Below are 57671 nucleotides of genomic sequence, written 5' to 3'. Positions count from 1 at the left end.
GGATATTTCAGAAATAAAATATTATGATAGCTTTGATGAGTTACAAGAAAAATATCCAGATGCAAAATATTATTATTCAACAACTAAAGCAGAAAAAACTCATTCAGAAATGGAATATGAAGATGGATGCTTTTTAGTGTTTGGGAAAGAAACAAAAGGGTTACCAAAGCCTCTAGTAGAAGCTAATATGGATACTTGTATTAGAATACCTATGCTAAATATAGAAAAGGCTAGATCTCTAAACCTATCAAATTGTGTAGCTATAGTAGTATATGAAGCTATGAGACAAATTGGATATCCAGGCATGAGATAACAATTTTATGATGAAGGAGTAGTTTAACTATGGGCAAAATTAAATTAATTTGTGACAGCATGGCGGACTTAACTAAAGAACAAATAGAAAAATATGATATAGAAGTTTTACCGCTAACTGTAATATTAGAAGATAAAGAATATAAAGATGGAATAGATTTTAACTTAGATGAATTCTATGAATTATTAAAAAATAAAAAATACCCAAAAACTTCACAAGTAACATATGGCCAATTTAAAACTGCATTTGATAAATATGTAGCTGAAGGTAGAACTATTTTCTACATAGCATCATCAGCTAATGCTACAGGTAGTTATCAAAGTGCTGTAATGGCTAAAAATGATACAGAAGGGGATATACATTTATACGACGCGAGCAACCTTACTTTCGGAGCAGGTATGTTTGTACTAAGAGCAGCACAATTATTAGAAGAAGGTAAGAGTATTGATGAAATAATTTCTGAACTTAATATAATAAAAGAAAAATATTGTTTAGTATTTTCTATAGATTCTTTAAATCACCTTCAAAAAGGTGGTAGAATATCTTCTACAAAAGCTATAGTAGGAAATTTATTAAATGTAAAACCTATATGTGAGGTAAAAGATGGATTAGTTACTCAATTAGGACAAGTAAGAGGTAAGAAAAATGTTATAAACAAACTAATTGAAGTTACAGATGAATTAACAGGCGGAGATATCGATACTAGCATTATGTATGTAGGATATATGGATAATGAAAAAGAAAAAGATAAGATGGTTGAAGCCTTAAAAGAAAAATACAATCCTGACCAAATAGGAACATTTAAAGTTGGCTCTTGTATAGGGTCTCACTCAGGTCCTGGTGTTTTAGGAGTATTAAGTTTTAAAAAATAGTTGTATTTAGAGATATTTAAAGTACATATAAATAAAAATGAGTCATAATATATACAGTTTTATGACTCATTTTTTATTCGAATTTTTATGTCTATTTATAGTGATAAAGTTTCTATATATACAAATAATAAATAAATGAATTTATACAATAATTTGTGAATAAAAAGTAATTTTGAAAAAAAAGACGAACAAAAAGAAAAAAATGAAAAAAAAAGATTGATTTTTTTGAAAGAAAATAGGATAATGTAAGTGGATATATTTCGCGTGATTTCGACATATAATGTATACTAATTAAAATATTATTAAAAAAATAATATGACTTATAAATAGTCGAAATCTGCACAAAATAAAAATAACAAAAATGAGACAGTTTTGTAGGAGGACATTATGCAATTAAAAAAATTATTTGCAGTAGGGCTTGCAGCGGTAATGATGAGTTCATTATTAGTTGGATGTAGCGGAAATAAAACAGACAATAGTGAAGATGTATACAAAATAGGTATGATATCTGATACTGGTGGAGTGAACGACGAATCATTTAACCAATCTACTTGGGAAGGGTTACAACAAGCTCAAGAAAAATACGGAAAAGATAAAGTACAAGTTAAATATGTAGAGTCTAGTCAAGAAGCTGACTATACACCAAACATAGAAACATTTGTAGAAGAAGATTTAGATTTAATAATTGGTGTTGGATATAAAATAGCAGGTGCAATAGAAGAAGCATCTAAAAACTATCCAGATGTACAATTTGCAATAATAGACCATGCTTATGACAAACAACCAGAAAATGTAACTTCATTAATATATGAAGATAATACAGCAGCTTACTTAGCTGGATTAATAGCAGCTAAAAAGACTGAAACTAATAAAGTTGCATTCATAGGTGGAATGAAAAGTGCTACATTAGATAAATTCGAATATGGATTTAGAGCAGGAGTTAAAGCTGCAAATCCAGATTGTGAAATATCTGTAAGATATGCAAACAGCTTCAGCGATGCAGCATTAGCAAAATCAATAGCTAACCAAATGCACAAAGACGGTGTTGATGTAATATATACAGCAGCAGGTGCAGCTGGAACAGGTGCTATAGAAGCAGCTAAAGAAAACAAAAAAATGGCTATAGGTGTTGATATAGATCAAAATCCTTTAGCTCCAGAAAATGTAATATCATCAACAGTAAAAAATATAAACGTATCAATAGTTAACTTAGTAGGTGAAATATTAGATGGAAACTACCAAGGTGGACAAGTTATAGTTAATACACTTGCAAGTGGTGGTGTTGGATTATCAGATTCAACAAAAGATCATGTTTCTAAAGACATACTTGACTATGTTAACGAACAAGCTGATAAAATAAAATCTGGAGAAATAAAAGTTCCAGAAAATGAAAAACAGTACAATGAAATAGTTGGGAAATAAGTTATACTATAAATAATATATGAATTAATTAATAGCTATCAAAAGGTTTAAACCTATTGATAGCTATTTTTATGTCGATATTATGTCGATATATAGTGTATTTTTGGAAAATAAGTAAAATTAAATATTTAGTGTAATAAAAAATTAAAAAAAAATTAATTTTATATTGAAATTTTAATGAGAAAATAGGATAATAGATAAAGGTAAAAAATCGTGCAATTATTATATATGTGTTACACAATATGAAATATTACTATAAGTTTATCATAATATATAAAGAATTAATAACTTATAAATAATATAAGAAAATTTGCACAAAATAAAAACAGAATAGAGAACGCTAGGAGGACAAAATGCAATTAAAGAAATTATTTGCAATAGGACTTGCATTCACAATGATGACAACACTATTAGTTGGATGCAGCAATAAGAATGATGGTGCTGATAATACTTCAAAAGACGTATACACTATTGGGATGATAACAGATACAGGTGGAGTTAATGATGAATCATTTAACCAATCTACTTGGGAAGGTTTACAAAAAGCAGAAGAGAAATATGGAAGTGACAAAGTAAAAGTAAAATACTTAGAGTCTACTAAAGATGCAGATTACGTTCCAAACATAGAAACATTCGTTGAAGAAGATTTAGATTTAATAATAGGTGTTGGTTATAAAACTGCAGATGCTATAGCAGAAGCAGCTAAAAACTATCCAGAAAAACAATTTGCTGTAGTTGACCATGCTTATGAAGAACAACCAGAAAATGTTACTTCATTAGTATATGAAGATAATACTTCATCATATTTAGCAGGATTAATAGCTGGTAAAATGACTGAAACAAACAAAGTAGCATTTATAAGTGGTATGGAGAGTGTTGTATTAAACAGATTCCAATATGGATATATGGCAGGAGTTAAAGCTGCAAATCCAGATTGTGAAGTAGTTGTAAGATGCGCAAATAGTTTTAATGATGCTGCATTAGGTAAATCAATAGCTAACCAAATGCATAAAGACGGTATTGATGTAATATTCACAGCAGCAGGTGCAGTTGGTACGGGAGCTATAGAAGCTGCTAAAGAAAATGGAAAAATGGCTATTGGTGTTGATACAGACCAAAATGCATTAGCTCCAGATAACGTAATAACATCAGCTGTTAAAAATGTAGACGTATCAGTTATAGACTTAATAGGTCAAATGATAGATGGAAACTACAAAGGTGGACAAGTTATAACAAATACACTTGCAAGTGGTGGTGTTGGTATAGCTAAAACTACTGATAAAAATGTTCCAGCAGACATATTAAAATATGTTGAAGAACAAGCTGAATTAGTTAAAAGCGGTGAAATAAAAGTTCCTCAAAATGAGAAAGAATACAATGAAATAGTTAGAAAATAATTTTTTAAAACTAACTAAATAAAGTATATTTCTGGCGGAATTAGAAAACTTTTAAAATACAAATAGATTCTATAAAAAATGGATAATATATATATGTATTATCCATTTTTTTAAGTAGACGATTAATGTCGGATATAGAATATTATCAATTAAAAAAAATAAGGAGGACAGTGTGAGCATGGAAAATAGTTATATAGATTACAATCATAAAAGTATACAAATGAAAAATATAACTAAGAAATTTGGCGATTTCGTTGCCAATGACAACATCAACTTGACTGTACACAAGGGAGAGGTACATGCACTTTTAGGTGAAAATGGTGCAGGTAAATCAACTCTAATGAACATCTTATATGGATTATACACTCCAACTTCAGGTGAAATTCATATAAACGAAGAATTAGTTAATATCGAAAATCCTAGCGTTGCAATAAGCAAAGGGATAGGAATGGTTCACCAACATTTCATGTTAATAGGAACTTTTACAGTTGCACAAAACATAATTTTAGGTAGTGAAACTACTAAATTTATGGGAACTTTAGATATGAACAAAGCTATAAAAGATGTAGAAGAAATATCTAAAAGATATGGTTTAGCTATAGACCCAATGGCAAAGGTAGATGATATATCAGTAGGTATGCAACAAAGAGTTGAAATATTAAAAGCTCTATATAGAGGAGCTGATATGTTAATACTTGACGAACCAACAGCAGTTTTAACACCACAAGAAATAGAAGATTTAATAAAAATCATCAGAAACTTAACTAAAGAAGGTAAGTCAGTTATAATAATAACTCATAAATTAAAAGAGATAAAAGCAATAGCAGATCATTGTACTGTTATAAGAAGAGGTAAATACATCGATACTGTAAAAGTTGATGAAGTTACAGAAGATGATTTAGCAACAATGATGGTTGGTAGAGAAGTTAACTTCAAAGTTGATAAAGAAGATGCTCAACCAAAAGAAACAGTACTAGAAATAAATGATTTAGTTGTAAAAGACAGCAGAAAAATTTCAGCTGTAGACGGATTATCTTTAGAAGTAAGAGCTGGAGAAATAGTAGGTATAGCTGGTATAGACGGAAATGGACAAAGTGAATTAGTTGAAGCTTTAACTGGTCTTAGAAAATGTCATAGCGGAAGCATAAAAATAAACGGACATGAAATAGTAAATAATACTCCAAAACAAATCTTCAAAAAAGGTATAAAAAATATACCAGAAGATAGACATAAAAGAGGTCTTGTTTTAGATTTCACTGTTGCAGAAAACTCTATATTACAAAACTACAAAGATGCTAGATTCTCTAAAAATAGCATAATAAACAAAGACGCAATGGACAAACATGCAAAATCAATAATTTCAAGATTTGACGTTAGACCTACAGATTACACTCAAAAAACTAGAGCACTTTCTGGTGGTAACCAACAAAAAATAATCATAGGTAGAGAGGTTATGAATATAGAGAGATCTAGACAAGAAACAAATGAATCTCAATTATTAATAGCGACTCAACCTACAAGAGGACTTGATGTTGGTGCGATAGAATTCGTTCACAAAGCATTAGTTGAACAAAGAGATGCAGGAAATGCTGTTTTACTTGTATCATTAGAATTAGACGAAGTAATGAACGTATCAGACAGAATAGCTGTTATGTACGAAGGTAAAATAGTAGGAATAGTAGATGCAAAAACTACAGACGAAAATACTCTTGGACTTATGATGGCAGGAGGTGCAGTAGATGGAAAATAAAATAGCAAAAAAGAAAAGTTTTCTTAATGATACTTTCTTATTCTCAGTACTATCAGTAGTATTAGGACTTCTAGTTGGTGCAATAGCATTAATGTTATCTGGACATAACCCAATAACAGTTTATGCTGCATTAATAGACGGTATAATCGGTAAGCCTAAATATATAGCATGGACTATAATAAGAGCGACACCATTAATACTTACAGGTTTATCAATTGCCTTTGCATTTAAAACAGGTCTGTTCAATATAGGTGCAGAAGGTCAATTTATAATAGGTGCTTTAGTAGCAGTTTTAGTTGGTGCAGGTTTAGATTTACCAGCAATAATCCATATACCACTTACTTTACTTTGTGCAGCACTTGCTGGTGCAATATGGGGTGGAGTAGCAGGATGGTTAAAATCTAAATTCGGAATAAATGAAGTTATAGCAAACATAATGTTAAACTGGATAGCTTTCTATCTAAGCAACTTTGTATTAATGACTTCATGGTTAAAAGTACCTAATAGTGAAACATCAGTACCTATAAAAGATAGTGCAAAAATAAGCATAGATTGGTTAAAAGGTTTAGTTGGTCCAGCGACTAGTGTAAACTGGGGGATTGTTATATCTATAATTATAGTTATCATAATCGCATTTATATTAGCAAAAACAACTTTAGGATTCGAGCTTAGAGCAGTTGGATTCAACAAATTCGGTGCAGAGTATGCAGGTATAAATGTAAACTCTTCTATATTAAAATCTATGGCTATAGCAGGTATGATAGCTGCAATAGCAGGTGCAATACAAGTTATGGGTGTTACAAATGTTATAACAGTACTTCCAGCTCAAGAAGGATATGGATTTGATGGTATAGCAGTTGCACTTATAGCAAACAATAACCCAATTGGTGTTATATTCTCAGGATTATTATTCGGTGCATTCAAATATGGTGGAACAAAAATGCAATCAGTTGGTGCTCCATCAGAAGTTATAAGTATAATAATCGGATCAATAGTTTACTTCATAGCATTAGTACATGTTATTAAAATAGCTGTTCAAAAAATGAGCAAAAAAAGAAAAAATGAAGGGGTGAATGAATAATGAATGATTTAGCGATAATCCTTAGTACAACTTTAATGTATTCTACTCCCCTTATATTTACAGCACTTGGTGGTATCTTTTCAGAGAATTCAGGTATAGTAAATATAGGACTTGAAGGGATGATGACAATAGGAGCTTTTGTCGGAGCTACAGCAGGATACCTAACAGGTAATCCATGGATTGGTTTATTATGTGCTGGTATAGCAGGTGGTATATTCGCCTTAATTCACGGTATAGCAACTATTAGTTTCAATGCAGACCACACAATATCTGGGGTTGCAATAAACTTATTAGCTCCAGGGGTTGCATTATTTACATCTAAAATATTATTCAATGGTTCAGTTACAACACCAACTATACCAATGGAAAATAAAATTCCAAGACCTTTAAATGGTGTATTTGAATCAGGAAGCATATTAGATACTATATTCAATACTTATGCTACAACATATATAGCATTAGCAATGATAGTTGTAGTTTGGTTTGTATTATATAAAACTAAGTTCGGTCTTAGAGTAAGAGCTGTTGGTGAGCATCCAGGTGCAGCAGATACTTTAGGTATAAATGTATCAAGAGTTAGATATACAAGTGTTATACTTTCAGGTATATTAGCAGGTATAGGTGGAGCTTCTATGAGTTTAGCTATAGTTTCAACATTCAGACCAGCTTTAATATCAGGACAAGGGTATATAGCTTTAGCAGCTGTTATATTCGGTAAATGGAGACCACAATGGGCAGGAGCGGCTTGTCTATTATTCGGTTTCTCAACAGGACTTACAGTTTATTTAGGAAATCCATCATTAGGAATAACTATAAACGAAAACTTATTATCAATGTTACCTTATATAGTAACATTAGTAATGTTAGTATTATTTGTTAGAACATCTAAAGCTCCGGCTGCTTTAGGTAATCCATACAAAAAAGGTGAAAGATAATAAAAATTAAATTATAAAAAAAGCTGTAGATTTTAAATTAATCTACAGCTTTTTTTATTCTATAAAGTTATCAATTTAATTTAACCAATATATCCAAAATGTGAATTAAAAAATAAAAAATAGACATAATACTATATAGATATATTTAAACTACTTTTCTGATTTGACGGAAGGGAACGATTATATTGACTAATAATATGATACATATAAGTTATTTACCACAGCATGATTATATGGTTAATTTATTTATGAAAAATAATTGTAATAAATATATTATATGTAATGAGCATTTAAGAGATTTATGTGTAGATATTGATATGGAAAATGAGGAACATAAAGAAGAAGCAATTAATGGGGTAATAGAACTAATATTAATTATCTTAAAGGATAAAAATTTAAAAGAATACATATGGAATAACTACAGAAATTTAAATAATGAAGAAAAGGAGGAAATATATCGAGAAGCTAAATGTCTCCTTGATAAAAAAGAACCATTTATAATAAATACGATTTACAATAAATTAGTTGAATTTATAGAATCAGAAAAGGTGTTAAATATAGACGGTTTTTTTAGGTTTAGAATGAGAGATTTTATGGTGTATATATCTATAATAAGTGATATAGCACTTGAAGAATATTTAATAAAGAGAGATAAAAATCAATTTATAAACACTTTAAAATATTTTATAGAATCACAAGAACATAAAATTGATTTATTAATAATACATATAATGAAAGATAGCAGCTTTAGGTTTTTTGACAGAAATGGAATCGAAATAAACAATAAAGAAAGCGAAGAAATGATGAGCATGATTATGAAGGAAGATCTAAACTACGAAGACTGTCTAATAAGTGTATTATTAGCTTTATGCCCTAAAAAAATAGAAATAATAGATGATTTAAAAAATGATACTTCAAAGGAAATAATAGAAAATATAAAGATAATATTCGAAGACAACGTAAAAATTATTAATAGAAATTAATTTAGCTTATAAATTTAAAAAACTATCATAATTATAAAGTCTTATAAAAATTTTGTTGAATATTATTATTGAATGATTTTTAAGTATCTGTTATAATCTAAATCATAATAGTTAATAATTAAAATATAATCGCTATGAAGAGGACAAGTAAATAAGAATTTATTTTACTAGAGAGTAAGGTCACCGGCTGAAAGCCTTATAAAATAAACTTGTTGAAAAACTACCTCGGAGCGGAACTTATTAGCACATAGTGTGAAAGTGTTCGGTTGACAACCTTATAGTCATCAAGAGGATTTATTTTCATTAAATAAATCAACTTGGGTGGAACCACGATATCGTACTCGTCCCAACTTTCTGGGACGAGTTTTTTTATTATTTATATGAAATCTAAATAATGGAATCAAAGAATATATTTTCTTGATTTAGTTAGAGTAATTATAAATTTAAAATTTATTAGAAAAAATACAGGAGGAAAAAAATGATTAAAGTTACATTAAAAGACGGTTCAATTAAAGAATTCGAAGGCAAAATATCAGTATTAGATATAGCAAAATCAATCAGTGAAGGTTTAGCTAGAGCTGTTGTTGCAGCTTCAGTTAACGGACAAACTGTAGGTCTTGACTACGTAGTAAGTGAAGATTGTGAATTAAACTTATACAAATTTGATGATGAAGAAGGAAAAGACGTATTCAGACATACATCAGCTCATATGTTAGCACAAGCTTTAAAAAGATTATATCCAGGAGTTAAACTTGCTATAGGGCCAAGTATAGAAAATGGATTCTACTATGATATAGATTTAGATCATAGAATAACAGAAGAAGAATTAGCTAAAATAGAAGCTGAAATGAAAAAAATAGCTAAAGAAGATTTAAAAATAGAAAGATATGAACTTCCAAAAGAAGAAGCTTTAAAATGGGCTAAAGAAAATGGAGAAGACTACAAAGTTGAATTAATAGAAGAATTACCAGAAGGTGAAGTAATATCATTCTACAAACAAGGTGATTTCGCTGACTTATGTAGAGGGCCACATCTTCCATCAACTAAAAAAGTTAAAGCTGTAAAATTATTAAGTGTTGCAGGTGCTTACTGGCGTGGAGATGAAAAAAATAAAATGCTTCAAAGAATATACGGAACTTCATTCGAAAAAAATAAAGATTTAGAAGCATACTTACACTTAATGGAAGAAGCTAAGAAAAGAGACCACAGAAAATTAGGTAAAGAATTAGATTTATTCTTCATACCAGAAGAAGGACCAGGATTCCCATTATTCATGCCTAAAGGTATGCAACTTAAAAATGCATTATTAGAATTCTGGAGAGAAGTACATAGAGAAGATAACTATGTTGAAATAGAAACTCCAATAATATTAAACAGACATTTATGGGAAACTTCAGGACACTGGTATCACTACAAAGAAAATATGTATACTGTTAAAATAGACGACCAAGATTTCGCTATAAAACCAATGAACTGCCCAGGTGGAATGTTATATTACAAATCAAAACCACATTCTTATAGAGATTTCCCTATGAGAGTTGCTGAGCTTGGTAGAGTTCACAGACATGAATTATCAGGTGCTTTACATGGTCTTATGAGAGTTAGAGCATTCACTCAAGATGATGCGCATATATTCATGTTACCAGAACAAATAAAAGACGAAATAAAAGACGTAGTTAGACTTATAGACAGCGTATACAAGGTATTCGGATTCCAATATGGAATAGAGTTATCTACTAGACCAGAAGATTCTATGGGTACTGATGAAGAGTGGGAAATAGCTGAAAATGGTTTAAGAGAAGCTTTAGAAGAATTAGGTTTAGCTTATGAAATAAATGAAGGTGATGGAGCATTCTATGGACCAAAAATAGACTTCCACTTAAGAGATTGCTTAGGTAGAACATGGCAATGTGGTACTATACAATTAGATATGCAATTACCACAAAGATTTGATGCTACTTATATAGGACAAGATGGTGAAAAACATAGACCAGTTATGATACACAGAGTTTTATTAGGTAGTATAGAAAGATTTATAGGAATATTAATAGAGCATTATGCTGGTAAATTCCCAGTTTGGATAGCTCCAACTCAAGTTAAAATACTTCCTATATCTGATAAATACAACGATTATGCTAAAGCAGTTAAAGATGCTTTATTTGCTAAAGGTTTAAGAGTTGAAATAGATGACAGAGCGGAAAAAATGGGCTTCAAAATAAGAGAAGCACAATTAGAAAAAGTTCCTTACATGTTAGTTGTAGGTGAAAAAGAAGTTGAAGGAAATGCTGTTTCAGTTAGATCAAGAGATAAAGGTGAAATGGGTAGCTTATCAGTAGACGAATTTGTTGCTATGGTATGTAAAGAAGTAGAAGATAAAGTTAACGTAATCCAAGACTAATAAAAATAAAATATTATATTAAATAAAAACATCCTTATTATTGTTTTAAGATACAATGATAAGGATGTTTTTTTGTATATGTAAAAATTTAAATGTTATTTGAAGTATTATTTATATCGCATTAAAATTTGATAATTATTATGGTATAAAATATAAAATTAAAAAAAATTATAATTATATTTACAAAAATATATAAAAACATTATAATGATAACTGGCGATTTATGAATATTGTTATCAATTATTAAAGAATATTGATATCATGTTCAAGTTTAAATTTAAATTTAAATATTGTAAATATATAGGAGGAAGTTATGAAGTTAAAAAAATTATGTGCAATTGTAATGTCTTGTGCCCTACTTATTACAACAGGGTGTTCAAGTACAAATACTCAAAGTAAGGATGATAGTAAAAAGAGTGATGTGCAGGAGACAACTTCTGCATCTTATCCAATAAAGATAAAACATGCATATGGCGAAACTATAATAGAGAGTGAGCCTAAAAATATTGCAACAATATCTTGGGGAAATCAAGATGTTCCGCTAGCCTTAGGTATTACACCAGTGGGAGTATCTAAAGCAAATTATGGTGAGACGGAAGAAAATGGTTTATTACCATGGACAGGAGAGAAATATAATGAATTAGGTGTAGATAAACCTGTTGTATTTAACGATGTGGATGGAATAGATTATGAAGCTATTAGTGACTCAAATCCAGATGTCATACTAGCTGCTTATTCTGGAATAACACAAGAAGAATATGATTTATTAAGTCAAATAGCTCCAGTTGTTGCATATCCAACAGAGGCATGGCAAACTTTATGGAGAGATCAAATAAATATTAATGCTACTGCAATTGGTAAGAAAGATGAAGGTGAAGCATTAGTTAAAGAATTAGAAACATTAATAAAAGAAAAAACAAGTGAATACAAAGATATAAAAGGAAAGAAAGCAGTATTTTGCTACTTTAATCCATCTGACTTAGGTAAATTTTATATATATTTACCATCAGACCCTCGTGTAGCGTATTTAACAGATTTAGGATTAGAATTTCCAGAAAGTATATCTAAGTTAGCTGAAGGATCAAATAGTTTCTATGTTGAAATAAGTTCAGAAAATATAGATATATTAGAAGATGCAGATATTATAGTTTGTTACGGAAATGATGGATTATTAAAATCTTTACAAGATGATACTTTATTAAGTAAAGTTCCTGCAATTGCAAACGGATCAGTTGCTGTTATAGAAGATGGTTCAGCATTAGCAGCATCTTGTACTCCTAGTGCATTATCTATACCAGCTAAAATAGATGAATATTTAAAAGTAATAGGAGATGCTGCATCTAAAGTAAAATAATTAGATGATAGTATACAAGATAAATATGAAATTATCAAAAATGATAGGAATATACATAGGTGGTTTTATTATTCTTGGAATATGTATCTTGGCCTCACTAGCGTGGGGCTCTAGATATATTGGTTTTGATGAAGTGATTAGTGCATTAACTCAAAGCGACAATATGTCACTTAATGCATTAGTAGTTCGAGAACGTATACCAAGAACAGTATTTGCACTTATTGCAGGAGCTTCACTTGGAATATCAGGCTTGCTTATGCAATCAATTACACGTAATCCAATAGCTGATCCAAGTATTTTAGGAGTAAATACAGGAGCATCTTTATTTGTTGTTGTTGGGATTACATTTTTTAATTTGAGTACAGCTAGTGGATATATATGGTTTGCACTTATAGGGGCAGCCCTTACATCGTTTTGTGTATATGGTATAGCTTCAATTGGACCAGGAGGAATTACTCCAATAAAACTTGCTTTAGCTGGTGCCTCAATTAGTGCAATACTATCATCTTTAGTTAGTTTAATAATTCTTCCACGCGCAGATGTTATGGATGCATATAGATTTTGGCAAGTAGGTAGTTTAAGTGGAGCAACGTGGGAAGGTATAAAATCAGTATTGCCATTTATTATAGTCGGATTAATTATAAGTGTTATATTTATGCATGCATTAAATGCATTAGCCTTAGGTGATGAAGTAGCTACAGGTCTTGGAGTAAATACAGGATTAGTAAGAATTATGTGTGCAATAGCTGGTGTAATATTATGTGGAGCTACGACAGCAATAGCTGGACCTATAGGTTTTATAGGATTAATGATACCTCATATTGTACGTCTTATTTTAGGATCGGATATGAAAAATTTAATACCAATGTCTGCTATAGGTGGGGCAATCCTTTTGATGATATCAGATGTTTTAGGAAGAATAATTGGGTCACCGAGCGAATTAGAAGTTGGAATTATAACAGCATTTTTAGGTGCACCAATACTTATTATAATTGCTAGGAAAGCGAAGGTGAAAAGTATATGATAATGCGAAGTACAAATAATAGTATCATTATAAAACATGCTTACTATAAAAGAAGGGCTCGTGCTGTTATAGCTAATGTTTCACTTATTGCAATAGTATTATGTATTTGCATAATGATGCTTTTATATGGAAATACAAATTATTCATTAGATGTGGTTATAAGAGTATTAAGAGGAGAAAATATTCAAGGTGCTACTTTTGCGATAGCTACATTACGTCTACCAAGAATGCTTAGTGGGTTATTGGTTGGAATAGCATTTGGGATTGCAGGAAACACATTTCAAACAATGCTTAGAAATCCTCTAGCAAGCCCAGATATAATAGGAGTAACATCAGGGTCTAGTGTGGCAGCAGTTTTTTGCATATTGGTGCTTGGATTGAGTGGACCGGCTGTTTCGATAATTTCGGTTATATCAGGACTTTTAGTATCAATGCTTATATATTTACTATCTAAAGATATAAGCTTTTCAGGAAGTAGATTGATATTAATCGGTATAGGAATACAAGCTATGCTTCAAGCCGCAATTTCTTTTTTATTGCTTAAGGCAAGTCAATATGATGTTCCAGGAGTAATGAGATGGTTAAGTGGAAGTTTAAATGGTATGACAATGAAATGCATTCCAACATTATTTATAGTTGTAATGGTATTTGGAATAATAAGTTTACTATTTACAAAATATCTTCAAGTACTAGAATTAGGAGATGAATTTGCAACGACACTTGGTATAAGACTAAATCTAGTGAGAATTATTTTAATTTTAAGTGCTGTATTTTTAATAGCATTTGCAACATCTACTACGGGACCAATAGCATTTGTTGCATTTTTAGCTGGACCAATAGCATCAAAAATTGTTGGGCGTGGGTCGTCAAATGTACTAGCATCAGGTCTTGTAGGTGCATTATTAGTACTTAGTTCAGATATGATTGGACAATATGTATTTAGTACAAGATTTCCAGTAGGTGTTATTACTGGGATTTTAGGGGCACCATACATGTTATTTTTATTAATATGTATAAATAGAAGAGGAGAATAATGATGAATAAAAATCAACACACATTTGAAGCTAAAAATATAGTAACTGGATATGATAAAAAAATTATAATAGATGGTATAGATTTAAGTGTGCCTAGTAATAAAGTTAGTGTAATAATAGGCTCTAATGGATGTGGTAAATCAACTTTATTAAAGACAATGGCTAGATTAATAAAGCCATTATCAGGTGATATTGTTATTGATGGAAAGAAAATTACAACAATGCCATCTAAAAAGCTGGCACAAATTTTAGGATTATTACCACAATCACCAGTAGTACCAGAAGGTATAACTGTTTGGGATTTAGTATCAAGAGGAAGATTCCCTTATCAAAACTTATTTAGTAGCTTAAATAAAGAAGATTTTGAAGCTGTGGAAGAGGCACTTGAAATAATGGGAATTTCGGAATTAGCGAATAGGTGTATTGATGAACTATCGGGTGGTCAGCGTCAACGAGTATGGATTGCTATGGCTCTTGCACAACAAACAGATATACTTTTATTAGATGAACCTACAACTTATTTAGATATAGCATATCAAGTAGAAATATTAGATTTATTAACTGATTTAAATCGAAAAAGAGGGACTACAATAGTGATGGTACTTCATGATATAAATTTATCAGCAAGATATGCAGATTATATATTTGCTCTTCGTAAAGGGAAATTAGTGTCACAGGGAAGCCCAGAAGACATTATAACATCAGAATTAATAAATGATGTATTTGGACTAGATTGTGAGGTTATTAAAGATCCAGTATCTCACTCACCATTTATAATTCCTAAGGGAAGACATTATGTAAATGTTTAAAATATAAATGATAATTATTTATTACAATGGAAAATTAAGAATTAATAAAAACTATTTTTAACTTAAAGATAATAATTTAAAGTTAAAAATAGTTTTTTTATTATAAATGTATATTTTGATGTTCTTCTACTAACTCCAATTGCTTCATATTTTTAAATTCTATACTTATAGTGATTAAACATGTTATTGCTGCAATCAAATCAGCAGCCGGGTCAGCAAAAATTATACCATCAATACCAAAGAATAGAGGTAGTATAATTATTAAAGGAAGTAAATAAATTATTTGTCTAGTTAAAGATAAAAATATACCTTTTATAGGTTTTCCGATAGAAGTAAAAAATGTCGATGTAATAGGTTGTATAAAGTTTATACATATAAAGAATAAGAATATACGGAAAAACTTTGTTGCAAATTGATAATATTCTTCTGTCCCAGAACCAAATAAAGATATAATTTCCATAGGGAATAGTTGAAATGATATAAATGCAATAATTGATATAATCGCACCTGCTTTGTTTGCTAATATATAAGTGTATTTAACTCTGTGATATTTTTTAGCTCCATAGTTAAAACTTTCAATTGGTTGACTTCCTTGGCTAAGACCGATTACAACTGAGAAGAATAGTTGTGAAACTTTCATTGTGATTCCTGCACATGCAATGGGAATTGCCTCTCCATATATTGATAAACCACCATAATATCTAAGTGAATTATTTAAAATAATTTGAACAATCATCATAGAAAGTTGATTTATACCAGATGCCATACCTATAGAAGCAACCTCTTTTATATAATTTATATTTAATTTGAAATGTTTTGCCAAAAGAGGGACTGTTTTAAAGTTTTTCATATAAATGATAACAACAACAGTAGATGCAATTTGACCTATTATAGTAGCATAGGCTGCACCAGCCATTCCCATATTAAATCCAAATATAAAGATAGCGTCTAAAATAACATTAATAACTGCTCCTAATATATTACAGAACATTGATATTTTGGGACTGCCATCAGCACGAATTATATGACCTCCACCTACAGATAAAATTAAAAATGGGAAACCAAATGAGGTAATTCTCACATAAGTTTGAGCATATGGAAGTACATCATTAGGAGAACCACAAGCTTTTAGTATCTGTGTTAAAAATAGTTGCGTAATTATAAATAATATTACACCAGATGAAAATAACATAATAATCGCATTTCCTATATAAAATGGTGATTTTTCTTTTTCACCACGCCCCATACTTAAATTGAAACACGATGCTGCACCAATTCCGAATAATAATGATACAGCTATGCATGATGTGGAAAGAGGGAAGGCAATATTTGTTGCAGCATTGCCGAGAGTTCCTACTGCCTGACCGATAAATAACTGGTCTACAATATTGTATAATGCTCCAACTATCATAGCTATAATACTTGGCACAGAAAATTTAAACATTAATTTTGGTATAGAATCTGTACCTAATGGGTTTTGTTGAACATTTTCCATGATTTATCCTCCTAGACTACAAAATTAAACTTACTATTAAAACTTTATTTTTATAATTTATTATTTTTATTTATCAAAAGTTGATTCATAAGAAATTATAACAATTTTAAAGTTTTGATTTATTTTATAACTTTATAGTAGGGAATAAATTAAGTTAAGGCAACTTAAAAAAACATAAACATATAAAAAGTCCTAAATTTATAGGACTTTTTATAGAATAATTTTAATTGGCTGCTTCTTTTCTAATGAGATCTTCTAATTGGTCACAAGTCATAGTTTCATTTTCAAATAGGAATTTTGAAACTATATGTAAATCATTGATATTTTCTCTAAGAATTTTTAGTGTATTTTCATAACATGTATTTACAATGTTGTTTATTTCTTTTTGGATAGGTTCCGATAAAAAATTCTTAGTATTTTTATCAATAGTTATTAAACCTAATTTGCTCATACCATAATCACATACCATGTTAGTTGCTATGTCTGTTACTTTTTGTAAGTCGTCTTTGGCACCAGTTGATTGATGGTTAAATATTAATTCTTCGGCTGCTTTTCCAGCTAATAGTATTTGTATTTTTGATATTAGTTCTGTTTTTGTGTAAATATATCTATCTTCGTCTGGGAGTTGAAGAACATAACCCAATGCTTCACCTCTAGGGACTATAGATATTTTTTGGATTTTGCATAAATTTAAGATATTGCTAACTAATGCATGTCCAGCCTCATGATAAGAAACAATTTCTTTTTCTTTTTCGATTAGGGCGGAACTTTTACACTCGACACCTGCGATAACTCTTTCAAGAGCTTTATCGAAGTGTTCCGAAGTTACAACTTCGCTAGCATCTCTAACAGCATATATTGCAGCTTCATTAGCTATGTTGGCTAGATGGGCACCATTAAATCCATGTGTTTTTTTAGCTAATAAATCTAAATCTACTGATTTATCTAATGGTTTATTATTAGTATGAACTTTTAAAATTTCATATCTAGTACGCACATTTGGAGCACTAATATGAATGTGTCTATCAAATCTTCCTGGTCTTAAAAGGGCATCATCTAGAAGGTCAAGTCTATTAGTTGCACCTATTATGATAATGTTTGAATCCTTATTGAATCCATCCATTTCAACTAAAAGTTGATTAAGAGTTTGGTCTTTTTCGTTATTGCTTTCTAGGTGACGTTTTGCTCCTATAGCATCAATTTCGTCAATAAATATGATACTTGGGGCTTCTTTTCTCGCTTTTTCAAATAAAGTTCTAACTCTTTTAGCTCCTACGCCTACGTATTTTTCAACAAATTCAGAACCTGTAACATTAAAGAATGATGCGTTTGTTTCTCCTGCAACGGCACATGCTAAAAGCGTTTTACCTGTTCCAGGTGGACCGTAAAATAAAATCCCTTTGGGAACTTTAGCGCCCATTTTTTGATATTTTTCTGGGAATTTCATGAAATCTACTACTTCAAATAGTTCTTCTTTTATTTCTTCGAGTCCGGCAACATCTCTAAATGTTGTTTTAGGTTTTGTGCTCAGTGAAGGTTCAGTATTATTCTCTTTTTCGAGTTTAGTGTGAACAAAAGCAGGAACAGGATTATTTAGTTTTTTAAAAAAATTATTAAGTAAGTTCATATCTTGCACCTCAGGTAATAGAATTTTCCTTTATATTATTTTTTCCAATGATGTGAAGTTTTATTATGATTTTACAACAAAATTAAACTATGTAAACTAAGATGTCTTACAGTAAGTATAACCAGCTGACATTTTATTATTCTAAAATAATGAAATACTACAATTAAAATCTAGTATAAAAATAAGAAAGGTTTTATATTGGAAATATTTAAAACGTGAAATTTAATGAATAATAAGTTATAATAAAAAAAGAGCAAAACTTATAAAAATATGATTGCATAATTTAAAAATTAGCATATTATATATTGTACGACAAAAATTAGAAGTTAAAAAACAGTTGACACCGCATCATTAAAGTTGTATAATTGATACGGTAACAAGATAACAAAAGAAAATAAGAAGAATTTCATTCTCACCTTGCAACTAGAGTTAGTAAGGTAAATATAAGTATAGACTATCATTAAGATAGTATAATTTTGATGACTTATAGCGGATGAATTCTCATTCGCTTTTTATTTTATATTTAATATAATAATTTGGAGGTGTCCTACAATTAGCAAAGAATTATCAATCAATGATCAAATAAGAGATAAAGAGTTAAGAATAATCTCTGAAACTGGAGAACAACTTGGAATAATGTCTGCCAGAGAAGCTCAAATAATAGCAAACGGAAAAAATTTAGATTTAGTTAAAATTTCTCCTAATGCTAAACCACCAGTTTGTAAAATTATGGACTATGGTAAATATAAATACGAACAAGCTAGAAAAGAAAAAGAAGCTAAGAAAAAACAAAAAACAATAGCTGTTAAGGAAATAAGATTAAGACCAGGTATTGAATCAAACGACTTAAATACTAAAGCGAATAATGCTATTAAATTCCTTAAAAAAGGCGACAAGGTAAAAGTAGAACTTCGTTTTAGAGGTAGAGAATTAGGACATAAAGACATTGGTAAAGAAGTAATGCTTAAATTCATAGAAATTGTTAAAGAGTTTGGTGAACCAGTGAAAGCCCCTGCTTTTGAAGGGAATAACATGGTTGTAATTATAGATCCAAAAAAATAAACAGATAAGATAAATAGATTTTATTGACGATTAACTGAGAGGAGGAAGTTATCATGCCAAAAATGAAAACTCATAGAGGAGCTGCAAAAAGACTTAGAAAAACAGGAAGCGGAAAATTAAAAAGAAATAAAGCTTACAAAAGTCATATATTAACTAAAAAATCTCCAAAAACTAAAATGAACTTAAGAAAATCTGCTATAGTTAGCGATGGAGATGCTAAAAGAATAGCTCAATTATTACCATATTAATTAGAATTAATTAATAAAGATAAACTAATCAGAACGGATTAGTACAAAAAAACACAAAATAAAAAATAATCGAAAAACATAAGGAGGTCATCGACATGGCAAGAGTTAAAGGCGCAATGAACGCTCGTAAAAAACATAAAAAAGTGTTAAAACTTGCAAAAGGATACAGAGGATCTAGAAGCAAATTATATAGACCAGCAAATACTTTCGTAATGAAAGCATTAAAAAATGCATATATAGGAAGAAAATTAAAGAAAAGAGACTTCAGAAAACTTTGGATACAAAGAATAAATGCAGCTGCTAGAATGAATGGTATATCTTATTCAAGATTAATGAATGGATTAAAATTAGCAGGTGTTGAAGTTAACAGAAAAATGTTATCTGAAATGGCTATACAAGATCCAGCTGGATTTGCTCAATTAGTAGAAGTAGCTAAAGCTAAATTAGCTTAATTATAGATAAAAGCGAACTCATTAGAGTTCGCTTTTTTTTATTGTATGAAAATTATATATTATCTAAGTTATGAGTAATATTTGATTTTAAATTTAAAACTTTAAAAATAATTCAAATAAAAAAGTCACATTAGCATTAAATTCATTCAAAATGATAAAAATAAATTAAAATTTAATACAATATAAATTGTTTTATAGTGTGGATTATTGTTAAAATATGAGATTTATCATATAATAATTTATTATATAACTTGATTTATTTTAATAAACAAAAGGAGGAAATTTTTGAGTTGAGAATCATGCATAAGAATATTAGATTTCTTGAAAAGTGGAGTTCGGTTCAAATTATTACTGCGGGATTTTTATTTATAATATTATTAGGAGCAGCAATATTATCTTTACCAATTTCAAGTCAAAGCGGTCAAGGAACTAATTTTGTAGATTCACTGTTTACTGCTACATCAGCAGTGTGTGTCACAGGATTGGTCGTATTTGATACAGCTACACACTGGAGTTTATTTGGAAAGGTTGTAATTATATCACTTATTCAAATCGGTGGTTTAGGATTTATGACTATTGCAACAATGATTTCTTTAATAAGAGGTAAAAAAATAAACTTAAAAGAGAGATTGTTAATACAAGAATCTCTAAATCAAATTGATTTATCTGGAATTGTAAGTTTAACTAGAAAAATAATACTAATGGTATTAGCGATTGAATGTATTGGGGGAATTTTATTATCTATAAGTTTTATCCCTAAATTTGGTATTATTACTGGATTAGCATATGGATTTTTCCATTCAATTTCTGCATTTTGTAATGCTGGTTTTGATTTAATGGGTTCTATAAGTGGGGAGTTTTCATCATTAACATCATTTTATGATAATTCATTTATTATGATAACTGTATCGTTACTTATAATACTTGGGGGATTGGGATATCCTGTCATATTAGATGTACTAAAAAATAAAAGATTTTCTAAATTAAATGTTCATTCAAAACTTGTTATCGTATCAACAGCAATACTATTACTTATAGGATTTGTTTTTATACTTGGAGTAGAATATAACAACCCAGATACTTTAGGAAATATGAATATGAAGGGAAAAGTACTTTCTTCTATATTCCAAACATCAACACTTAGAACAGCTGGATTTAACAGTATAGACCTTGGTTTAACAAAAGAGCCAACAATATTTTTAATGGTAATGCTTATGTTAATTGGAGCATCACCAGCTTCTACAGGTGGTGGAATCAAAACGACTACAGTAGCTATACTATTTTTAACAGTTAAAGATTTCTTATGTGGGAAAGATGAAATACATATATTTGAGAGAAGTATAAGTTCTGAAGCGATTAAAAAAGCTATAGTTATATTCTTTATAGCAATTTTTATATTTATAGTTGGTACATTAGCTTTATCAATAACTAATCCTCAGTTCTCACTTATAGAATGTGTATTTGAAGTGATATCAGCATATGCGACAGTCGGTCTGAGTATAGGCGGAAGTCCAAATTTAAATACAATAGGAAAGTTTATAATAATGATATTGATGTTCCTAGGAAGAGTAGGTTCATTAACTATATTTACAGCAATACTATCAATTAATATAGTTAAAAAAGATAAAAACATAAAAAGACCAAAAGGAAAAATAATAATAGGTTAATAGAAAATAAGAGGTATTGATATATGAAAAGAACATTTTTTAATAGTAAGGGCAAAGATAAACAATATATTGTTATCGGATGTGGTAGATTTGGCTCATCTGTAGCTAAAAAGATGTGCCAATTAGGAAATGAAGTAATGGTTATAGATAAAGATGAGGATTCTATTGAAAATATAGCTGAACAAGTTACGCATACAGCAATAGTAGATGTTACAGAAGAGAGAGATCTAAAAAGTATTGGATTAGGCAATTTTGATGTCGTAATAGTTGCAATAAGTTCGGATATAAGAGCATCTATAATGGCAACAATAATGGCTAAAGAGATGGGCGTACCTAAAATTGTTTGTAAAGCAAAAGACGAGTTACAAGCAAAGGTATTATATAAAATTGGAGCAGACAAAGTAGTATTCCCAGAAAGAGATATGGGTATTAGACTTGCTTATAATTTAGCATCAGAAAATATCTTAGACCAAATTAACCTAGACCCAGAATACTCAATTATGGAAATTGTTACACCGACAAATTGGGTTGGTAAAACAATAATAGAGTTAAATCTAAGAGCAAAATATGATATTACTGTATTGGCAGTAAAAACTACAAGCGGACTAAAAGTTATGCCTTCTCCAAACTATAAAATGCAAGAGAAAAATATTTTAATTATTATCGGAAATACAGATAAAATAAGTGATATAATTTTACATGATTAAATTTTAACTAGGAGAAAAAGATGATTAACATAATTAAGAGTAAGGACAATGACAAAATTAAATATACAAAGTCTTTATTAAAAACTAAAGGTAGAAATAAAGAAAAAAAATTTATAATAGAAGGATACAGAATTTTAACTTTAGCATTAGAGTGTGATGCAAAATTAGAATATGTTTTTATAAATGAAGATTTCGAGAAAAAACAAGAGCATAGAGACTTCTTAATAGAACTAGAAAACAAAGGAATAAAAGTATATAAAACTTTAAATAAAATATTCTCAGAGATGGTAGATACTGAAAATACACAAGGAATTTTAGCTGTATTAGAGTATAAAGAAAGAGATTTAGTCAATAATATTAACCAAGACGATAAGTTTGTATTAATTTTGGATAGAATACAAGACCCTGGAAATATGGGAACAATAATAAGAACAGCCGATAGTGCAGGTGTAGATGCAGTTATCCTTCTAAAAGGCTGTGTAGATATATACAATCCAAAAGTAATAAGATCAACTATGGGTTCTATATTTGATATGAATATAATACATGCAACTCAAGATGATGCAGTAAACTTCTTAAAATCAAATGATTTTAACATAGTATCAAGCTATTTACAAACTGACAATTACTATCACGAAACTACATACGACGGTAAAATTGCCTTAGTAATAGGTAATGAAGCAAATGGAATTAATGATGAATTAATTGCGCAGTCAGACAAACTAGTTAAGATACCTATTTACGGAAATGCAGAATCTTTAAACGCAGCAATTAGTGCAGCTGTGCTTATGTATGAGATTAAAAAATATTTATCCTAATTGTTGAAAGGCAAAATTACATATGTTATAATTATTTGCGTATACAAAAATACAGGCGCAATTAGTCGAATATGTATTAAATATAATTTACGATGAAAGAGAAAAGTATTTTAAATAACTCTATAACAGAGAGTAATACCAAGGCTGGAAGTATTATATAGATAGTTTAAAAGAAGTTCACTCTGGAGTATCAAGGCTGAAACTATAGTAGGCTTTGGCGTTTGAAACGCGTTAAGTTTCTTCGAGTGGTTTATAAATTATGTATTTATAAACTACTAGGGTGGTACCGCGAATAATAGCTTTCGTCCCTAGCTGGGATGAAAGCTTTTTTTAATTAGAAAAATAATTAGAATTTTAATAAAAAATTAAAGAAAGGGTGAAATAACGTGAAAGAACAATTACTTAAATTAAAAGAAGCTGCTTTAGAAGAGATACAAGCTGTTTCTGCTATGGATGAATTAGATAGCATAAAAGTAAAATATTCAGGTAAAAAAGGTGAATTAACTAAATTATTAAAAGGTATGGGTAAATTATCTGCTGAAGAAAGACCAGTTATGGGTAAAGTTGCCAACGAAGTAAGAGAGTTAATCGAAACAAAAATAAACGAAAAGAGAGCTAATCTTAAAAAAATAGAACAAGAAGCTAAATTACAATCAGAAGTTATAGATGTAACTATGCCAGGAAAAGTTTTTAATGTTGGTAAAAAACATCCAATAACTCAAATAATAGATGAAGTTTCAGAAATATTTATGGGACTTGGATTCTCAGTTGTTGAAGGTCCAGAAGTTGAAACAGTAGAAAATAACTTCGATGCATTAAATGCACCAAAAGACCATCCATCAAGAGATATGTCAGATACATTCTACTTTAACGAAAACTTATTACTTAGAACTCAAACATCTCCAGTTCAAGTTAGAACAATGAGAAGTCAAGAGTTACCAATAAAAATAGTTTCTCCAGGTAGATGTTTCAGAAATGACTCATTAGATGCGACACATTCACCAATGTTCCATCAAATAGAAGGATTAGTTGTTGGTAAAGATGTAACAATGGCTCAATTCAAAGGAACTGTTGAAATGTTCGTTAAGAAATTATTCGGTGAAGAAACTAAAACTAAATTCAGACCACACAACTTCCCATTCACAGAACCAAGTGCAGAGATAGACGTTACTTGCTTCAAATGTGGTGGAGAAGGATGCTCAATGTGTAAAGGTGAAGGTTGGATAGAAATACTTGGTTCAGGTATGGTACATCCAAACGTACTTAGAAACTGTGGTATAGACCCTGAAGTTTATTCTGGATTTGCTTTCGGTATGGGTGTTGAAAGACTTGCAATGCTTAAATACGAAATAGACGATATAAGACTTTTAGTTGAAAATGATATAAGATTTTTAGAACAATTTTAATTAAACTTTGAGTTTACATAAATTTATAAATTATAAGAAATTATATTTTTAAAATTCTAAAACTAAAGAATTTGATTTGATAAACGGAAAAATTTAAATACTTAATTTAAAATAGGAGGAAAATATAGATATGTTAGTACCTGTAAAATGGCTTAAAGATTACGTTGATATAGATATAGATACAGTTGAGTTCGCTGACATGATGACAATGACAGGAACAAAAACTGAAACTGTAGAATTTTTCGGAGAAGGAATAGAAAATGTAGTAGTTGGTAAAATCTTAGAAATAGCACCACATCCAAATGCTGAAAAATTAGTAGTTTGCCAAGTTGAAGTTGGAAACGGAAAAACTGTACAAATATGTACAGGAGCTAAAAATGTAAGCGAAGGTGACATAGTTCCAGTAGCTTTAGATAAAGCTAAATTACCAGGCGGAATCAAGATAAAATCTTCTAAATTAAGAGGAGAATTATCAGAAGGTATGATGTGTTCTGCTAATGAATTAGGAATAAACGAATTCTACGTAGATGACAAAAGTAAAGACGGTATATACTTACTAAATGATTTCGATGGAATGGAAATCGGAAAAGACATAAAAGAAGCATTAGGTTTATACGATGCAGTTATAGATTTCGAATTAACTGCTAATAGACCTGACTGTAGATCTATGATAGGTATAGCTAGAGAAGCAGCTGTAACTATAGGCAAAAAAACAAAATACCCACAAATAGAAGTAAAAGAATGTGACGAAGAAATAGACTTCGATGTTAAAGTAGAAAATCCAGAATTATGTATGAGATATGGAGCTAGAATAATCAAAGACGTTAAAATAGGGCCATCTCCATACTGGATGCAAAGAAGATTAATAGAAGCTGGTGTAAGACCAATAAACAACATAGTTGATATAACTAACTTTGTAATGCTTGAATATGGTCAACCACTACATGCTTTCGATTTAAACCAAGTTAAAACTGGTAAAATAGTAGTTAAAACTGCAGAAAACGGAGAAAAATTCACTACACTAGACAACGTAGAAAGAACTTTAGATGACCAAATGTTAGTTATAACTGATGGAGAAAAATCTATAGCTTTAGCTGGTGTAATGGGTGGTTTAAACTCAGAAATAACTGAAGAAACTACAGCAGTTTTATTTGAAGGTGCAGCATTCAACGCAGAAAATATAAGAAGAACTTCTAAAGTTTTAGGACTTAGAACAGAAGCTTCAGGAAGATATGAAAAAGGTGTTGCTGTTGAAACATCAAAAACAGGTGTTGAAAGAGCTTGTCAATTAGTTGAAATGTTAGGATGCGGACGTGTTCTTAAAGGAATAGCTGAAGATTATCCAACTAAACAAGAAAAAGTTGTATTAAACGTAAATCCATCTAGAATAATCAAAAACATAGGAGCTCCTATAACTTTAGATGAATTCGTTAAAATATTAGAAGACTTAGAATTTAAATGCAACTTAAAATCAGCAGAAGAAATAGAAATAGAAGTTCCAGATTTCAGATTAGATATGGAACAAGAAGCTGATGTTTATGAAGAAATAGCTAGAATCTATGGATTTGATAAAATACCTTCAGCACAATTAGAAGGAAATGTTACTGCTGGTATAAAAACTGATAAACAAAAATTCATGGACAAAATAAAAGATACAGCAACAAGTATAGGATTATATGAAATATTAACTTATTCTTTCGTAAGTCCTAAATCATTAGATAAAATAAAATTACCACTTGATAGTGCAAAAAGAAATTATATAAAATTATTAAACCCATTAGGTGAAGACACTTCAATAATGAGAACAACTATGATGCCATCTACTTTAAATGTATTATATACTAATGCATCAAGAAAAGTAGAACAAGCTTTAGTATTCGAATGTGGACATACTTTTACTCCACAAGAAGGTCTTCCAATAGAAAACAACCACTTATGTATAGGTATGTATGGTAAAGATGTAGATTTCTTCGTATTAAAAGGTTCTATACAAAAAATATTCTCTGAAATAGGATTCGATGGATATGAAATAGTACCAGAAACTAATAATTCTACATTCCACCCAGGTAGATGTGCTACAATAATGTATAAAGGACAATATGTTGGAACATTTGGTGAAGCACATCCAGAAGTTATAGAAAACTATAACTTAACACAAAGAGTTTATCTTGGTGAAATAGACTTAGATTTAGTATATGATAATTCAAACAGAACTATAATCTACAATCCATTACCAAAATACCCTTCAACTTCTAGAGATATAGCTCTATTAGTTAAAAAAGACGTATATGTAGGCCAAATAGAAGCAATAATAGAAGCTAATGGTCAAGGTTTAGTTGAAAGCTATAAATTATTCGATGTTTATACAGGATCTCAAATAGCTGATGGATACAAATCAGTTGCTTATTCTATAACTTATAGAAGCAAAGATAAAACTCTTACTGATGAAGATGTAGCTAAGGTTCATGATAAAATTTTAAGTGAGTTAGAATCAAAACTAGACGCTAAATTAAGAACAAACTAACTCATCTTTTGGTAGGGGGAATTAGTTAATGAACAAAGTAATAGTGACAATACAAGGCGCTAATTATACAATGGTTGGCGAAAAAAGCGAAAAAGAAATGCTTACAATCGCTAATTATGTAAATAGTGAGATGGAAAAATTAAAAGAAAGTGCTCCAAATTTAGGCTCACTTAAAATATCAATTTTAACATCTTTAAACTTAGCAGATTTATTATTTGAATGTTCTAGTGAAAATGAAGATTTATTAAACGAAATTGATAAATTAAAAGAGCAACTAGGGCAACCAAATGAAGAAATAGAAGCTCAAGTAGCGGAATTAAGAAATATATTAAGCACTAAAGAAATGGAACTTTTAAATAGTAGACATGAAATAGAAAGATTAAATAATATAGTCTCTGAACAACAAAACCAAATTGATGGATTAAGCAATGTTTCAGAGGGAAGCAAATCTGAAATAGAAGATTATAAAGCACAGATAGAAAGCCTACAAAACTCATTAAATGAAATGACACAAAGGGCTGAAATAGCTGAAAATCTTTCTTCAGAATGGCAAAATAAATCTTTCAATCTGCAATTAGCGTTAACAGAATTAGAAAATCAAATTAAAGAAGGATCAAGCTCAGAAGAAGTAGCTGGAGAATCTCTTTAATATAAAAATAAAAAAGGTTGTTGAAGTAATATATCTTCAATAACCTTTTTTATTTTTATAAGGAAATTATATATTATCTGGTTTGTGGATAATGTATAATTTCCAACCTATTAACTTTTAAGCAACGGAATCTTTGATTCGTTGGCGCCATGAACGAAGTGAATTTTAAGCAACGGACGAAGTCGTTGGCGCCATGAACGAAGTGAATTTTCTGTTTAATATTATAAAAAACTTGGTATTATATTAATTTGAAAATCATCTTAATCTAATAATAAATACATAACTATATTTTTTTTGACTTAAGATGATATAATAGTAATCGTATGTAAATTTTAATATTTGTAAATTATAAAAATAAGTATAGATAAATAGGAGAGAAATTTATGAAAGAAATAGAATTATTAGCACCCGTTGGTTCATTTGATTCTTTAAAAGCAGCTGTACAAAATGGAGCCAACGCTGTATATCTAGGTGGAAAAGATTTTAGTGCTAGGGCTTCAGCAAACAATTTTGATAGAGAAGAGCTAAAAGAAGCAGTTAAATATGCTCATATAAGAGACGTAAGAGTTTTTGTTACTACAAATACATTAATAAAACAAAATGAGCTTGAAGACTTTGTAGAGTATGCTAAATTTTTATATGACATAGATGTAGATGCTATTATAATGCAGGATATTGGAGCAGCAATGCTTATACATGAGTTACTTCCAGATTTCGAACTTCATGCAAGTACTCAAATGGTTGCTCACTCACTTGAAGATGTTCAATATTTAGAAAGTATCGGATTTAAAAGAGTAGTTTTAGCGAGAGAGCTTACAGTAGAAGAAATAAAATATATTTGTGATAATGCAAATGTAGATATAGAAATATTTGTTCATGGAGCATTATGTGTATGTTACTCTGGTGGATGTTTAATGAGTAGTATGATCGGAAACCGCTCAGGAAATAGAGGAAGATGTGCTCAACCTTGTAGACAAAAATACACAATGATAGATATATCTACAGGAGAAGAAATACACAACAATGGAGACTATCTATTAAGTACAAAAGATTTAAATACAATTGAAGAAATTGATAAAATAATTGATACTGGAGTTTTATCTTTAAAAATTGAAGGTAGAATGAAAAAGCCAGAATATGTAGCTACAGTTATAAAAAGTTATAGAGATGCTATTGATGAGTATGAAACTACTAAAAAAGTAAATATATCAGACGAAACAATGGAAGATTTATATACTATATTCAACAGAAAATTCACAAAAGGTCTTATTTTAGGTGAAGTTGGCGATGAAGTTATGAATAGCAATGTGCCAAACAACCAAGGTCTTTATGTTGGTAAAGTAGTAGATTACAATAAAAAAGCGAAAAGACTAAAAATAAAACTAGAAGGAACTCTTAAAAAAGGTGATGGAATCAACTTAGGTGGAGGAACTATCGGAAGAATAATAAAAGGAAAAGATATTACTCAAATAGGTTATAAAGGAGAAACAATAGAACTTGACTTTATAGGAGAAGCTAAAAAGAATCAACTAGTTTTCAAAACTTCAGATACTGATTTAATTGATAGAGCTCAAAAAACTTATACACAAGATAAAGAATTTGCTAAAAGTCTAATTGATGCTGAAATATCTATTAAATTAGACAGTTATCCAGAACTTAGATTAATAGATAAAAATGAAAATATAGTAACTGTTCAAGGTGATAAATTAGTAGAAAAAGCTTTAAAAGTAGCTTTAAGTGAAGAAAAAATAGAAATTCAAATTAAAAAACTAGGTAATACACCTTATGAAATTGACCAATTAAAAATAAACTTAGATGAGGGTGTAAGTATGCCTATAAGTTTAATAAATCAAATGCGTAGAGAAGCAATTGAGTTATTAGATAATGCGAGAATATCAGTTAAGGGAAGAATGTATAAAGACAACGATATAAAATATTCACCTAAAATATATTCTAGAAATGCAGACAATAAGTCAAAAATAAGAGTAAAAGTAAATAATATAGAAGCTCTAAAATCAATCTTAAACTTAGATATAGATATGATTTATTATGAAGATGTAAGCACTATAGAACAAGCAATGACAATGGCCAATGCAAATAATAAAAAATTAATTTATAGTGCACCTAGAATCGTCAGAAATAGAGAATATAAAAGATTAGAAAAATCAGAGGAATATTGCAAAGACCATGTTCAAATTTCAGCATTAGGTCAAGTTAAGTATTATAAAGAAAATAGTGAAAGTGTAAAATTTGATGTAGATTATTATTTAAATCCATTCAACAGTGAAACAATAAATCACTACAAAAAAGAAGGAGCAGAAACTGTCTGTATATCACAAGAATTAAATCTACACGAAATAAAAGAAACTACACAATATACAGACCTTGAAATTGAAACAGTGGCATATGGATATATTCCAATGATGTTAAGTGAATATTGTCCAATGGGTGTTGTAGCAAGAAGCTGTAAAAAAGACAAAAGATGTGCTAACTGTAAAGAAAGTAAATATGTACTTAGAGACTTTAAAGGCGAAGAGTACAGAGTATCACAAGATATATTCTGCAGAAGTACTATATATAACTCAAGTGCAAATTGCTTAATAAATAATCTAGATGAACTTTCAGAAGCAGGAATAAATATATTCAGACTTGATTTTACACATGAAACACCAGAATTAATAGAAAAAATAACAGAATCATTTATAGATGTAATAGAAAATGATTTTGTAGCTGATGCAAAATCACTTGAAGTTTTTGAAGATATGGACACAACATTAGGACATTTATATAAAGGTGTTGAATAAGTTATAAAATGAAGTTAACCAAACTTATGAGGAAATTAATTATTTTATTGCTAATAACAATTATGTCGGTTGGATGTAGTAAATTAAAAGAAAAGTCTTCTGATAATACATTAGAAGATTCACAAGCATCATCTAAACAAACACTGCAAATAGATGATGTTGAAGGTTATTGGGAATGTAGATCTAGTGAAGATGATATATTATTGAGAATTGGTTGGAAAAATGATATAGATATATATTACTCAGATAATTCTAAAGAAAATGCATCTTATAATATAATTAAATCAATGAAAAATTCTATAGAAATTGAAATTGAAAATGATAGTAATAAAACTCAAGCTATCATAACAACTGATGACAATGGTGAAAGCATAACATTTAAAAGAAATAAAAATGAATATTATTTTATCAGAATACCAAAAGACAAATTTTATGAAAAATTAAATAGTGATTCTATTGATTAGCAAAATATATAAATTAAACCATACAATCTATATAAAAGGTTGTATGGTTTTTTATATATTTAAAACTTAAATTTAAAATAAGTTATAATAACGTATATTAGATTTAATTTAAAAAAATGGTTTGAAATAGATTAAATGGTATATAATAAATTTTTTGTCGATAAATGTAGAATATTGAAAAATTTGGCGATGTATAGTAATATATTGTTATTCATAATAAATTTATAGTAATAAGAAAGGAAATAATATGGGTATAAAGACATTTGTTAAAAAAGGTATTATATTATTTTTATTAAGTATAATAATATTCAACTTATGTCTATTGGAATCATATGCAAGTAATAAGAATATTACATTCAATAATCTGAATATTGAACAAGGTATAAGTCAATCTACAGCAGAGATAATATTCCAAGATAGTAAGGGATATATATGGATTGGTACAAGTGATGGTTTAAATAGATACAATGGATATGAGTATAAAATATATAACTATGAGGAAGGAAAAAATAGTATAAGCCATAATGGTATAACTGATATAACAGAAGATGATGATGGTTATATATGGGTAGCTACTGTTCAAGGGATGAATAAAATAAATCCTGATACAGATGAAATTAAAAATTATACAGAAGAAAACGGTAAAATAAAAACTGACAGTACTTCTGAAGTAATAAAAACTCAAGATAATAAAATGATAGTTGCAACTTATGAAGGATTAAGTATTTATAATGAAGAAAAGGATTGCTTTGAAGTTGTTTTAGATGAAGATAATGGATTAATGACTAACATGATATATTCATTAGATGAGGATAAACACGGGAATATATGGTTAGGGACTGATTTAGGTGCTCACAAGATATCTAAAGATTTTAAAATACTAGAGACATATGGTGGAGAAGAAGAGGAAAACTCATTAGTTGAAGATTCAATTTATAATATGTATTGTGATGATAAACGGGACCTTGTATGGATAGGTACTGCAAATTCAGGTGTATTTAAATTAAATACAAAAACTAATGAAATTAAGCAATATAAAAATGATCCAAATGATGATAAATCTTTACCATCAAACCAAATTGGGGAAACATTAAGAGATAAAAATGGAGACCTATGGATTGGTACAGATGGTGGATTAGCTTATTACAATGAAAAAGAAGATAATTTCGATATTTATAAAAATAAAATTTATGACAAAAATAGTTTAGTATATGACAATATAAAATCCATAATTCAAGATAAAGAAGGGATTATGTGGATTGGAACATATTCTGGAATAAGTATATTTGATACAAATAGCAGTATTAAACACTACAAAGCTGGTGAAGATGATGACTACTTATTAAATGAAAATATGGTTCATGGAGTATATGAAGATAGCGACGGATATCTTTGGGTAGGTTCAAAGTTAAAAGGTATAAGTATTATCGACAGAAAAAACAATACCTCTACAAGTATAAGTACTGAAAATAATAATATAATTCAGTCTGATATGATAAATGACATAACTGGATACAAAGATTTTATATTTATTGCGACTGATGGTGGTGTTTTAAAAATAGATAAGAAAACATCAACAATGAAAAACTACTCTACATTAGATGGTTTAGTAAATGATGCAGTAAAAGATATCATGGTCGATGATAAAGGTTATTTATGGGTAGGAACAATAAATGGACTTAGTTTAATAAATATTGAAACTGATGAAATTATAGATATGACTGACTACATAAGTGATGATAAATATATAAAACATATGTATCAAGATATCTACGGAAATTATTATTTAGGATTATTACGAGATGATGGTTTATGTTATATAAATAGAAACGAAAAAACAATTAAATATTTTAAACATGATAAAAAGGATAAATCGTCTATAAGTAGTGACCGTGTTAGATATATAAACGGAGACAGCAAAGGGAATGTATGGATTGGTACTAGTTATGGTATAAATAAGTTTGATCCAAAAACAGAAACCTTTGAAAGATATACTGCGCAAGATGGTATAGCTAATAATACAATTTATGGGATACTAGTTGATAATGATGATAATATATGGGCAAGTACAAATAAAGGTATTAGTAAACTAAACCCAGAAACAGGTAAAATTGAAAACTTAAGTGTAACAGATGGTATTCAAAGTAATGAGTTTAATGGTAATGCATCATTTAAAAGTGAAAGTGGAGAGCTATTCTTTGGAGGTATAAATGGATTAAATACATTTTATCCTCAAGACATAAATAAAATGAATAGTGGTACAAAAGTTTTATTTGATGGTTTTAATATCGACCATAAAGAATACTCTAACATAGATGGCAAGAAGTTTAGTAGTCATACTGACAATATAAATATTAAATTCTTCACACCTATATACTCAGGCAATAAAAACCTGATGTATGAGTATAAATTAATTGGTGCTAGTGGAGAAGTATTCACAACAAAAAACAACTATGTTACATTCAATGAATTATCACCAGGAAAATATACTTTTGAAGTAAGAGTTATAGATACGGGTGGAAACAAAAGTGAAGCAAGTAGCGTTACATTTACAATAAAACCTCCTTTCTGGAGAAGTTCTCTTGCGATATTTATATATATACTTATTGCAATATTATTCGTTATAAAATCTAAATATGAAGTTAAAAAACTAGACAGATTAGTTAAAGAAAGAACAAAAGATTTAGAAGAAGAAATGGAGAAAAATACAATTCTTCATAATAAAAACTTAAAATTAGAGAGAAATAAAAATAGTTACTTTATTAATTTATCTCACGAATTAAGAACACCTTTAAATGTTATGAGTAGTACAAATCAATTATTAAAAGGATTAAGTAAAAATTCAATAATTGACGGAGAAAAATTAAACTATTATGTTGATATATCTCAGCGAAATTGTAAGAGACTATTAAACTTAATAAACAATATATTAGATAGTAGTAAATTACAAAATGATATGTATCAAATAACTTTAAAAGAAATAGACATAGTATATTTAGTTGAAGAAACAGCTCTAACATTAAAAGATTATATAACTTCAAAAGGAATTGACCTTATAATTGACCCTCAAATTGAGGAAAAAATGATTAATTGCGATCCGTATGAACTTGAAAGATGTATAATAAACTTAGTAAGTAATGCTGCTAAATTTACTCCTGAAGGAGGAAGTATAACAGTAGATATTGAAGATTTAGATGATAAGGTAAAAATAAGCGTTATAGATACTGGTACAGGTATAGATAAGAAATTCCACAAAAGTATATTCGATAGATTTAGTCAAGTTGAAGATAGCGAGCCTGTGAAATCAGGAAGTGGCTTAGGATTAACTATCACAAGTCAAATTATAAAATTACATAAAGGTAAAATTTATGTAGAAAGTGAACTTGGAAAAGGTAGTACATTTGTAATAATATTACCAGTAAACCCAGAGATTTAGATAAAACAAAAAGGGAGTTTAAGTAATTTTACTTAAGCTCTCTTTTTATTTTTAGATTTTATATTTAGTCGGTGTTTTTATTTGAAAATAATGTTGGAATTAAGAAAATACCAGCTAATCCGACTAATCCAAATATTATTCTGCTGAAAACAGAATAAGTACCTCCAAATATAAAGCCAACTACATCAGTTGCAAAAAGTGCTACACAACCCCAGTTAAGGGCACCAATTATAACTAAAACCAATGCTATTTTGTTCCACATATAAATTCACTCTCCTAAATGTAAATTATTACATCTTTATTATTTACCATTTTTTAAAAAAATATTTAAAATTAGTATAAATTTTCTAGAAGAGGAAATAAAGAAATCTTTACTCTAAAGAATCTTAAATATGTAGATTTTTTGATAGATGATAATTACGTATTAAACATAGATATTAACTTTTTTATGAATAATTATAATTTAATTAAAAAAAATAAAATATGAATTTATTTGATTAAATTACTGCGTGTTAAACAAAATAAAAATATATATAAACTTTATTTAATAAGGTTGATAACGATGCACAACTTTATTAAATAAAATACTTTACTTAAAATACCTTATATGTTATATATAAAAAGTGAATGGGGTTAATTTACAGAAGCGTTTTTATAAATATAAGTTTATAATCATAGGAGGAAATTTGTAATGAAAAATATAAGCAGACTTGAACTAGAAAATATATACGGAAAAATAAGTCCATTTGAGTTTAAAAATAAATTAATAGAATTGGCAACTTTATCAAATAGAAAGAGTACACGTACTTTACTTGATGCAGGTCGTGGGAATCCAAACTGGATAGCATCAACTCCAAGGGAAGCATTTTTTACTTTTGGACAATTTGCAATAACAGAAAGTAGGTATACTTGGGATGATGGTGATTTGACTGGTATGCCTAAAAAAACAGGGATATACAAAAGGTTCTGCACCTATGTTGAGAATAATAAATTTATGCCAGGAATAGATACATTAAAAGCAATAATAGATTATGGTATAGAAGAATTGAATTTTGATAAAGATGAATTTCTGCATGAATTGACAGATGCAATTATAGGGGATAATTATCCATTTCCAGATAGAATGTTAATTCACATAGAAAAAATAGTAAAAGAATATTTAAAAAGAGAAATGAAATATGATGTGGAAAAAGGAGGAGAATTTAATGTGTTTGCAGTTGAAGGTGCAACTGCTGCAATGTGTTATATATTTGATTCATTAATAGCAAATAACCTTCTTTTAAAAGGAGATAAAATAGCTATTATGACACCAGTATTCACTCCATATTTAGAAATACCACATCTTCCAAGATATGAATTTGAAGTGGTTTATATAAATGCAGATGAAATAGATGAAAATGATGAACATACTTGGCAATGTAGCAATAAAGAATTAGAAAAGCTAAGTAACCCAGATATAAAAGCATTATTTGTTGTAAATCCTAGCAACCCACCATCTGTAGCTATATCACAAAAATCTATTTCAAAAATTGTAGATATAGTAAAAACTAAAAATAAAGATTTAATGATAATTTCTGATGATGTTTATGGAACTTTTATACATGGATTTAGATCTTTGATGGCTGATTTACCATACAATACGATAGGAGTATATTCTTATTCTAAATATTTTGGAGTTACAGGATGGAGATTAGGAACTATAGCCCTTCATGAAAATAATGTTTTTGATAAATTAATAAAAGAGTTACCATATTCTATAAGAAAAAGAACTATGAGAAGATATGCAGATCTTAATCCAGTTCCGGAAAATGTTCCTTTTATAGATAGAATAGTTTGTAGAATACTTAAAAGCAAATTATAAACCAGTTGATATTTTATTTGATTTAGCTCAAAAATCATCCATAGTTCTACTTGGAGGAGGTGGATTTGCAGGTCCTGAATGGTCTATTAGAATATCACTTGCAAATCTATATGATGAAGCTTATTCGGAAATAGGAGTTGTTTTAAAAAGAATTTTAGACTCTTATGCTGATGATTGGAAAAAGCTTCAGGGTTAAGCTTATACTAACTCTAGTAAAAGTTGATAACAGGTAAGAAGTAAATAATATATTTAAAATAGAAAAATAATATTAATAAAAGGAGTATTTAAAATAGATTTTATCTAAATTAAATACTCCTTTTTATATTATTTTATTTAATTAATTCTCTCGATATAATTACAATTAACATGTATATGGTTTAAATACATTGTAAGTCTTTCATAAAGAGGATGAGTAGCATCTCCATACTCTGACTCCAAGTTTTCGCCTATTTCTTCAACTGTTTTTTTCCCATCTATTTGTAAAAAAATGAAGCTGCCATATTCATCAAGTTTAATTTTTTTATAAAGAGGAATTCTAAATTTTAATTTTCTAAAAAAATTTTGTATAGGATGATTTTGTTTTTCTAATATTGTTACAATCTTATCCTTAACCTCATAGTCTATACTATTTGAAATTTTAAATACTACATTTAACGAGTCTTCATTATTCATTTTTATGACCCTTAACTTTTGAATTTAGTATAGGAAGAGCAGTTAATACTACTAGTATAACTAATAATACAACAGCCATACCATTTCCTGCAGCAAATCCACTAGGACCATTTCCTCCAACTAAACCAGTTACTTGACAGATTACACCGATAAGCCCAAGTATAGAACCACCAGCAACAAGTCCTGAAGATAAACTTATACCATTACTAACTTTTACTTCTTTTTCTACTTCATTTTTAGTACTTCTTTCGATAAATTCACGAACTAAAGCACCTACTAATATTATAGAAGTAGTTGAAATTGGTAAGTAGAATCCGATAGCAACTGTCATTATAGATAGATTTAAGAAGTGTAGTACTATTGCCATAAATACACCAACTATTATCATAACCCATGGAAGATTTCCTGACATTATACCAGATGTAAGTGTAGACATTAAGTTAGCTTGTGGTAAAGCAAATGGAGGATTATCTCCAGTTATTTGTAATTGTTCAGTTAATAAAACCATAACAGCAACAACAACTATAACACCAACTATAGCAGATATTGTAAAGTAACGTTGCATTTCATTTTTATTACCACCAACAACAAATGTTACCTTTTGTGATTGACAGTATCCTCCAGCTATTGCTATAGCAACAACTATGAATGAACCGAATAAAAGTAGAGATTTGTTGTCTGCTTGAGAAGTCCATCCCATAGAAACAAATACTACAGTAGTTATAACTAATGAAGCTATTGTCATACCTGATACAGGTAGGTTAGAAGTACCAATAGTTCCTGTTAATCTACCAGCAACTATAACAAATAATAAAGATAGTATAAATGATAAAATAGCTCCAACTATAGTCATTACTATGCTTTCAGATATTATAAATGAGGCAATAAGTCCTATAACAGTACCAGCTAATAATATTATTAAGTAAGATGAAGAACCTTCACCATCTTCTGAAGATGATTTTGCATTCATAGTTTCTTTTACTGAAGCTATTATAGTAGGTATAAGTTTTACTGCACCTATTATACCACCACATAACATCATACCAGCACCTATATATTTAACATAAGAACCAGCAATATCACTAACAGCCATTTGATTTACTGCAAGTGAAGGATTATTCCATACCATAGCTCCATCATGTGCCATTTCAGCAAAATAAGCAAGTAAAGGAGTTATACCAAATGCTGATAATATTGAACCAGCAAACATAGTTAAAGAAACATCCATACCTACTATAAATCCAATTCCTAGTAAAAGTGGATTAACTTCTAAGTCGAATTTCCATTTGTAGAATGATTTTCCTGCAAAGGACATAACATTGTTTGTTAAGTTTAAGAATGAACTTGAAAGTGTGTTTAATACACCACCTATACCAAATCCTATTCCCATGAATTTCATTGAATCTCCGCCAGCATTTTCTGATGCTACAAGAGTTTCAGATATAGCCATAGCTTCAGGATACATAAGATGACCATGTTGATCAATTATTAAATAGTTATAAACAAGTGAAGCTGCACCTATACCGAATAGAACTCCACCTATACCAACTGCTACACCTTCTAAGAAAGTAAATTCACTACCTATTAGTATAACAGAAGGTAGTACAAATATAAGACCACTAGCGACAGATTCACCACCACTAGCCATACCTTGAACTAAGTTTCTACCAAGGATTCCTTTGTGTTTTGCAAACATTGCAACAAATGCTGAACCTAAAATTGCACCTGGAATACCAGCGGCAACAGTAAGTCCTGCTTTCATTCCTGAATAAGCTGTAGAAGCTGCGAATACAGCAGCAAATATAATCCCTATAATTAATACAGCAATATTTCCTCCAAGTTTCGATTTATCTGTGATATATGGCACGTAGTCTTTTCCTGCAACTCCACCATATGCCTCTTTAGATAGTTTTTTATTCAAATGACATACCCCCTTCATTGTCGTTTAAATTAAATTTTATATTAATGTTGGTTCATGCTTTCTAAACAAGCAACTAAATAATCCCAAACATTTTTTATTGAAGAAATACTTACATGTTCGTTTGGAGTATGAACATCATAAGCATTAGGACCTATTGATATAGCTTCACAGCCATCCATTTTCTTAAGGAATAACCCACATTCAAGACCTGCATGTATAGTTAATATTTTAGGGTCATTACCTGTTAATTTTTTGTAAGTTTCTATACTTATTTCTTCTAGTTTAGAGTCAATAGCTCTTTCCCAAGAAGGATAATGGTCAGTTTCTTCATAATCAGCACCTAAAGACTCGGCAACTAATTTTACAGTGTTATTTATATAGTCTTTTCTAGTTTCTACAGAACTTCTTGTAGTTGCTTCAAATGTCATAACATCTTCTTTAGTTGTTACAACACCTAAATTTATAGAACTTTCCACTAAACCTGGCATATCTGCTGCCATAGTTTGGATTCCAGATGGTATTAAGTTTAAAAGTTGAATTACTTTATTTTTACATTCATCAGTTAGAACTTTTTCAAAAGAAGTTTCACTTAATTCAATTTTTACGTCTGGATCTGGAATTCTGTATTCATGTTTGAATATAGATTCTATTTTAGCCAATTCAGCTTTTAATTGATCTATATCTTTAGTATCAATAGCTATAACAGCATCGCATTCACGAGGGATAGCATTTGTTTTAAGACCACCATTTACATTTACTAAATCATAATCAATAGTTAATAAGTCTAATATTCTACCCATTAATTTATTAGAATTAGCATGGTTTTTATCTATTTCCATTCCAGAGTGTCCACCTAAAAGACCTTTTAATTCTATTAAGAATCCTTGTTTTTCAGAAGATTTGAATTCAAGTGGTAAAGTTGTACAGTTTCTGTTACCACCAGCACAACCAACTAATATACATCCTTCTTCTTCAGAATCTAGATTTAACATATATTTTCCTGTTAAAACGCTAGTATCTAAATTCTTAGCGCCAGTCATACCAACTTCTTCATCAGTAGTTATAAGTATTTCTAATTCAGGATGTTTAATAGTATTTGATGCAAGAAGTGCCATACCATAAGCAACCGCTATCCCATTGTCAGCTCCTAAAGTAGTTCCAGTTGCATATATCATGTCATCTACAACTCTTAATTGGATAGGATCTTTTAAGAAATCATGGTTTGAATCTTTATTTTTTTCACAAACCATATCCATATGTCCTTGTATTATTACTCCTGGACAATTTTCATAACCTTCAGTAGCTGGTTTTTTGATTATTACATTTAAGTGTTCATCTTGTATGTATTCTAGATTTAATTCTTTTGCAAAATTACATAAATAATCACTTATTGCTTTTTCATTACCAGAACCTCTAGGTATTTGAGAGATTTTTTCAAAATAATTTAAAACTGATTGTGGTTCTAAACCTTTTAGTATGTTTTCCATTTAAAATCAACCCCTTTTTTTAAAAATTATTTTTTATTAAGAATTAAATTATCTTTTAGATAAGTATAATAATATGTAAAAAAAAAGTAAAGTAAAGATTTTACAAAAAAGTTAATTTATACTTGAAAATTAATTTAAAAAATTCAGAAAAATGAAATGAAAATATTAGGAAAATCATGAAAATAATATGTTAATTTATATGAGGTAAATGTATAATTAAATGTATCATAATATATAAACATCTGTTAGTTAGGCAGATGTGTTTTAGTATGTAAAAATATTTTAAATATATTGGGAGGTTGTTTAATGGAAAATAAAAAATACAAAACTAAGGATTTGATAGGACGATTTATTCCTTATTTTAAGCCTTATAAAAATGTGCTATTGTTGGACTTATTTTGTGCATTTTTAACTACAGGCTGTGATTTGATATTACCTATGATATTAAGGTTTCTTGCAAATAAAGGGACTGAGGACTTGTCATCAATTACGGTACAATTAATAGCCAGTTTAGCAGGAGTTTATTTAGTACTTAGAATAATAGATGCAATAGCAAATTACTATATGACTAGAATCGGGCATATAATGGGAGCTAGAATTGAGACAGATATGAGAAAAGATGCATTTGACCATATTCAAAAATTATCAGATTCATATTTCAATAATACAAAAGTAGGTCAAATAATGTCTAGAATAACTAATGACTTATTTGATGTTACTGAGTTTGCACATCACTGTCCAGAGGAATTTTTCATAGCAGGTGTAAAGATAGTTATTTCATTTATACTTTTATCTAGAATAAATTTAGCTTTAACAACGATAATATTTATCTTCATACCTTTAATGGTTATATTCAGTATGGATCAAAATAGAAAAATGAAGAGAGCATTTAAAAAACAAAGAGTTCAAATTGGAGAATTAAACTCAAGATTAGAAGATAGTTTATTAGGTGTTAGAGTTGTAAAAGCATTCGCAAATGAAGATATAGAAGCAGAAAAATTCACACAAGATAACAGAAAATTCTTGGGAACTAAAAAAGAAACATATAAATATATGGCTGGATTTAAAATTATAACTTGTATATTCGACGGAATAATGTATTTAGTTTTATTAATTGCCGGTGGAATATTTATGATGAAAGGTCTTATCCAACCAGCGGACTTATTTGTATTCACATTATATGTAACAACTTTACTAGCAACAGTTAAGAGAATTGTAGAATTTACAGAACAGTTCCAAAAGGGTATGACTGGAATTGAGCGTTTTATAGAAATAATGGATTCAGACATAGATATATTTGACGATGAAGATGCAAAAGAACTGAATAATGTAAAAGGAAGTATAGAATTTAAGAATGTATCATTTGGATATAATGATAAAGATAAAGAAGTATTATCAAATATAAATTTATCTATTAAAGAAGGTGAGAAAGTGGCATTAGTAGGTCCATCAGGCGGAGGAAAAACTACCATATGTAACTTAATCCCACGTTTTTATGATACTACACAAGGAAGCATTTATTTAGACAATAATGATATAAAGAAAGTTACATTAAAAAGTTTAAGAAAAAATATAGGTATAGTTCAGCAAGATGTATATCTATTTGCTGGAACTGTTTATGAAAATATAGCTTATGGAGACCCTAATGCAACTAGGGAACAAATAATTGAAGCAGCAAAACTTGCAGGCGCACACGAATTTATCTCAGAATTAAAAGATGGATATGATACTTATGTTGGAGAAAGAGGAGTAAAATTATCTGGCGGTCAAAAACAAAGAATAAGTATAGCTAGAGTATTCTTAAAAAATCCTAAAATATTAATTTTAGATGAAGCTACATCAGCCCTAGATAATGAAAGTGAATACTTAGTTTCTAAATCACTTGAGAGACTTGCAAAAGGAAGAACAACACTTACAATAGCACATAGATTAACAACTATACAAAATGCCGATAGAATACTTGTTTTAAATGAAAATGGAATAGTAGAACAAGGAAGTCATAAAGAATTATTGGATAAAAAGGGAGTTTATCATCAACTTTATATGATGTCAAATGAAATTGCATAAAGAAAAATAAAATAGATTAAAATAAATATAAAAATTTTATCCATAATAAACTTGGATTAGGTATAATAGAAGGTGGCTTTATAAAGAATTAAAGATTTTCTTATTTATACTTAATCTAAGTTAAATAAAAGTCTCATATAAGTATAAATTTGGGGTTTTTATCAATAATACTAATAATAAAAAAATTGTGGCAAGAATTACAATAATTAGGAGGAAGAATGAACGAAAAATCGCTTAGAGTTTTAGAGTTTAATAAAATAATAGATAAGTTAAAAACAAAGGCGTCATCTTCTTTAGGGCTTAAACACATAGAGAATTTAAAACCGAGTAATGACTTTGATGAAGTAAAAAACACATTACTTGAAACAAGTGAAGCACAAGCTATACTTATTAAAAGAGGTTTAGTAAGTATGGATGGAATACATGATATAGAAGACAAGGCAAAAAGAGCTCATGTAGGGGCTACATTAGACCCAGGGTCACTTCTTAAGATAGCAGACTGCCTAAGAGTAGCACGTAGCCTAAAAAGAAATTTAGAAGGTTCAGAAGAAGAAGATTTCAATTATCCAATAATCCAAGCTCTTACAAACTCTCTATATACATATAGAGACATAGAAGATAGAATATACACTTCTATAGTAGGAGAGTCTGAGATTTCTGATAATGCATCGACAACACTTAGAACAATAAGAAGAAGGATTGTTCAAAAGAATCAATCTATCAGATCGAAATTAAATTCTATAATAAGTTCGACTACATATCAAAAATACCTACAAGATAACATAATATCTATGAGAGGTGATAGATTTGTTATACCAGTAAAAGCTGAATATAGATCAGTAGTTTCAGGTATAGTACATGACCAATCATCATCAGGGGCTACATTATTTATAGAACCTATGAGTATAGTTGAGATGAACAACGAACTTAGAAAATTAAAACTTGATGAACAAGAAGAAATAGAAAGAATACTAGCTGAATTATCAGCAATGATAGGTGAAATTTCTTCAGAATTAATCTCAAATCAAGAGATTTTAGGTAAATTAGATTTTGCATTTGCAAAAGGTAAATTATCTGTAGAGATGAGAGCGATAGAACCAGTTCTAAACGAAGAAAAATATTTCTACATCAAAAATGGTAGACATCCAATGATAGATAAGAGAGATGTCGTTCCAAATACTGTTTATCTTGGTAAAGACTTTGATACATTAGTTATAACAGGACCAAATACAGGTGGTAAAACTGTAACAATAAAAACAGTAGGTTTATTTGCACTTATGACACAAAGTGGTCTTCATATACCGGCTGATTTTGGAACTAGTATGTGTGTATATGACAATATATTTGCTGATATAGGTGATGAGCAAAGTATCGAACAAAGTTTATCTACATTCTCATCACATATGACAAATACTGTTTCTATCTTAAAAGAAGTAACAAGTGATTCTTTAGTAATATTTGATGAACTTGGTGCCGGTACAGACCCAGTTGAAGGGGCAGCTCTTGCAATAGCTATACTAGAAGATGTAAATATGGCTGGAGCTAAGTGTATAGCAACAACTCACTACAGCGAACTTAAAAACTATGCTCTTACTAAAAAAGGTGTAGAAAATGCTGCTGTTGAGTTTGATATTGATACTTTAAGTCCAACATATAGACTATTAATAGGTGTTCCAGGAAAATCTAATGCATTTGAAATATCAAAGAAATTAGGTTTAAGTGAATACGTAATAAACAGAGCTAAAGAATTTATAAATACTGATAATATAGAATTAGAAGACGTACTACAAAACGTAGAAAAAAATAGATTAAAAGCAGAAGAAGATAGATTAGAAGCTGAAAAATTAAAAAGAGAAATAGAAGAAATTAAGGCAGAATACGAAGATAGGCTTGAAAGAGTTATGTCTCAAAGAGAAAAGATAATTAGCAAAGCTAAATCTGAAGCATTTAGCATAACTAGACAAGCTAAAGAACAATCAGAAAATATCTTAAAAGAGCTTAGAAAATTAGAAACAGAAATGGCATCAAAACAAAAACAACAAAAAATTGATGCACTTAGAAAAGAATTATCTGACTCAATGGGGAACTTACAGCCTTCAGTAAAAAGTATGATAGTGCCAAAAGTATCTTCTAAAGAAATAAAAGATTTAAAACCAGGTGATGATGTAAAAGTAGTAACATTAAACCAAGACGGAAGCGTAGTTTCTGTAGACAAAAAGAAAAAAGAAGCTGTCGTACAAATTGGTATAATGAAAATGACTCTACCATTTAAATCATTACAAAAAGTACAAAAAGACAAAAAATCAACAGTTACTAAAACAACTCGTAAGATAATTAGCGAAAAATCAGGAAAAGTAAAAGGCGAAGTTGATTTAAGAGGAATGAACTTAGAAGAAGCAATAATGGAAGTTGAAAAATATCTTGATGATGCCTGTGTTGCTGGACTTGAAACAGTGACAATAATCCACGGTATAGGTACTGGAGTTCTTAAAAAAGGTCTACAAGACGTATTAAAAAGAAACAAACACGTTAAATCAAAACGTCCAGGAGAATATGGAGAAGGTGGAGCAGGAGTTACAATAGTAACTTTAAGATAATATAAAAATCTAAAAGATTAACTTTATAGTTAATAAAGGTGAAAATTATGATAATAGTATCAGCTTGCTTATTAGGAGAAAACTGCAAATACAGCGGTGGAAATAATAAATCAGAAAATGTGATTAAGTACTTAGAAAATAAAGAATATATCTTAGTATGTCCAGAACAACTTGGTGGATTATCAACACCAAGAGATCCGTCTGAGATTATAACAACTGGAAAAAAAGATGGACATGATGTATTAGACGGTTCTGTAAAAGTTTTATCAAATAAAGGCATTGATGTAACATCAAACTTTATAAAAGGTGCAGAGGAAACTTTAAAAATAGCAAAAGAGTGCAATGCTAAAAAGGCAATATTAAAAGCAGGAAGCCCTTCTTGCGGATATAAAAAGATATATGACGGTACTTTTTGTGGAAATAAAATAAAAGGAATGGGAGTAACAGCTGCCATTTTAAATAAAGAAAATATAGCGTTATTAGATGAAGATGATATATAATTTATATCTTGAGTATATATAAGTTGAAAAACTTGAAAAAAATTAGAATTTGATTTAACATAGAGTAATAAATATGAACGTATTACAATAAGAGAGGAGAATAGAATGCAAGATTTTAAACTAGCAATCGCAAACTGTCTTAAAGAAAAGATAGAAGACTTAACATTAGAAGAAATAGTAGCATTAATAGAAGTGCCACCAAATAAGGAGATGGGGGACTTTGCGTTTCCATGCTTTAAATTAGCAAAAGTATTTAGAAAGGCTCCAAATATGATAGCTGCTGATTTAGCAGAAAATATTGAAGCTAACGGTGCAATATCAAAAGTTATGCCACTTGGAGGGTATGTAAACTTTTTCGTAAATAAATCACAATTAGCTAAAACAGTAATAAACGACGTTTTAACTAAAAAAGAAAAATATGGACATTCTGATTTAGGACAAGAGAAAGCTGTAGTAATAGACTTCTCATCTCCTAACATAGCAAAACCATTCCATATAGGACATATAAGAACTACTGTTATAGGTAATGCATTATATAAAATATATGATTCACAAGGGTACAACGTAGTTAGAGTAAACCACTTAGGAGATTATGGAACTCAATTTGGTAAACTAATAGTTGCGTTCAAACTTTGGGGAAGTAAAGAAGCTGTAGAAGCAAATCCAATACCAGAACTATTAAAATTATATGTAAAATTCCATGAAGAAGCTGAACAAAAACCAGAAATGGAAGATGAAGCTAGAGCTTGGTTCACTAAATTAGAAAACGGAGACGAAGAAGCAAAAGCTTTATGGCAATGGTTCAGAGATGAAAGTTTAAAAGAATTCGCTAGAGTTTATGATTTACTAGACATAGAGTTCGATTCATATGCAGGTGAATCATTCTATTCAGATAAAATGGATTCAGTTATAGAAACATTAAAAGACAAAAAATTATTAGTACAATCTCAAGGAACAAATGTTGTTGACTTAGAAGAATACAATATGCCACCAGCATTAATAACTAAAAATGATGGTTCTACTTTATATATGACTAGAGATTTAGCTGCTGCTATATACAGAAAAAATACTTATGATTTCGATAAATGTATATATGTAGTTGGTTCTCAACAATCTCTACACTTCCAACAATTATTTAAAGTATTAGAACTTATGGGATATGAATGGTCAAAAGACTTAATCCACGTTCCATTTGGTATGGTTGCTTTAGAAGAAGGAACAATGTCTACAAGAAAAGGTAGAGTTGTATTCTTAGAAGATGTTTTAAAACAAGCTGTAGAAAAAACAAAAGAAATAGTGCTTTCTAAAAATCCAAATGCTAAAAATGTAGACCAAATAGCTAAACAAGTTGGTGTTGGAGCAGTAGTATTCCAAGAGTTATCTAACAGTAGAATAAAAGATTATACATTCTCTTGGTCAAGAACACTTAGTTTTGAAGGTGAAACAGGACCATATGTTCAATACACTCACGCTAGATGTTGTGCAGTTTTAAGAAAAGCAGAGGAAGAAGTAACTACAGATATAAACTACGATTTATTATCTGATGGTGATGGAGCAGAAGTATTAAAAGTAATCGGATCATTCAATAAATCAATACTTGCTGCAATGAGAAAAAATGAGCCACATATAATAACTAGATTTGTTTTAGATTTAGCTCAAGCATTCAACAAATTCTACCATGACAACCCAATCTTAGTAGAAGATGCTGAACTTAGAAAAGCTAGACTTGCATTAGTTGCTGCAACTAGACAAACTATAGAAAATGCTTTAGCATTATTAGGAATGCATGCACCAGAAAGAATGTAATTAATTGTAATAAAGTAAAATTTAAAAGGGGCTGTTGTACTATTTGAAGGAATACTAAAATAGTACGGGGCTCCTTATTTAATTATTAAAAGGAGGGAAGCTCCATAGGGCGGTTATTATATGAAAGATGATTTAATTAAAAATTGTTATATATCATCATTTGACATAGAGGACACTAGTTTAAAACATTTGATGATAATTGGTACAAAATGTCTTATAGATAATAAGTTGCAGAGAAATGTATATGTTGATAACAAGAGGCTTAGAGACGAGCTAATTTATTTTAATTTTTATGAAAATAAGCCACAATATATGGATGTATTAAATGTATTGTTGCCTCTAATTTTATCAAATACAAATATACAAAAAAGCGAAGATGAGGTATTATCCCTTATTCAAAAATATGTGAAGTACTTAAAAAGAGATAAGTATTTATTTGATTATATTTTAGCATCTGTATTATATAATAGTCTGATTCACAATTTAATAGACAATCCAAATTTAGAATATGAAGAAATACTTCAATCTATTAAAGAAAAGATGATTGGTTTACAAATAGAATTAGACAAAGCCAGTATGATAAAGTTCCAAATGGCGAGAATAAAAGCTATACAGATTATAGATAATTATATAGATTTAAAAATATGTGATTATGCAGAAAATGAATTAATAACAAACTTATTAAATGTTATTTATGACATCTATATAGAAGATAGAGAATGTTTAAATGATGGAATTTTAAGTATGAAAAAATCTATATTATCTATACTATCAGCAGAAGCTAATTTAAATATAGAGAATATAGATTTTATATCTTCAATGGGTGCGTATATTACAAAATTGAGAAAATACTCAATAAATAAGTCTCCGTATAATACTGGTTCAGATCCAAGAAGTTTGATTAATTTGAATCAAGGCGATACTATAGTTGATCCAATTTTAAACAAAATACAAGTTATATCTAAAGATTTTAGTAATAACATATTGAGAATTTCTGTTAAATCAAAATCTGGGCAATATACATTTAATTTTAAAAGAGTTTAGCAGTTTTCTTCTAGATAACCAAGAAATTGCTCTTCACTAGTTTCTGTTAAAAAACATAGTTCTTTTACTATGCTATTTCTAAGTTCTATGAAGTCAGGATTTTTTGTTTTTTTACTAGTAAACTCTAATGATTTTATTATTAATAATAAGTCTCTTTTTGATAAGTCATTAATAGTAACTTGATCGATTAATTCCATAGCAAACTTCCTTTCTAAATAGTAATTATATACTTATTATATTACAACATTATTCGATTTAAATACAGAGAAAAACAGTTTATAAATAAAAAAAGAGGTGGAAAATTTGAAAGTATTGCTTACAACTTTGAATTCAAAGTTCATTCATACAAATTTAGCAATAAGATACATCAAAGAGAGTATAAAAGACTTAGTAGATGTTGATATAAGAGAGTATACAATAAATAATCAATTAGATTATATTTTAAAAGATATTTACTTAGCTAAATACGATGCCATATTCTTCTCAACATATATATGGAATATATATGATATCGTAAAATTATGTGAAAATATTAAAAAAGTAAATCCAAATGTAATAATAGGATTAGGTGGGCCAGAAGTTTCTTATGACAGCGAAGAGGCTATGGAAAAATATGAATTTGTAGATTATATAATTCGTGGCGAAGGCGAAATGGTTATGAGAGACCTTATGAAGCACTTCAACGGGGAAATGGATATAAAACATGTCGACGGAATTACATATAGACAAGATGGAAAGATTATTCAAAACAAAGAACGTATGTTATTAGCAGATTTAGATTTAATCCCAAGTCCATATGAAAACTTAGACATAACAGAATATGAAAATAGAATCGTATACTATGAAACATCAAGGGGATGTCCTTTTAACTGTCAATACTGTTTATCATCAGCTATAAAAGGACTTAGATATTTCGGTATAGATAGAGTAAAAAGAGACCTTAAAAATTTAATTGATGCTAGAGTTTCACAAATTAAATTTATAGATAGAACATTTAACGCAAATAAAAAGTTTGCAAAAGAGATAATGGAATTCCTTATGGAAAATGATAATGGTTACACTACTTATCATTTTGAAGTAACAGCTCATTTATTAGATGACGACATGCTAGAATTCTTAAAAGACTGTAAAGAAGGATTATTCCAATTTGAAATAGGTGTTCAAACTACAAACCAAGAAGCATTAGATGCAGTTGGAAGAAGAGATGATTTCGAAAAGTTATCTTACGTTGTAAAAACTATAGAATCTTATCAAAATATACATCAACATCTAGACTTAATTGCAGGATTACCATATGAAGGATATGACAGCTTTGAAAAATCATTTAATGATGTATTTGGATTACAAATAGAACAATTACAATTAGGTTTCCTAAAAATGATAAAAGGAACAGGTATGAGAGCTAGAGCGGAAGAATTTGAATATGAATATAAAGATTATGCTCCATATGAAATACTTAGCAATAAATTTATAAGCTATGATGAAATATTAAAATTAAAAGATATAGAAGATATATTAGAAAGATATTATAACTCTAATAACTTCTCATTATCAGTAAAATATATAATTGAAAATTATTATAGTGAAAGTGCATTCAAATTCTTTGAAGAATTTGCAACTTATTTTGATGAAATGGGATATTTCCATCTTGCGCAAGGTAAGAATCAGTTGTATAGTATATTACTAGACTTCTATAAAGAAAAAATTACAGAAAACTATGATTTATTTATGGAAATATTAAAATACGATTATGTTTCTTTAGGTAAAATTTCAAGTGTTCCTAATATATTTACAAAAGTAGAAGTAGATAATATTAAACCGAGAGTACATGAATTTTTACACGAAAGAGAAAATTTAGAGAAATATCTACCTAAACATATAGATACGCCTACAAAATATATACTAAAATATGTTCATTTTGAACCATTTAAATACGACATATTAAAATTAAAACAAGATATTCATGCAAAATTGCAAGAAGAAGAGAACATAATATTATTTGTATATGACGACATAAAAGTATTTGAAAAATCTAGAACTTATAAAGTTGAATTAAAAGAACTTGTAAAATAGTTCGTAAGGAGGAACAATATGAAGTTTAGAATAGATAAATATTTATTATCTAAAACAGAGGAATTAGCTTTTATAACAGTTAAAGAAGATGCAGAATTTAATTTAGAGGGTTATACATTACCTAAAGAAGGTTTAAATGTGCCTATAAAAAATGAAGTATTAGTAAAAGGTATAAAAGAAAATACAGCACAAGATGGAATAAACTCTATGTCTATAGCTGATGCTATGATATACATAATAGGTATTGACCCACAGTTTAGATATAATGATGAATATAAAAAATTCTTAAAAGCATTAGAAAAGAATGTTAAATTTGATGCTAAATCATATATGGGATATATGTCTAGAAAATACTTTGAAATAGGTGAAGTGACAGATGCTCTTATATATGTAAAAGCACTTATAACTTTATACCCAGATGACATTCAAGGATTATATAACTATGCAATAGTTTGTCAAGAATTAGCGACTGAATACCAAAAAGATTACGATGCTAAAGCGATGAACGATATGTTATTAGAAGCTGGTGAAAAGCTTGAAAAAGTAACTAACTTAGATCCTAACTTTGCACTTGCATATTATCATTTAGGATACCATTATTATAACCAAAATCAATATATAAAAGCAAAAGTAATATGGGAAGAAGCATTAAAACTAGGACTTGATGAAGATTTTGTAGCAGAAGTACAAGATAACTTAGGAAAAATGTACTCTAAAGTAGAATATGAAGAAGGATATACTCTAGTATTCCAAGGAAAATTTGAAGAAGGACTAGAAAAACTACTTCCATTAGAAGAAAAATACGGAGATTGGTGGAACCTATTATTTATGATTGGTTTAGCTTATAAAAACATGGGCGAAATAGAAAATGCTAAAGAATATTATGAAAAAATACTTAGAATGAAACCACAACAAGTTGATACTCTAGTTGAATTAGCATTATGTGAAGCATCTACATTAAACATGAATAGAGCAATAGAGCTTTTAGAAGCAGCTGCTAAATTAAAAGAAGACCCAGAAATACTTTGTAACTTAGGTATGGCGTACTTAAACGTAGGTAACTTTGATGATGCAAATTACTACATTGAAAGAGCTTATGAATTAAATCCAGAAGATGAAGTTACTGTAGCTTGTAAAAGAGAACTAGCTAAATATATATAAGTAAATAATATTTGAAATTTTATATACGGATAGACAAAATTTTTATAATTACTATCAAACAGAAAAAAGTTGTAGAATATACAACTTTTTTCTGTTTGTAAAGATTATTAATGCTTGTTAGAATAAGAAAAATGATAGAATAGTAATCTATAAAATAAAAGAGAAAAAGTTTTAATAAGTATAAATGAATAATAACAAATTGGAATATATAAAAGGCGTATTTTTATTGAAAAGGTATGATTAATAAAATATAATATGAGAGGTAAAAATAAAACTTATCTTCTATCATATCTTTTAAAAATATAAAAAATTTACTATTCTAAGAGTTATTTTCAAATATGTAAACAAAAAGTATTATTTAAAGAGTTTAAAATTATCAAGTATAGGGATAATTTAAATACAATATATGAATACATGAACATACATTGGAATGTATATAAAATAAATTAGGATAATAATGAAGGGAGTATGGATAAATAGCAGTATTTATCACAATTAAATATGAAAAATAAATTAAAAAAAGTATTATTAGTTATGTTATCAATAATTTCGATGATAAGTTTAGTAGCGTGTTTTAGCTCAACACAAAGTAGCCAATCATCAGATCATTTTTTAAATCTAAAAAATCTATAAAGTCATGATTTGCTAATTTATGATTTTTATTGACTATAGCATAAAGTTTTTCGTGCTTGATTAGTTTATAATCAAATTTATTTTTGTCAAAATGTGCAATTACAAAACCTAAATCAACATCCCCGTTTAATATAGCTTCTTCACACTTTGAATCCGTATATTCTTTTATATTAAGAATAATATCTGGATAAATTTTATTAAATTCATTTATTAAGTCAAATGAAAGAGAATTTATCACCCCGAATGGAACACCTATATTTAAAAATTTTTTGTTTTTCTGTTTTATTTCGTTAATACCCTCTGTTAAAATATCGAATTGATAAACAATAGTGGATGCCTTATTTTTTAGATATTCACCATATTCAGTTAATTCATTACCCTTAGAGGTTCTATTAAACACAGGTACACCGATTTCCTTTTCAAGGTTGCTTATAGATTTACTTAAGCCTTGTTGAGATATATATAAGTTTTTAGCTGCTTTAGAAAAACTACCATCCTTACATATCTGTAAAAAATATCTTAAAATTTTTATATCCATTTACTCCTCCAAATTATATTTATTTGTATATAAGTTATATTTATATACTATCTTGAATTATTGATTTTTACAAATTCCATTACTGAATAGAAGTATTTGTAGATTATAGAACTATTTGTAGATTGTTAAAAAATATATAATAAAAAATGCAATATATGAACTAAGTATATAATGTATGTAATATTGTAAATATAAAAATTAACTTAAATATATTAACTATACTAAAAATAATACAAATACATAGAAAATCTAAAAAATATTATAAAAATAAAATTTATTTAGATTTTAAAACTAATAATTGTTAAAAAAAATCAAATAAAAAGCCTGGGATAACGATTGCAAAAAGAGATAGGCAAGTGTACAATTGGAATAAAGTAGTATAGAATTAATTTGTATTACAAAAATTAAAAACTAAATGAAAAACATTTACAATTGATAAATCAAAGAGCTTATATCATAACAAAAATAATAAATTTAAATTCTTTAAAAATCTATACAAAAATATCAAAATTTATAGAAATTTAAATAATGAGAAGGCTTATAAAAACAAAATTTATCGAGTGTCAAAAAGACGTTTTATTCGTTAAAAAATTATTGAAATTTTTAACCAAAATTGGAAAAATTAGTATATAATTTAGTTAGGAATGTATTCTTAAAAGGAATATATTTTGCTGTCTAAAAATATATTTAATGATTGAGGATATATTTATATAAATATAGAGACAAATTCTTATAACAGCATTTTAGGGGAAATTAAATTTTTTTAAAGGGGAATATGAATATGGAAAAGAAAAAAGTTGATGTTTTAGAACAAATGCAAAATATGACTATAGACCTTAACAGTAAAGCCTTATTAGAAAAAGCTGAAAAAGACGGCGTTGAAACAATGTACAAAAGAAAATTAGGATATAAAGTACAATGTGGATTCGGTTTACAAGGTGTTTGCTGTAGAAACTGTGGTATGGGACCATGTAGAATAAGTCCAAAAACTCCAAGAGGACTTTGCGGTGCTGACGAACATACAATAGTAGGTAGAAACTATGCTAGAATGTGTGCTGGTGGTACAGCAGCCCATTCAGACCATGCCAGAGATATAACTCATACATTAGGATTAACAACTCCAGGAGGCGCATATCAAATAAAAGAACCAGAAAAATTAAAAGAATTTGCTGAATTCATGGGAATAGACCCAGAAGACAAAGATATATATGAATTAGCACATGAAGTATCTCATGTTTGTTTAATGGAATTTGGTAAACCACATGGCGTATCTAAATTATTAGCAAGAGCTCCAAAAGTAAGACAAGATATATGGAAAGAATATGGTATAGAACCAAGAGCAATAGATAGAGAAATTGCAACAGTAATGCATTCAACTCATATCGGATGTTGTGCTGATATAGATGCATTAATACATATGGCAATGAGATGTTCTATGGCAGATGGCTGGGCTGGATCTATGATAGGTACAATGTTATCTGATATATTATTCGGAACTCCAAAACCAGTACATACAGAAGCTAACTTAAATGTATTAGATGGAAATAATGTAAACATAATCCTTCATGGACATGAACCAACATTATCAGAAATGATAGTTTTAGCATCTGAATTACCAGAAATGCAAGACTTAGCTAAAGAAGTTGGTGCAGATGGTATAACATTATCAGGTATATGCTGTACTGGTAACGAATTAACAATGAGACATGGTATAAAAATAGCTGGTGACTTCCATCAACAAGAATTAGCAATAATCACTGGTGCTGTAGAAGCTATGATAGTTGACGTTCAATGTATATTCCCTGCATTAGCAGAAGTTGCAACTCATTATCATACTAAATTCATAACTACTTCACCAAAAGCTAAAATAACTGGTTCTACTTACATGGAATTCCATGAAGAAACTGCATTAGAAGATGCAAAAACAATAGTTAGAGAAGCTATATTAAACTTCAAAAACAGAGATAAATCAAAAGTTATGGTTCCAGAATTAAAATCAGAAGCTATGGTTGGTTATGCTGAAGAAGCTATAGTTGGACAATTAAATAATGTTGTTAATACTCAAATAGATGATATGAACACATTAAAACCATTAATAGATGTTCTTGCATCTGGTGTAATAAGAGGGGTAGTAGGAGTTGTTGGATGTAACAATGCTAGAACACCATCTAACTACAACCACTTAACTATAATGAAAGAATTAATTAAAAATGATTACTTAGTTGTAACTACAGGATGTGGTGCATCAGCAGCAGCTAAAAATGGATTAATGTTAAAAGAAAATGCACCTAAATACGCTGGTAAAGGTTTAGCAACAGTTTGCCAATTAGTTGATATACCACCAGTAATCCATTTAGGATCTTGTGTTGACAACTCTCGTATATTAAATATATGTTCATTAGTTGCTAATGCATTAGATATGGATATAGCTGATTTACCAGTTGCAGGTTGTGCTCCAGAATGGATGTCAGAAAAAGCTATAGCTATAGGTACTTATGTAGTTGGTTCTGGTATAGAAACATTCTTAGGTGTTATGCCTCCAGTTACAGGTTCATCTAGAGCTGTCGAAATATTATGTGGAAGCATAAGAGATAAAGTTGGAGCTAGCTTCCATGTTAATGAAGATCCAGTAAGCTGTGCTCAAGATATAATGGCTTGTATAGAAGCTAAGAGACCTCACTTTGAAGAATTATACCAAGAAAAAGTTCTTAATAAGAGAGTTGCTGGAGAATTAGTTAGCTTATACTAAGATTTACTGTTAAATAGATAAATATCAAATTTATAGAATAGATAAGGGTAGTCTATTAAAAACATAGACTACCTACAAATACATGTTAGACAGACATAAAAATAAATAGTTTATAAACTATATGACAAAAGGTGGTAATAAAAAAATGAAAGTAGCAATAACAGGAAAAGGTGGAGTAGGCAAAACAACTTTTGCCTCAATGTTATCAAGAATGTTTGCTGATGAAGGCTATAGAGTTGTTGCTGTAGATGCCGATCCAGATGCAAACTTAGCCTTAGCGCTAGGTTTTCCAAAAGAAGTATATGATTCAATAGTGCCAATTTCAGAGATGAAAAAATTAGTTTCTGATAGAACTGCAACAAGTGAAGGTACATTTAATAAAATGTTTAAATTAAATCCTAAAGTAGATGATATACCAGAAAAATACTGTAAAATGCACAATGGTGTAGGACTATTGACTTTAGGAACAGTTGATACAGGTGGTTCAGGATGTGTATGTCCAGAACATGTACTATTGAAAAGATTATGTTCTCATTTAATACTACAAAGTAAAGATGTTGTTGTTATGGACATGGAAGCTGGTATCGAACATTTAGGTAGAGGAACAGCACAAGGCGTAGATGCTTTTATAGTAGTTGTTGAGCCAGGGGAAAGAAGTTTACAAACTTATAGAAAAGTTAAAAAACTAGGCAAAGATATTGGCGTACAGAGAGTTTTCGTTGTTGGAAATAAAATGAGAGATGACGACGATATTGAATTTATAAAAAGTAATCTAGAAGATGGTGAAGCTTTAGGGTTTATTCATTATAATCAAACTGTAATAGATTCAGATAGAGCTAATCAGTCTCCATATGATGTTAGTGAAGAGACTAGAAATGAAATTAGAACTATAAAAAATAGATTACTAGAAATTGAAAAAGAAAACAAAAACAATAAATAATTTTTATTTTTATTTAGTTTAAAATTATTTAAATAGTATTTAATTAACATTAAATTTAGAAAAAATACTGTATAATTAAATTAGTATTCAAATTAATTGATGTTATTAAAATATATATAATGTGGGAGGATGTTTGTTATGGGATTCAAATCAGATATTGAAATAGCTCAAGAAGCTAAACCTCAAGATATTAGAGAAATAGCTAAAAAATTAGGATTAACAGAAGACGACTTAGAGTTATATGGTAAATATAAGGCTAAAGTCGACTATAACCTACTTAAAAAAGATAATGGTAAAAAGAAAGCTAAATTAATATTAACTACAGCTATCAACCCAACTCCAGCAGGAGAAGGTAAAACTACTACTACTATAGGTGTGGCTGACGGTTTACAAAAACTAGGTAAAAACGTATTAGTTGCGTTAAGAGAACCTTCTCTAGGACCAGTATTCGGTATCAAAGGTGGGGCAGCAGGTGGAGGATATGCACAAGTTGTTCCAATGGAAGATATAAACTTACACTTTACAGGTGACTTCCATGCAATAGGAGCTGCAAACAACTTACTAGCTGCAATGGTAGACAACCACATACACCAAGGAAATGAACTTAGAATAGATCCTAAGAGAATAACTTGGAGAAGATGCGTAGACATGAATGATAGACAGTTAAGAAATATCGTTGATGGTTTAGGTAAAAAAGGTGATGGAGCTGTAAGACAAGATGGATTTGACATAACAGTTGCATCAGAAATAATGGCAGCATTCTGTTTAGCTGACGATATAGCTGATTTAAAAGTAAGATTAGGTAGAATAATAGTTGGATACAGTTATGATGGAGAACCAGTAACAGCTAAACAATTAAAAGCTAATGGAGCAATGGCAGCATTATTAAAA

At 29.0% G+C, this 57671-nt stretch carries 43 protein-coding genes, 1 pseudogene and 2 other annotated features (1 of these 46 running past the window's edge); of the genes and pseudogenes, 36 read left to right on the top strand and 8 right to left on the bottom strand.

Annotated features, from left to right (window positions below; translation table 11 throughout):
* The 13 genes from trmL to ABCM86_RS02795 all read left to right on the top strand — a co-directional run.
* Positions 1–313: the 3' portion of a tRNA (uridine(34)/cytosine(34)/5-carboxymethylaminomethyluridine(34)-2'-O)-methyltransferase TrmL gene (trmL, locus tag ABCM86_RS02855; protein WP_343003446.1), read on the top strand. The gene continues 158 nt to the left of window position 1, outside the view; the window shows 313 of its 471 coding nt (coding positions 159–471); its start codon lies beyond the left edge, outside the window; its stop codon occupies positions 311–313.
* Positions 314–342: 29 nt separating this feature from the next.
* On the top strand, positions 343–1185 hold the full coding sequence (locus tag ABCM86_RS02850; RefSeq protein ID WP_195931768.1) for a DegV family protein: 843 nt from the start codon (positions 343–345) through the stop codon (positions 1183–1185).
* Positions 1186–1572: 387 nt separating this feature from the next.
* Positions 1573–2607 (top strand): BMP family ABC transporter substrate-binding protein, encoded by a 1035-nt coding sequence (locus ABCM86_RS02845; RefSeq protein WP_195931003.1) that lies wholly within the window; start codon positions 1573–1575, stop codon positions 2605–2607.
* A gap of 353 nt (positions 2608–2960) precedes the next feature.
* Positions 2961–4004 carry a BMP family ABC transporter substrate-binding protein gene (locus ABCM86_RS02840; RefSeq protein WP_343003445.1) on the top strand — a complete coding sequence of 348 codons (1044 nt, stop codon included), beginning with the start codon at positions 2961–2963 and terminating at the stop codon, positions 4002–4004.
* A 178-nt stretch (positions 4005–4182) separates the two neighbouring features.
* Positions 4183–5754, top strand: a complete 1572-nt coding sequence (locus ABCM86_RS02835) for an ABC transporter ATP-binding protein (protein WP_195931001.1) — start codon at positions 4183–4185, stop codon at positions 5752–5754.
* Positions 5744–6835 (top strand): ABC transporter permease, encoded by a 1092-nt coding sequence (locus tag ABCM86_RS02830; RefSeq protein ID WP_195931000.1) that lies wholly within the window; start codon positions 5744–5746, stop codon positions 6833–6835. Before ABCM86_RS02835 ends, ABCM86_RS02830 begins: the two co-directional genes overlap by 11 nt.
* On the top strand, positions 6835–7770 hold the full coding sequence (locus tag ABCM86_RS02825; RefSeq protein ID WP_295572718.1) for an ABC transporter permease: 936 nt from the start codon (positions 6835–6837) through the stop codon (positions 7768–7770). The genes ABCM86_RS02830 and ABCM86_RS02825 overlap by 1 nt, the downstream gene beginning before the upstream one ends.
* Positions 7771–7955: 185 nt before the next feature.
* Positions 7956–8753, top strand: coding sequence for a sporulation protein YtxC (ytxC, locus tag ABCM86_RS02820; protein ID WP_295677649.1), 798 nt, complete (start codon positions 7956–7958; stop codon positions 8751–8753).
* A 125-nt stretch (positions 8754–8878) separates the two neighbouring features.
* Positions 8879–9105, top strand: a binding site (T-box leader).
* A 126-nt stretch (positions 9106–9231) separates the two neighbouring features.
* Positions 9232–11151 carry a threonine--tRNA ligase gene (gene thrS, locus ABCM86_RS02815; protein ID WP_295677648.1) on the top strand — a complete coding sequence of 640 codons (1920 nt, stop codon included), beginning with the start codon at positions 9232–9234 and terminating at the stop codon, positions 11149–11151.
* 313 nt (positions 11152–11464) lie between these two features.
* Entirely contained in the window at positions 11465–12505 is a 1041-nt protein-coding gene (locus ABCM86_RS02810; RefSeq protein WP_022071049.1) for an ABC transporter substrate-binding protein, read from the top strand.
* 25 nt (positions 12506–12530) lie between these two features.
* The gene (locus tag ABCM86_RS02805) at positions 12531–13529 is read left to right on the top strand and encodes an iron ABC transporter permease (protein ID WP_022071050.1); all 999 of its coding nucleotides are present in this window, start codon (positions 12531–12533) and stop codon (positions 13527–13529) included.
* Positions 13530–13531: 2 nt separating this feature from the next.
* Positions 13532–14563 carry an iron chelate uptake ABC transporter family permease subunit gene (locus ABCM86_RS02800; RefSeq protein WP_343003496.1) on the top strand — a complete coding sequence of 344 codons (1032 nt, stop codon included), beginning with the start codon at positions 13532–13534 and terminating at the stop codon, positions 14561–14563.
* Between the two features lie 2 nt (positions 14564–14565).
* Complete coding sequence (locus tag ABCM86_RS02795; RefSeq protein ID WP_039905745.1) at positions 14566–15372, top strand: ABC transporter ATP-binding protein; 807 nt, start codon at positions 14566–14568, stop codon at positions 15370–15372.
* A 100-nt stretch (positions 15373–15472) separates the two neighbouring features.
* Here the strand turns inward: ABCM86_RS02795 and ABCM86_RS02790 are convergent, their stop codons facing one another.
* Both ABCM86_RS02790 and ABCM86_RS02785 read right to left on the bottom strand, forming a co-directional pair.
* Positions 15473–16867 (bottom strand): MATE family efflux transporter, encoded by a 1395-nt coding sequence (locus ABCM86_RS02790; protein ID WP_343003443.1) that lies wholly within the window; start codon positions 16865–16867, stop codon positions 15473–15475.
* 223 nt (positions 16868–17090) lie between these two features.
* Positions 17091–18494 (bottom strand): AAA family ATPase, encoded by a 1404-nt coding sequence (locus ABCM86_RS02785; protein ID WP_343003442.1) that lies wholly within the window; start codon positions 18492–18494, stop codon positions 17091–17093.
* 519 nt (positions 18495–19013) lie between these two features.
* Between ABCM86_RS02785 and infC the strand changes: the two genes are divergently transcribed.
* The 12 genes from infC (at position 19014) to ABCM86_RS02725 (ending at position 34731) form a co-directional block, all read left to right on the top strand.
* Positions 19014–19556 carry a translation initiation factor IF-3 gene (gene infC / locus ABCM86_RS02780; RefSeq protein ID WP_330593217.1) on the top strand — a complete coding sequence of 181 codons (543 nt, stop codon included), beginning with the start codon at positions 19014–19016 and terminating at the stop codon, positions 19554–19556.
* Positions 19557–19609: 53 nt separating this feature from the next.
* Positions 19610–19804: a 50S ribosomal protein L35 gene (gene rpmI / locus ABCM86_RS02775; RefSeq protein ID WP_007286396.1), complete on the top strand. Its 195-nt coding sequence runs from the start codon at positions 19610–19612 to the stop codon at positions 19802–19804.
* Between the two features lie 95 nt (positions 19805–19899).
* Complete coding sequence (rplT, locus tag ABCM86_RS02770; RefSeq protein WP_007286395.1) at positions 19900–20256, top strand: 50S ribosomal protein L20; 357 nt, start codon at positions 19900–19902, stop codon at positions 20254–20256.
* 299 nt (positions 20257–20555) lie between these two features.
* Positions 20556–21923 (top strand): TrkH family potassium uptake protein, encoded by a 1368-nt coding sequence (locus ABCM86_RS02765; RefSeq protein ID WP_295573290.1) that lies wholly within the window; start codon positions 20556–20558, stop codon positions 21921–21923.
* Positions 21924–21946: 23 nt separating this feature from the next.
* The gene (locus ABCM86_RS02760; RefSeq protein WP_295573287.1) at positions 21947–22630 is read left to right on the top strand and encodes a TrkA family potassium uptake protein; all 684 of its coding nucleotides are present in this window, start codon (positions 21947–21949) and stop codon (positions 22628–22630) included.
* A 20-nt stretch (positions 22631–22650) separates the two neighbouring features.
* The gene (locus tag ABCM86_RS02755; protein ID WP_195930199.1) at positions 22651–23448 is read left to right on the top strand and encodes an RNA methyltransferase; all 798 of its coding nucleotides are present in this window, start codon (positions 22651–22653) and stop codon (positions 23446–23448) included.
* A gap of 83 nt (positions 23449–23531) precedes the next feature.
* Positions 23532–23761, top strand: a binding site (T-box leader).
* Positions 23762–23834: 73 nt separating this feature from the next.
* Positions 23835–24854 carry a phenylalanine--tRNA ligase subunit alpha gene (gene pheS, locus ABCM86_RS02750; RefSeq protein ID WP_195930198.1) on the top strand — a complete coding sequence of 340 codons (1020 nt, stop codon included), beginning with the start codon at positions 23835–23837 and terminating at the stop codon, positions 24852–24854.
* Between the two features lie 130 nt (positions 24855–24984).
* On the top strand, positions 24985–27378 hold the full coding sequence (gene pheT, locus ABCM86_RS02745) for a phenylalanine--tRNA ligase subunit beta (protein ID WP_343003441.1): 2394 nt from the start codon (positions 24985–24987) through the stop codon (positions 27376–27378).
* Positions 27379–27406: 28 nt separating this feature from the next.
* Positions 27407–28027 (top strand): cell division protein ZapA, encoded by a 621-nt coding sequence (gene zapA, locus ABCM86_RS02740; RefSeq protein WP_195930196.1) that lies wholly within the window; start codon positions 27407–27409, stop codon positions 28025–28027.
* A gap of 383 nt (positions 28028–28410) precedes the next feature.
* Positions 28411–30831, top strand: a complete 2421-nt coding sequence (locus tag ABCM86_RS02735) for a DUF3656 domain-containing protein (protein WP_343003440.1) — start codon at positions 28411–28413, stop codon at positions 30829–30831.
* Positions 30832–30878: 47 nt separating this feature from the next.
* Complete coding sequence (locus ABCM86_RS02730) at positions 30879–31295, top strand: hypothetical protein (RefSeq protein ID WP_343003439.1); 417 nt, start codon at positions 30879–30881, stop codon at positions 31293–31295.
* Between the two features lie 247 nt (positions 31296–31542).
* Positions 31543–34731 carry a two-component regulator propeller domain-containing protein gene (locus tag ABCM86_RS02725; RefSeq protein ID WP_343003438.1) on the top strand — a complete coding sequence of 1063 codons (3189 nt, stop codon included), beginning with the start codon at positions 31543–31545 and terminating at the stop codon, positions 34729–34731.
* A gap of 64 nt (positions 34732–34795) precedes the next feature.
* Here ABCM86_RS02725 and ABCM86_RS02720 read toward each other — a convergent pair whose 3' ends face one another.
* Positions 34796–34993, bottom strand: a complete 198-nt coding sequence (locus tag ABCM86_RS02720; RefSeq protein ID WP_022071061.1) for a DUF378 domain-containing protein — start codon at positions 34991–34993, stop codon at positions 34796–34798.
* Between the two features lie 429 nt (positions 34994–35422).
* On the opposite strand from ABCM86_RS02720, the pseudogene aspD reads away from it, so the two are divergent.
* Positions 35423–36788 (top strand): annotated as a pseudogene (gene aspD, locus ABCM86_RS02715) (aspartate 4-decarboxylase).
* A gap of 137 nt (positions 36789–36925) precedes the next feature.
* Here the strand turns inward: aspD and ABCM86_RS02710 are convergent.
* Genes ABCM86_RS02710 through ABCM86_RS02700 form a run of 3 tightly spaced genes read right to left on the bottom strand, consistent with a single transcriptional unit; the run spans position 36926 to position 40672 of the window.
* Complete coding sequence (locus tag ABCM86_RS02710) at positions 36926–37264, bottom strand: PqqD family protein (RefSeq protein WP_022071063.1); 339 nt, start codon at positions 37262–37264, stop codon at positions 36926–36928.
* Positions 37257–39185 carry an oligopeptide transporter, OPT family gene (locus ABCM86_RS02705; RefSeq protein ID WP_295573262.1) on the bottom strand — a complete coding sequence of 643 codons (1929 nt, stop codon included), beginning with the start codon at positions 39183–39185 and terminating at the stop codon, positions 37257–37259. The genes ABCM86_RS02710 and ABCM86_RS02705 overlap by 8 nt, the downstream gene beginning before the upstream one ends.
* A gap of 41 nt (positions 39186–39226) precedes the next feature.
* The gene (locus ABCM86_RS02700; protein WP_195931645.1) at positions 39227–40672 is read right to left on the bottom strand and encodes an aminoacyl-histidine dipeptidase; all 1446 of its coding nucleotides are present in this window, start codon (positions 40670–40672) and stop codon (positions 39227–39229) included.
* Positions 40673–40978: 306 nt separating this feature from the next.
* Here ABCM86_RS02700 and ABCM86_RS02695 point away from each other — a divergent pair, with 306 nt between their 5' ends.
* The 5 genes from ABCM86_RS02695 (at position 40979) to ABCM86_RS02675 (ending at position 48686) form a co-directional block, all read left to right on the top strand.
* Positions 40979–42739 carry an ABC transporter ATP-binding protein gene (locus ABCM86_RS02695; RefSeq protein ID WP_343003437.1) on the top strand — a complete coding sequence of 587 codons (1761 nt, stop codon included), beginning with the start codon at positions 40979–40981 and terminating at the stop codon, positions 42737–42739.
* A gap of 218 nt (positions 42740–42957) precedes the next feature.
* Positions 42958–45336 carry an endonuclease MutS2 gene (locus ABCM86_RS02690; RefSeq protein ID WP_343003436.1) on the top strand — a complete coding sequence of 793 codons (2379 nt, stop codon included), beginning with the start codon at positions 42958–42960 and terminating at the stop codon, positions 45334–45336.
* 47 nt (positions 45337–45383) lie between these two features.
* Complete coding sequence (locus tag ABCM86_RS02685; protein WP_195930664.1) at positions 45384–45836, top strand: DUF523 domain-containing protein; 453 nt, start codon at positions 45384–45386, stop codon at positions 45834–45836.
* 105 nt (positions 45837–45941) lie between these two features.
* Positions 45942–47642, top strand: coding sequence for an arginine--tRNA ligase (argS, locus tag ABCM86_RS02680; protein ID WP_295573252.1), 1701 nt, complete (start codon positions 45942–45944; stop codon positions 47640–47642).
* Positions 47643–47762: 120 nt separating this feature from the next.
* Positions 47763–48686, top strand: coding sequence for a hypothetical protein (locus tag ABCM86_RS02675; protein WP_295573249.1), 924 nt, complete (start codon positions 47763–47765; stop codon positions 48684–48686).
* On the opposite strand, the gene ABCM86_RS02670 is transcribed toward ABCM86_RS02675, so the two are convergent.
* On the bottom strand, positions 48683–48883 hold the full coding sequence (locus ABCM86_RS02670; protein ID WP_195930661.1) for a hypothetical protein: 201 nt from the start codon (positions 48881–48883) through the stop codon (positions 48683–48685). The two genes, ABCM86_RS02675 and ABCM86_RS02670, sit on opposite strands and share 4 nt — an antisense overlap.
* A gap of 106 nt (positions 48884–48989) precedes the next feature.
* Here ABCM86_RS02670 and ABCM86_RS02665 point away from each other — a divergent pair, with 106 nt between their 5' ends.
* Positions 48990–50759 (top strand): B12-binding domain-containing radical SAM protein, encoded by a 1770-nt coding sequence (locus tag ABCM86_RS02665; protein ID WP_343003435.1) that lies wholly within the window; start codon positions 48990–48992, stop codon positions 50757–50759.
* 18 nt (positions 50760–50777) lie between these two features.
* Positions 50778–51920 (top strand): tetratricopeptide repeat protein, encoded by a 1143-nt coding sequence (locus tag ABCM86_RS02660; protein ID WP_195930659.1) that lies wholly within the window; start codon positions 50778–50780, stop codon positions 51918–51920.
* Between the two features lie 574 nt (positions 51921–52494).
* On the opposite strand, the gene ABCM86_RS02655 is transcribed toward ABCM86_RS02660, so the two are convergent.
* Positions 52495–53091 carry a LysR family transcriptional regulator gene (locus tag ABCM86_RS02655; RefSeq protein WP_343003434.1) on the bottom strand — a complete coding sequence of 199 codons (597 nt, stop codon included), beginning with the start codon at positions 53089–53091 and terminating at the stop codon, positions 52495–52497.
* Positions 53092–53872: 781 nt separating this feature from the next.
* Here ABCM86_RS02655 and cooS point away from each other — a divergent pair.
* The 3 genes from cooS to ABCM86_RS02640 form a co-directional block, all read left to right on the top strand.
* Positions 53873–55840, top strand: coding sequence for an anaerobic carbon-monoxide dehydrogenase catalytic subunit (gene cooS, locus ABCM86_RS02650; RefSeq protein ID WP_195930657.1), 1968 nt, complete (start codon positions 53873–53875; stop codon positions 55838–55840).
* A gap of 145 nt (positions 55841–55985) precedes the next feature.
* Positions 55986–56780 (top strand): carbon monoxide dehydrogenase accessory protein CooC, encoded by a 795-nt coding sequence (locus ABCM86_RS02645; protein WP_195930656.1) that lies wholly within the window; start codon positions 55986–55988, stop codon positions 56778–56780.
* A 138-nt stretch (positions 56781–56918) separates the two neighbouring features.
* On the top strand, positions 56919–57671 hold a 753-nt coding region (locus ABCM86_RS02640), incomplete at its 3' end, for a formate--tetrahydrofolate ligase (RefSeq protein ID WP_343003433.1).

The organism is Clostridium sp. 2218st1_F5_2218SCRN_220325 (genome assembly GCF_039062665.1).
In the GTDB taxonomy this organism is placed as follows: Bacteria; Bacillota; Clostridia; order Peptostreptococcales; family Peptostreptococcaceae; genus Intestinibacter.
The sequence above is the reverse complement of the archived record's forward strand: the minus strand, read 5'-3'. Positions and strand labels throughout refer to the sequence as shown.

Coding starts and splice junctions, on each gene's coding strand:
- ABCM86_RS02810 (WP_022071049.1), top strand. CDS start 11,465: ATGAAGTTAAAAAAATTATGTGCAATTGTAATGTCTTGTGCCCTACTT.
- thrS (WP_295677648.1), top strand. CDS start 9,232: ATGATTAAAGTTACATTAAAAGACGGTTCAATTAAAGAATTCGAAGGC.
- ABCM86_RS02720 (WP_022071061.1), bottom strand. CDS start 34,993: ATGTGGAACAAAATAGCATTGGTTTTAGTTATAATTGGTGCCCTTAAC.
- ABCM86_RS02755 (WP_195930199.1), top strand. CDS start 22,651: ATGATTAACATAATTAAGAGTAAGGACAATGACAAAATTAAATATACA.
- ABCM86_RS02655 (WP_343003434.1), bottom strand. CDS start 53,091: ATGGATATAAAAATTTTAAGATATTTTTTACAGATATGTAAGGATGGT.
- rpmI (WP_007286396.1), top strand. CDS start 19,610: ATGCCAAAAATGAAAACTCATAGAGGAGCTGCAAAAAGACTTAGAAAA.
- ABCM86_RS02835 (WP_195931001.1), top strand. CDS start 4,183: ATGGAAAATAGTTATATAGATTACAATCATAAAAGTATACAAATGAAA.
- ABCM86_RS02785 (WP_343003442.1), bottom strand. CDS start 18,494: ATGAACTTACTTAATAATTTTTTTAAAAAACTAAATAATCCTGTTCCT.
- ABCM86_RS02840 (WP_343003445.1), top strand. CDS start 2,961: ATGCAATTAAAGAAATTATTTGCAATAGGACTTGCATTCACAATGATG.
- ABCM86_RS02675 (WP_295573249.1), top strand. CDS start 47,763: ATGAAAGATGATTTAATTAAAAATTGTTATATATCATCATTTGACATA.
- argS (WP_295573252.1), top strand. CDS start 45,942: ATGCAAGATTTTAAACTAGCAATCGCAAACTGTCTTAAAGAAAAGATA.
- ABCM86_RS02850 (WP_195931768.1), top strand. CDS start 343: ATGGGCAAAATTAAATTAATTTGTGACAGCATGGCGGACTTAACTAAA.
- ABCM86_RS02695 (WP_343003437.1), top strand. CDS start 40,979: ATGGAAAATAAAAAATACAAAACTAAGGATTTGATAGGACGATTTATT.
- ABCM86_RS02735 (WP_343003440.1), top strand. CDS start 28,411: ATGAAAGAAATAGAATTATTAGCACCCGTTGGTTCATTTGATTCTTTA.
- zapA (WP_195930196.1), top strand. CDS start 27,407: ATGAACAAAGTAATAGTGACAATACAAGGCGCTAATTATACAATGGTT.
- pheT (WP_343003441.1), top strand. CDS start 24,985: ATGTTAGTACCTGTAAAATGGCTTAAAGATTACGTTGATATAGATATA.
- ABCM86_RS02845 (WP_195931003.1), top strand. CDS start 1,573: ATGCAATTAAAAAAATTATTTGCAGTAGGGCTTGCAGCGGTAATGATG.
- ABCM86_RS02710 (WP_022071063.1), bottom strand. CDS start 37,264: ATGAATAATGAAGACTCGTTAAATGTAGTATTTAAAATTTCAAATAGT.
- ABCM86_RS02765 (WP_295573290.1), top strand. CDS start 20,556: ATGCATAAGAATATTAGATTTCTTGAAAAGTGGAGTTCGGTTCAAATT.
- ABCM86_RS02790 (WP_343003443.1), bottom strand. CDS start 16,867: ATGGAAAATGTTCAACAAAACCCATTAGGTACAGATTCTATACCAAAA.
- ABCM86_RS02685 (WP_195930664.1), top strand. CDS start 45,384: ATGATAATAGTATCAGCTTGCTTATTAGGAGAAAACTGCAAATACAGC.
- ABCM86_RS02670 (WP_195930661.1), bottom strand. CDS start 48,883: ATGGAATTAATCGATCAAGTTACTATTAATGACTTATCAAAAAGAGAC.
- ABCM86_RS02825 (WP_295572718.1), top strand. CDS start 6,835: ATGAATGATTTAGCGATAATCCTTAGTACAACTTTAATGTATTCTACT.
- ABCM86_RS02645 (WP_195930656.1), top strand. CDS start 55,986: ATGAAAGTAGCAATAACAGGAAAAGGTGGAGTAGGCAAAACAACTTTT.
- ABCM86_RS02725 (WP_343003438.1), top strand. CDS start 31,543: ATGGGTATAAAGACATTTGTTAAAAAAGGTATTATATTATTTTTATTA.
- ABCM86_RS02690 (WP_343003436.1), top strand. CDS start 42,958: ATGAACGAAAAATCGCTTAGAGTTTTAGAGTTTAATAAAATAATAGAT.
- ABCM86_RS02700 (WP_195931645.1), bottom strand. CDS start 40,672: ATGGAAAACATACTAAAAGGTTTAGAACCACAATCAGTTTTAAATTAT.
- ABCM86_RS02800 (WP_343003496.1), top strand. CDS start 13,532: ATGCGAAGTACAAATAATAGTATCATTATAAAACATGCTTACTATAAA.
- ABCM86_RS02760 (WP_295573287.1), top strand. CDS start 21,947: ATGAAAAGAACATTTTTTAATAGTAAGGGCAAAGATAAACAATATATT.
- ABCM86_RS02830 (WP_195931000.1), top strand. CDS start 5,744: ATGGAAAATAAAATAGCAAAAAAGAAAAGTTTTCTTAATGATACTTTC.
- cooS (WP_195930657.1), top strand. CDS start 53,873: ATGGAAAAGAAAAAAGTTGATGTTTTAGAACAAATGCAAAATATGACT.
- rplT (WP_007286395.1), top strand. CDS start 19,900: ATGGCAAGAGTTAAAGGCGCAATGAACGCTCGTAAAAAACATAAAAAA.
- ABCM86_RS02795 (WP_039905745.1), top strand. CDS start 14,566: ATGAATAAAAATCAACACACATTTGAAGCTAAAAATATAGTAACTGGA.
- ABCM86_RS02805 (WP_022071050.1), top strand. CDS start 12,531: ATGAAATTATCAAAAATGATAGGAATATACATAGGTGGTTTTATTATT.
- ABCM86_RS02660 (WP_195930659.1), top strand. CDS start 50,778: ATGAAGTTTAGAATAGATAAATATTTATTATCTAAAACAGAGGAATTA.